General features: G+C 37.1%; 50 protein-coding genes, 1 tRNA gene, 1 other RNA gene, 1 CRISPR repeat array and 2 other annotated features (1 of these 55 running past the window's edge). Of the genes, 12 read left to right on the plus strand and 40 right to left on the minus strand.

Features of this window, described 5'->3' with window-relative positions; all coding sequences use genetic code 11:
* Window positions 1-58: 58 nt before the first annotated feature.
* From ssrS to IGM09_RS08075, 3 genes are all read left to right on the plus strand, one after another.
* Window positions 59-252, plus strand: a non-coding RNA gene (gene ssrS / locus IGM09_RS08065) — 6S RNA.
* A gap of 7 nt (window positions 253-259) precedes the next feature.
* Window positions 260-592, plus strand: a complete 333-nt coding sequence (locus IGM09_RS08070; RefSeq protein WP_002357068.1) for a hypothetical protein — start codon at window positions 260-262, stop codon at window positions 590-592.
* A 177-nt stretch (window positions 593-769) separates the two neighbouring features.
* Window positions 770-1,243 carry a universal stress protein gene (locus tag IGM09_RS08075; protein ID WP_002357065.1) on the plus strand — a complete coding sequence of 158 codons (474 nt, stop codon included), beginning with the start codon at window positions 770-772 and terminating at the stop codon, window positions 1,241-1,243.
* Between the two features lie 111 nt (window positions 1,244-1,354).
* On the opposite strand, the gene IGM09_RS08080 is transcribed toward IGM09_RS08075, so the two are convergent.
* The 17 genes from IGM09_RS08080 to IGM09_RS08160 form a co-directional block, all read right to left on the minus strand.
* On the minus strand, window positions 1,355-2,542 hold the full coding sequence (locus IGM09_RS08080) for an acetate/propionate family kinase (RefSeq protein WP_002357064.1): 1,188 nt from the start codon (window positions 2,540-2,542) through the stop codon (window positions 1,355-1,357).
* 24 nt (window positions 2,543-2,566) lie between these two features.
* On the minus strand, window positions 2,567-3,574 hold the full coding sequence (locus tag IGM09_RS08085) for a class I SAM-dependent methyltransferase (RefSeq protein ID WP_002357063.1): 1,008 nt from the start codon (window positions 3,572-3,574) through the stop codon (window positions 2,567-2,569).
* 128 nt (window positions 3,575-3,702) lie between these two features.
* A complete protein-coding gene (gene comGG, locus IGM09_RS08090; protein WP_033625037.1) occupies window positions 3,703-4,056 on the minus strand; it encodes a competence type IV pilus minor pilin ComGG in 354 nt (117 codons plus the stop codon).
* Window positions 4,056-4,490 (minus strand): competence type IV pilus minor pilin ComGF, encoded by a 435-nt coding sequence (gene comGF / locus IGM09_RS08095; protein ID WP_010707381.1) that lies wholly within the window; start codon window positions 4,488-4,490, stop codon window positions 4,056-4,058. The genes comGG and comGF overlap by 1 nt, the downstream gene beginning before the upstream one ends.
* Complete coding sequence (locus tag IGM09_RS08100) at window positions 4,480-4,806, minus strand: type II secretion system protein (RefSeq protein WP_010775953.1); 327 nt, start codon at window positions 4,804-4,806, stop codon at window positions 4,480-4,482. Before IGM09_RS08100 ends, comGF begins: the two co-directional genes overlap by 11 nt.
* Window positions 4,772-5,218, minus strand: a complete 447-nt coding sequence (gene comGD / locus IGM09_RS08105; protein ID WP_033625038.1) for a competence type IV pilus minor pilin ComGD — start codon at window positions 5,216-5,218, stop codon at window positions 4,772-4,774. The genes IGM09_RS08100 and comGD overlap by 35 nt, the downstream gene beginning before the upstream one ends.
* Window positions 5,215-5,490, minus strand: coding sequence for a competence type IV pilus major pilin ComGC (gene comGC / locus IGM09_RS08110; protein WP_002356991.1), 276 nt, complete (start codon window positions 5,488-5,490; stop codon window positions 5,215-5,217). Before comGC ends, comGD begins: the two co-directional genes overlap by 4 nt.
* Complete coding sequence (gene comGB / locus IGM09_RS08115; protein ID WP_002356990.1) at window positions 5,490-6,536, minus strand: competence type IV pilus assembly protein ComGB; 1,047 nt, start codon at window positions 6,534-6,536, stop codon at window positions 5,490-5,492. Before comGB ends, comGC begins: the two co-directional genes overlap by 1 nt.
* The gene (gene comGA / locus IGM09_RS08120) at window positions 6,493-7,461 is read right to left on the minus strand and encodes a competence type IV pilus ATPase ComGA (protein WP_033625039.1); all 969 of its coding nucleotides are present in this window, start codon (window positions 7,459-7,461) and stop codon (window positions 6,493-6,495) included. The genes comGB and comGA overlap by 44 nt, the downstream gene beginning before the upstream one ends.
* Window positions 7,462-7,701: 240 nt before the next feature.
* Window positions 7,702-9,030, minus strand: coding sequence for an APC family permease (locus tag IGM09_RS08125; RefSeq protein ID WP_002396609.1), 1,329 nt, complete (start codon window positions 9,028-9,030; stop codon window positions 7,702-7,704).
* Between the two features lie 289 nt (window positions 9,031-9,319).
* Complete coding sequence (rlmN, locus tag IGM09_RS08130) at window positions 9,320-10,393, minus strand: 23S rRNA (adenine(2503)-C(2))-methyltransferase RlmN (protein WP_033625040.1); 1,074 nt, start codon at window positions 10,391-10,393, stop codon at window positions 9,320-9,322.
* A 125-nt stretch (window positions 10,394-10,518) separates the two neighbouring features.
* Window positions 10,519-12,348: an ABC transporter permease gene (locus IGM09_RS08135; RefSeq protein ID WP_010713274.1), complete on the minus strand. Its 1,830-nt coding sequence runs from the start codon at window positions 12,346-12,348 to the stop codon at window positions 10,519-10,521.
* On the minus strand, window positions 12,338-13,087 hold the full coding sequence (locus tag IGM09_RS08140) for an ABC transporter ATP-binding protein (RefSeq protein ID WP_002381711.1): 750 nt from the start codon (window positions 13,085-13,087) through the stop codon (window positions 12,338-12,340). Before IGM09_RS08140 ends, IGM09_RS08135 begins: the two co-directional genes overlap by 11 nt.
* Window positions 13,088-13,204: 117 nt before the next feature.
* Window positions 13,205-13,906: a GntR family transcriptional regulator gene (locus IGM09_RS08145; RefSeq protein ID WP_002356983.1), complete on the minus strand. Its 702-nt coding sequence runs from the start codon at window positions 13,904-13,906 to the stop codon at window positions 13,205-13,207.
* Window positions 13,907-14,036: 130 nt separating this feature from the next.
* On the minus strand, window positions 14,037-16,460 hold the full coding sequence (locus IGM09_RS08150) for a DNA translocase FtsK (RefSeq protein ID WP_010823794.1): 2,424 nt from the start codon (window positions 16,458-16,460) through the stop codon (window positions 14,037-14,039).
* A 313-nt stretch (window positions 16,461-16,773) separates the two neighbouring features.
* Window positions 16,774-17,985: an NAD(P)/FAD-dependent oxidoreductase gene (locus IGM09_RS08155; protein WP_033625041.1), complete on the minus strand. Its 1,212-nt coding sequence runs from the start codon at window positions 17,983-17,985 to the stop codon at window positions 16,774-16,776.
* A 28-nt stretch (window positions 17,986-18,013) separates the two neighbouring features.
* The gene (locus tag IGM09_RS08160; protein WP_002360016.1) at window positions 18,014-18,919 is read right to left on the minus strand and encodes a prenyltransferase; all 906 of its coding nucleotides are present in this window, start codon (window positions 18,917-18,919) and stop codon (window positions 18,014-18,016) included.
* A gap of 121 nt (window positions 18,920-19,040) precedes the next feature.
* Between IGM09_RS08160 and IGM09_RS08165 the strand changes: the two genes are divergently transcribed.
* A complete protein-coding gene (locus IGM09_RS08165; protein ID WP_002360015.1) occupies window positions 19,041-20,021 on the plus strand; it encodes a polyprenyl synthetase family protein in 981 nt (326 codons plus the stop codon).
* A 79-nt stretch (window positions 20,022-20,100) separates the two neighbouring features.
* Here the strand turns inward: IGM09_RS08165 and cydC are convergent, their stop codons facing one another.
* From cydC to IGM09_RS08205, 8 genes are all read right to left on the minus strand, one after another.
* Window positions 20,101-21,867, minus strand: a complete 1,767-nt coding sequence (gene cydC, locus IGM09_RS08170) for a thiol reductant ABC exporter subunit CydC (protein ID WP_002364246.1) — start codon at window positions 21,865-21,867, stop codon at window positions 20,101-20,103.
* Entirely contained in the window at window positions 21,864-23,597 is a 1,734-nt protein-coding gene (gene cydD, locus IGM09_RS08175; RefSeq protein WP_010775957.1) for a thiol reductant ABC exporter subunit CydD, read from the minus strand. Before cydD ends, cydC begins: the two co-directional genes overlap by 4 nt.
* Before the next feature lie 4 nt (window positions 23,598-23,601).
* On the minus strand, window positions 23,602-24,615 hold the full coding sequence (gene cydB / locus IGM09_RS08180; RefSeq protein WP_002356976.1) for a cytochrome d ubiquinol oxidase subunit II: 1,014 nt from the start codon (window positions 24,613-24,615) through the stop codon (window positions 23,602-23,604).
* Window positions 24,612-26,030 carry a cytochrome ubiquinol oxidase subunit I gene (locus tag IGM09_RS08185; protein WP_002356974.1) on the minus strand — a complete coding sequence of 473 codons (1,419 nt, stop codon included), beginning with the start codon at window positions 26,028-26,030 and terminating at the stop codon, window positions 24,612-24,614. Before IGM09_RS08185 ends, cydB begins: the two co-directional genes overlap by 4 nt.
* A gap of 472 nt (window positions 26,031-26,502) precedes the next feature.
* Window positions 26,503-27,529: a CRISPR direct-repeat array (repeat unit 36 nt; unit sequence GTTTTGGTACCATTCTAAACAACATGACTCTAAAAC).
* A 157-nt stretch (window positions 27,530-27,686) separates the two neighbouring features.
* On the minus strand, window positions 27,687-28,550 hold the full coding sequence (locus IGM09_RS08190; RefSeq protein ID WP_010775958.1) for an AraC family transcriptional regulator: 864 nt from the start codon (window positions 28,548-28,550) through the stop codon (window positions 27,687-27,689).
* An 84-nt stretch (window positions 28,551-28,634) separates the two neighbouring features.
* A complete protein-coding gene (locus IGM09_RS08195) occupies window positions 28,635-30,716 on the minus strand; it encodes a DNA topoisomerase III (protein ID WP_002388224.1) in 2,082 nt (693 codons plus the stop codon).
* Between the two features lie 130 nt (window positions 30,717-30,846).
* A complete protein-coding gene (locus IGM09_RS08200) occupies window positions 30,847-31,212 on the minus strand; it encodes a DUF1033 family protein (protein ID WP_002356966.1) in 366 nt (121 codons plus the stop codon).
* Between the two features lie 97 nt (window positions 31,213-31,309).
* The gene (locus IGM09_RS08205; RefSeq protein WP_002379584.1) at window positions 31,310-31,879 is read right to left on the minus strand and encodes a TetR/AcrR family transcriptional regulator; all 570 of its coding nucleotides are present in this window, start codon (window positions 31,877-31,879) and stop codon (window positions 31,310-31,312) included.
* A 132-nt stretch (window positions 31,880-32,011) separates the two neighbouring features.
* On the opposite strand from IGM09_RS08205, the gene IGM09_RS08210 reads away from it, so the two are divergent.
* Window positions 32,012-32,527: a YbhB/YbcL family Raf kinase inhibitor-like protein gene (locus IGM09_RS08210; protein WP_010775959.1), complete on the plus strand. Its 516-nt coding sequence runs from the start codon at window positions 32,012-32,014 to the stop codon at window positions 32,525-32,527.
* A 16-nt stretch (window positions 32,528-32,543) separates the two neighbouring features.
* Window positions 32,544-33,782, plus strand: coding sequence for a multidrug efflux MFS transporter (locus IGM09_RS08215; RefSeq protein WP_002356962.1), 1,239 nt, complete (start codon window positions 32,544-32,546; stop codon window positions 33,780-33,782).
* A 179-nt stretch (window positions 33,783-33,961) separates the two neighbouring features.
* Here IGM09_RS08215 and mnmA read toward each other — a convergent pair whose 3' ends face one another.
* From mnmA to IGM09_RS08235, 4 genes are all read right to left on the minus strand, one after another.
* Window positions 33,962-35,086: a tRNA 2-thiouridine(34) synthase MnmA gene (gene mnmA, locus IGM09_RS08220; protein WP_002362075.1), complete on the minus strand. Its 1,125-nt coding sequence runs from the start codon at window positions 35,084-35,086 to the stop codon at window positions 33,962-33,964.
* Between the two features lie 225 nt (window positions 35,087-35,311).
* Window positions 35,312-35,656: a DUF1831 domain-containing protein gene (locus tag IGM09_RS08225; RefSeq protein WP_002356959.1), complete on the minus strand. Its 345-nt coding sequence runs from the start codon at window positions 35,654-35,656 to the stop codon at window positions 35,312-35,314.
* A 67-nt stretch (window positions 35,657-35,723) separates the two neighbouring features.
* Complete coding sequence (locus IGM09_RS08230; protein WP_033625042.1) at window positions 35,724-36,869, minus strand: cysteine desulfurase family protein; 1,146 nt, start codon at window positions 36,867-36,869, stop codon at window positions 35,724-35,726.
* Between the two features lie 156 nt (window positions 36,870-37,025).
* Window positions 37,026-38,000, minus strand: a complete 975-nt coding sequence (locus tag IGM09_RS08235) for a ribose-phosphate diphosphokinase (protein WP_033625290.1) — start codon at window positions 37,998-38,000, stop codon at window positions 37,026-37,028.
* 212 nt (window positions 38,001-38,212) lie between these two features.
* Between IGM09_RS08235 and IGM09_RS08240 the strand changes: the two genes are divergently transcribed.
* The 3 genes from IGM09_RS08240 to IGM09_RS08250 are packed head-to-tail and all read left to right on the plus strand — an operon-like array spanning window position 38,213 to window position 40,741.
* A complete protein-coding gene (locus IGM09_RS08240; protein ID WP_033625043.1) occupies window positions 38,213-38,962 on the plus strand; it encodes a metal ABC transporter ATP-binding protein in 750 nt (249 codons plus the stop codon).
* The gene (locus IGM09_RS08245; protein WP_113826057.1) at window positions 38,959-39,828 is read left to right on the plus strand and encodes a metal ABC transporter permease; all 870 of its coding nucleotides are present in this window, start codon (window positions 38,959-38,961) and stop codon (window positions 39,826-39,828) included. The genes IGM09_RS08240 and IGM09_RS08245 overlap by 4 nt, the downstream gene beginning before the upstream one ends.
* Window positions 39,815-40,741 (plus strand): metal ABC transporter substrate-binding protein, encoded by a 927-nt coding sequence (locus tag IGM09_RS08250; protein ID WP_002356954.1) that lies wholly within the window; start codon window positions 39,815-39,817, stop codon window positions 40,739-40,741. Before IGM09_RS08245 ends, IGM09_RS08250 begins: the two co-directional genes overlap by 14 nt.
* A 54-nt stretch (window positions 40,742-40,795) precedes the next feature.
* On the opposite strand, the gene IGM09_RS08255 is transcribed toward IGM09_RS08250, so the two are convergent.
* The 5 genes from IGM09_RS08255 to IGM09_RS08275 form a co-directional block, all read right to left on the minus strand.
* Complete coding sequence (locus tag IGM09_RS08255; RefSeq protein ID WP_002362078.1) at window positions 40,796-42,334, minus strand: ABC-F family ATP-binding cassette domain-containing protein; 1,539 nt, start codon at window positions 42,332-42,334, stop codon at window positions 40,796-40,798.
* Window positions 42,335-42,703: 369 nt separating this feature from the next.
* Window positions 42,704-43,897, minus strand: a complete 1,194-nt coding sequence (locus tag IGM09_RS08260) for an amidohydrolase (RefSeq protein ID WP_002410522.1) — start codon at window positions 43,895-43,897, stop codon at window positions 42,704-42,706.
* Window positions 43,898-43,911: 14 nt separating this feature from the next.
* A complete protein-coding gene (locus tag IGM09_RS08265; protein WP_033625044.1) occupies window positions 43,912-44,745 on the minus strand; it encodes a MetQ/NlpA family ABC transporter substrate-binding protein in 834 nt (277 codons plus the stop codon).
* Window positions 44,746-44,764: 19 nt separating this feature from the next.
* Complete coding sequence (locus IGM09_RS08270) at window positions 44,765-45,445, minus strand: methionine ABC transporter permease (RefSeq protein ID WP_002366918.1); 681 nt, start codon at window positions 45,443-45,445, stop codon at window positions 44,765-44,767.
* An 18-nt stretch (window positions 45,446-45,463) separates the two neighbouring features.
* Complete coding sequence (locus tag IGM09_RS08275; protein WP_033625045.1) at window positions 45,464-46,534, minus strand: methionine ABC transporter ATP-binding protein; 1,071 nt, start codon at window positions 46,532-46,534, stop codon at window positions 45,464-45,466.
* Window positions 46,535-46,619: 85 nt separating this feature from the next.
* Window positions 46,620-46,870: a binding site (T-box leader), on the minus strand.
* 377 nt (window positions 46,871-47,247) lie between these two features.
* Window positions 47,248-47,493, minus strand: a binding site (T-box leader).
* 263 nt (window positions 47,494-47,756) lie between these two features.
* Here IGM09_RS08275 and IGM09_RS08280 point away from each other — a divergent pair.
* The 3 genes from IGM09_RS08280 to IGM09_RS08290 all read left to right on the plus strand — a co-directional run bounded on the left by IGM09_RS08280 (window position 47,757) and on the right by IGM09_RS08290 (window position 49,870).
* Window positions 47,757-47,829, plus strand: a tRNA-Thr gene (locus IGM09_RS08280).
* Window positions 47,830-47,986: 157 nt separating this feature from the next.
* On the plus strand, window positions 47,987-49,477 hold the full coding sequence (locus tag IGM09_RS08285; protein ID WP_010775961.1) for a glucosyltransferase domain-containing protein: 1,491 nt from the start codon (window positions 47,987-47,989) through the stop codon (window positions 49,475-49,477).
* Window positions 49,478-49,690: 213 nt separating this feature from the next.
* Window positions 49,691-49,870 (plus strand): hypothetical protein, encoded by a 180-nt coding sequence (locus tag IGM09_RS08290; protein WP_002383739.1) that lies wholly within the window; start codon window positions 49,691-49,693, stop codon window positions 49,868-49,870.
* 87 nt (window positions 49,871-49,957) lie between these two features.
* Here the strand turns inward: IGM09_RS08290 and IGM09_RS08295 are convergent, their stop codons facing one another.
* The 6 genes from IGM09_RS08295 to IGM09_RS08320 all read right to left on the minus strand — a co-directional run.
* Window positions 49,958-50,923 carry a hypothetical protein gene (locus tag IGM09_RS08295; RefSeq protein ID WP_010775962.1) on the minus strand — a complete coding sequence of 322 codons (966 nt, stop codon included), beginning with the start codon at window positions 50,921-50,923 and terminating at the stop codon, window positions 49,958-49,960.
* A gap of 175 nt (window positions 50,924-51,098) precedes the next feature.
* Window positions 51,099-51,389, minus strand: coding sequence for a hypothetical protein (locus IGM09_RS08300; RefSeq protein WP_002359936.1), 291 nt, complete (start codon window positions 51,387-51,389; stop codon window positions 51,099-51,101).
* 47 nt (window positions 51,390-51,436) lie between these two features.
* Entirely contained in the window at window positions 51,437-52,675 is a 1,239-nt protein-coding gene (locus IGM09_RS08305; protein ID WP_033625292.1) for an aminoacyltransferase, read from the minus strand.
* A gap of 395 nt (window positions 52,676-53,070) precedes the next feature.
* The gene (gene glmS, locus IGM09_RS08310; RefSeq protein WP_002356940.1) at window positions 53,071-54,879 is read right to left on the minus strand and encodes a glutamine--fructose-6-phosphate transaminase (isomerizing); all 1,809 of its coding nucleotides are present in this window, start codon (window positions 54,877-54,879) and stop codon (window positions 53,071-53,073) included.
* A 442-nt stretch (window positions 54,880-55,321) separates the two neighbouring features.
* Window positions 55,322-56,155 (minus strand): energy-coupling factor transporter transmembrane component T family protein, encoded by an 834-nt coding sequence (locus IGM09_RS08315; protein ID WP_002356939.1) that lies wholly within the window; start codon window positions 56,153-56,155, stop codon window positions 55,322-55,324.
* A protein-coding gene (locus tag IGM09_RS08320) for an ABC transporter ATP-binding protein (protein ID WP_033625046.1) crosses the window boundary here: on the minus strand, window positions 56,152-57,671 show its 3' portion. 187 nt of this gene lie beyond the right edge of the window; 1,520 of the gene's 1,707 nt are visible here — the last part of the coding sequence; the start codon falls outside the window, past its right edge — the gene reads right to left on this strand; the stop codon is at window positions 56,152-56,154. Before IGM09_RS08320 ends, IGM09_RS08315 begins: the two co-directional genes overlap by 4 nt.

Here is a 57,671-nt window from a genome sequence, read left to right on the forward strand (position 1 = left end):
TTCAAAAAAAGAAACAATCTCGTTGCCGATTTTGAGAGAGTATGCTATTATAAAGATGGTAAATCTGTGATGTACGCGTTGTCCTTTCACTGTGTTGACCGAACATTTTTATTGATATCTAGGGATCCTGCTTGTATCAAAGTTGGTAACATGCCTTTTCTTTTGGTAGTTCAATACTGCGATCGAGGAACCCACCTGCTTATCTTGCGGGTTCAATACTCTAGGACGATTACCGGCATCGACGGATTTTACCATTTTCATGAAGATTTCTAAACAATTTGCTCTGGCAAGTTGTTTTTTTTTGGAGGACAAGATGATTCGTATACTCGTACTATTACTCGCCGTTGTCACAGGCGTAGCCAGTTATTATTTGATGAAGAAAAGTGCAGCTTTTTTACCACTCTTAAAAAAAGAAACTGCAACAGAAAGTCAACAGTTTATCGAACGTTTTGGGCGTTATTACTTGATTATCGCCATTCTAGGTGTTCTAGCGGCTATTTTTAATCGCCCGTTATTGTCAATTGGTTTTATCTTTTTTGTTTTATTACTTTCAACGTTGTTTAGTTTAACTTTTGCAAAAAAAATGTCATAAAAGACGATGAATTTAAAACTTCGTTCAAAAAGATTTTTTTGAACGAAGTTTTTTTTACAAAAAAATGCCAATATTCAGAAAAAAAGAAGCGGTTTCAGTTTCTTTTTTTCTTTGTTTGTTTTACAATTATTATAGAAACAATTAATGATTTTTTTTACGCTGAAAGGAGCGGTTATTATGTTACAACAATATCAAAAAATTATGATAGCAATCGATGGTTCTGACGAAGCAGACTTAGCCTTTAAAAAAGCGGTCAACGTCGCTAAACGAAACGATGCTGAATTACTATTAGCACATGTTGTTGATACGCGCTCTTTCCAATCAGTGTCCTCTTTTGATGGTGCGCTAGCAGAAGAAGCAATGTCAATGGCAAAAGAAACCTTAGACACCTACCAACAACAAGCGGTGGATATGGGACAAACAAAAGTCTCTAGCGTTCTAGCCTATGGTTCTCCTAAGAACATTATTGCCAAAGAATTACCAAAAGAATACAACATTGATTTAATTATGTTAGGAGCAACTGGATTAAATGCCGTTGAGCGTTTATTTATTGGCTCTGTCTCTGAATCAGTTATCCGTAACGCTAGCTGCGATGTTCTCGTTGTACGGACGGATTTAGACAACAAATTACCAAAAAATGAAGAAAAATAAAGAATAAAAAGAAACTGAGCCAACTATCACTTTTGATAGTTGGCTCAGTTTCTCTTTATTGACCTATTAAGCACACCTTGTGAGAGCGTCTCACAAGGTGTGTTCGTTTAATTATTTTAGACGTTCTACGTCACGGGCAATCATTAACTCTTCGTCAGTTGGTACTAATAGAAGCTTGATTTTTGAATCATCAGTTGAGATAACTGCTTCTTCACCGTGTACATTATTTTTGTCATCATCGATTTCACAACCAAACCAAGTCATGCCATCAATAATATCTTTACGAACGCCCACTGCATTTTCACCGATTCCAGCAGTAAAGACAATCGCATCAACGCCATTCATAACAGTGACATAGCTACCAATGTATTTACGAATACGATCGATAAAAATGTTGTATGCTGTTTGAACTTCAGGTTTATCTAAGTTTGATTGAATATCGCGCATGTCGCTTGATAAACCATTTGTTAAACCTAATAAACCAGATTTTTTGTTTAAAATATCAACCATGTCTTGTACATCAGTCAAGCCAAGTTTTGTCATTAAATAAGGCAATAGTGACGCATCAACATCCCCTGAACGAGTCCCCATTGTAACGCCAGCAAGAGGAGTGAAGCCCATCGATGTATCAACTGATTTACCACCATCAACTGCAGTGATTGAAGCACCATTTCCTAAGTGACAAGTGATAATTTTCAAGTCTTCAATTGGACGACCTAACATTTCTGCAGCACGTTGAGAGACATAACGATGACTTGTTCCATGTGCCCCATATTTACGTGCAGCAAATTTTTCATAGTATTCACGCGGTACACTATATAAATAGTTGTGTTCTGGCATTGTTGTGTGGAACGACGTATCAAAGACTGCCACGCTAATGATTTCTGGTAAGATATGTTTAAATGCTTTAATTCCCATTGCATTCGCTGGGTTGTGTAAAGGTGCTAATTCAGATAAAGCTTCAATTTTTTCTAATACTTCGTCTGTAATAACAACAGAATCTTTAAATTCTTCTCCACCAGCAACTACACGGTGACCAACACCAGTAATTTCATCATAAGAACCTAAAATGTTTAAGTCGATTAATTGGTCTAGTAACATTTTTACTGCCACTTCATGGTTATCAATATCAACAATTACTTCATATTTTTGTCCTTCACCATATTTAATTGTGAAGATAGAATCTTTTAAGCCAATACGTTCAACGATTCCTTTAGCGATCACTTCTTCATTTGGCATTTGGTATAATTGCCATTTTAAACTTGAACTACCTGCATTAATTGCAATTGTTTTAGACATAATTTTCTCCTCTTCGTTACTATTTTATTTTAAATTTGAAGCTTTCCAAGCTTCAAATTGTTTAAAGAACTCCGTTACTTTATTGATATCTTTCAAAGAGGCAAGTTTTGCTAACAAAACTTCCTTCACTTGCTCAGCATCTGCACCCTTGTTTTGAACAAGCAAGATACTTTTACGTGATTGTTCTGACTTAAACAATTCATCAGGTAACTGTATCATTCCTTGTAAATAGACATTTTTTGTCAACCAATTTTTAAAGAATTCACTTTGCTCAGTCTCTAAAATATTGGTCGGGATTAAGAATAAGCCAAACCCTGCTGGCTTCACGTATTTCATAGCTTGCTCCATTAATAAATGATGCGCATAACTATGGCCTTCCTCCGCAGCAGCAGCAAATCCCTTTGCTCGCTCATCATTTGGATAATAGCCAATCGGCAAGTCACTTAATGCTAAATCAACTGGATCCAATAACAAATCTTGCAATCCGTCTTGATGGAACAACTGAATATTGGCTTGTGACCAAGCATTGTTCACAGAAGATACTGCCAAAAGTGTTTCATCGATATCCACACCATAACCAGAAACTTTGTAACCAGCTGTTTCAAGGTTCAGCAGAACCGTTAACAGTAAATTTCCCATTCCTGAAGCAGGATCTAAAATTTTTAATGGCTCTGATTTATTTGTTAATTGTTCTACTAAATAAACAAACAAAAAGCCAATACCGTCTGGTGTCAATTGATGATTTGCTTGAAGCTGCTCTTTTCTCGTTCCTTTTAACAAAAGTAATTGGGACAAGCGTCGCACATCTTCAGGAGCTAAATCAATTTTTTTAATCGTATGATACAGCGTTTCTAATTGTTTCACTGTCTCTGGATTAGGTACTCCGTCAAGTACTCGTACTTGAAAATCATCTAAAATATTTTCACCATTTTCAATATACGCATCTAAAAAAGAAGTATCCAATGACTGTTGCAATAACTGGATTGCTTGTTCCATTGGCTCGAAAGCCTCTTCAATTTTTTCTGGGAACAAATTAGCACCTCTATTCTATTCAAAATGTAACAACTTCCATACCTGTTTTATTTTAACGAAAAAAGAAAGAATAATCAATGCCTTTACTGTCTTTCTTCTAAAATCTAATAATTTGTAGAAAAACAACGCTATTCCAGTATTGTTTCCGCTTTTTTTTGATGAGAAACTCTCTCTTGATATTGGTATTTTCGACCAGATTTGTTTAATAAAACAGTTATTCTTAATTGTTCATTTTTGTACGTATAATCGAGGGTCACTTGCGCGTATACGAGCCTTTCTTCTGTTTTAAACTTTCGTCTATTTTGTTTAACATCTGCAAGAAATAAATGAAGGATACTTTGCCCTGCATAGTATTCCTGGGTAGCTTGCGTAAATTTTTGTGTTAACTGACGTTCTTCTAGTAACAGAAGGGCGAGAAAACTCATCAAATAAACAAAGGCCATGGCCGTGAACAATAAGTTTCCTGAATATTTTTGCCTCATTAAAATTCTCCCTTTATTGGAAAAAAACTATCAAATGTTTTTCCAGAAGTAAAAGTAATTTCCAAAGTAAACGATTGTCCTTCATTTTTAAACTGTCCATTTTTGATACCAATTAACAGCGGTTGGTAACCTTTACCATTGACTCGCTTAATAATTTTATCTTCTTTGATTTGAATTGAAATAGTCTTGTTTGTTTCTGAGTCGAGGAAAGAAATCTCTTGAGCAGAGCCTGTTTGGAAAACGAGCTTTTGACATTCTTTTTCTAATTGAATTAAAAAAATATGCCAGGATTTCGAATCATTGTTTTTCAAATATTGATTTCCGATAAAACTTTGTTGAATCATCAACTGAAACAATTGACACATACAACTTAAAACGACTAGTGCCACTAAACACTCTAACATCGTAAAACCCGCATATTTTTTATTGACCAATCAAAATCGCTCCTCTTGAATCTGTAACTTTTAGTATCCTTCTTCCCTCGTTCTCCATCAAAGAAAATCGGTAAGTTTCTCCTTGATATATCCGCTCTTTGAAACGTAAATCACCCGTCTGCTCTAAAAATAAAATTGCTTCGTATCCTAGACGAGTGCGCGTTAATTCTTGCTCCCGTTGATAATTTTGCTGAATTAATTGTGTAATAGTCAGGGAGAATATCCCTGCTACCACACATACAATACTAAAACTAACGAGACTCTCTAATAAAATAAAACCGCTATAAATAGTTAATTTTCTTCGTATATTTGCCACTCCCCATCTGAAATTGTAAAATAAGTTGCTGTTTCTTTTCAGTCCAAGTAAAAATATATTTCACTAAACGGCCATTGTTCCCTGACGAATGAAGAAAACTGAGTTTGCTTGGGCCACTCACTGTCATTTTTTCAGGTACAGCTAGCGAAGTCCTTCGAGCTGATTGGTTAAATTTATCAGGAAATGAAAAGCTTTGTTGTTCTTCAAAAAACCAAACTTCTTGTGTTTCCTCTAAAACAATTGCTTGCTGTTGCGCAAAACGAAGTTGTTTTTCTACCGTAGCAAGAAACTGTTCAATTTTTAATGTTTCTTGCCAGCGGTGAATAGCGAGTGTTGGGAGCATAGTCATAAAGCAAACAATCGTTAAACTAGCAAGTGTTTCCATTAATGTGAATCCTGCTGACTTGTTCATTGCTTTTCTGCTGTATATTTATCTAACTGCTCTTTAGTAATGTAGCCTTCGTTGACTAATTCATTTAAGGAAGGCGTCTTATTTTTTTCTAGTGTGTAGAGCTCGATTTGTGATTCTACAATTTTTACGATTGCTTCATTGCCTTTTTTGTCAACTGTTTCTTTATGTTTCGCTAAGTTAGGGACAAAAAGTAAAATCAATACGGAAATAATCAATAAGACAATCAACATTTCTAATAATGTAAACCCCGCGTATTTTTGTTTCTTTTTCATTATAAAACTCCTTCCATATTGCCATAAATAGGCAGCAACATTGCCCCATAAACACCGATAATTAAACAAGCAATTATGATAAAAATAAGTGGTTGAACGAGAGTAATGACTCGTTCAATTTTTTTGAAAAAACCTTGGAAACAGACATTACTATAAACCATCAACTCCTTGCCTAATTTTCCTTTTACTTCTCCTTGTTGAATCATTAAACCCAATGCTTTTGTAAAAAAAGGATAAGCAGCTAATTGTCTATGTAAGGTTTCACCAACTAGCAGTCCTTCACTAATCGCTCCAGCTAATTCTTTCATTAAGGGGTAATTGGTTGTATGGCGCATCAAATCGATGACCTCTTTCATTTCTAATCCTTGCGCAAGCAACTTCCCCCATTCTAGTGCAAAAAAAGCACTGACGTATTCCCGATAAAGGCCACGGATAATGGGCAGTTTCAGATATACGAAGGCCCGCTGAATAGCAGACTGATGCTTCAAATAACGGTTTAAAATGAAGAAACTAAATGAGAGGACAAAAACTAAGGTAACCAGAATGTATGGACTGTAAACAATCAGAAGAATCCCAATATTTTTAGAATAACTATTGGCATCATTTTCCATTAATTGGGGCAATAAAAATTGCCGAATACCAACAATGACGAGAATCAAAAAAACAATCAGGAGCAGCGGATAACTAATTATTTTATAGAACTGTTGCCGATATTTTTCCGTTTGAAAAAAATGTTCGGAAATCGCTTGTAGTGTCCCTACCAAATCCCCGTGTGCGGTAGCAAACGACAATTGTGCCGAGACCATTGTTGAAAATCCTAATTCTTCGACTAAAGCTTGTAAGGCAATGCCTGAGGAAAAGCCTTCAACTAAAAAAGTTATACTGTGCTGAGGTAATGCGTTTGATTTTTTCATGAAGGAAAAACTTTCTTGTATATTAAAACCATTTGCAAGTAAATCCGCTAATAGTTTCAGAAAAAGCTGCTGTTGTTTTTTCGTTAATTTATTCGATGGCTTGAAAATACGTTTTTTCTGTAATAAACCCATACGCCCACGCCTTTCTTAGATTCTTTTGCCAACTACTCTTTATAACGGCTTCCTTAAAGAAGAAATAATCATAAAGAATTCCCGTTGCTTGTTCCTTATTAATCGTGGTTGTCAAAATCTGTTGATAAATGATACCTTGCAAGCATTCAGCCAATTCATGCTCTGGGCCACCTAATTCTATCAAACGCCGTTGCACCCCCAATAAGTTACGGGCGTGAATTGTCGCAAAAATAGTATGACCCGTTAAGGCGGCTCGAATAACTGCTTGAGCCGTCTCGCCATCACGAATTTCACCAATAATCAAAATATCAGGATGATGGCGCAAGCAAACTTTGATCAAGGCTTCGTACGTTAACTGAATTTTTTCATTTGTTTGCAACTGTAAAAACTGCTTTTCCTCAATTTCAACAGGATCCTCAATCGCTATCACTTGTTGTTCGCCACTTCTTTGTTTAGCCACACGATACATGGTTGTTGTTTTCCCAGAACCAACTGGCCCACTGAATAAATAAAGTCCTCGTTTCTGACAAGATGCTTCAATTTCATTCAGCTGGTGGGGAAAGAAAAAATGTTCAGCTTGTTCACCAAATCGGTGCAAAAAACGAATTACCAAGCTCTCTCGATTCTGAAAATCTCCCACAGATGATAAACGCAAGCGTTGCTTCGTCTCGCCAATTAGATAAGTTGTCGCGCCTAATTGTGCTTTTCGTCTTTCTCCGACATCCATGCCGCCGATAAATTTAAAGTGGAAAATTAACTTTTCGCCTATTTCTGCGGAAACTTGTGTGTAAGGTGTCCGTTGCATCCCTGTCCGAAAAGAGATGGCTATTTCAGTATCATTGGGTAAAAAATAAACGTCTTGCGCCCCATGAAGGACGCCCCATTCAATTAATTGATGAGCTAATTTTTTTACATTTTCAGTCATTCATTTCCTCCTCTCACTAATAAACTACGCATTTATTTTATGATTTCAGCAAAAAAAAGAACCTTCACCAGTAAGATGAAGGTTCTTTTTTTGAAGTTTGCGCTGTCCATCTATCTTCCCCAAAATAGTGGAACTCCTAGACACTTAGTATTATACTAAAAAAATCTTGCGTTTAGTTTTCAAAAATTTCTCTGAATCACAAAATTTTTGAGAAAAACTATGATAATCCGATTGGATCGTTTACGTTTTTGGCTTCGTTTTTTGTTTATTAACTAAATAAACTGGAATTCCTAGAAGCGTAATTCCTATACCAATCAATGCTAGAATAGGCTGTGTAATACTCGTTGTAACCAAGATGAAGATACCACCTAGACTTGCGATAATTGGAATAATTGGATAGCCAGGAACCTTATACGGTCGTTTTAATTCAGGTTCTCGTTTTCTTAAAATAAAAACGGCTAAGAAAATTAATAGATTAAACAGCCACATAACAAAAACTAACATATCCGTCAATAAATCGAAGGTCCCGAAAAACATCATGATAATGGCTACAGCTAACTGGAAAATTCCAGCAACGTAAGGAACAACAAAGCGTTTAGACAACTTTTGAAACTGACGACTAAAAGGCATCAGATTATCTAAGGCTAAGGCATAAGGAATCCGAATCCCTGTCATTGTGTAGCCGTTTAACGCACCATATACAGAGATTAAAATCCCAATAGTTACGATTTTGCCGCCAATTGGTCCAAAAATAGCCACAGAAGCATCCGAAGCTGCATTCAAATTCCCAGCGATTTGCTCAATTGGTAATGTTTTTAGAAATACAAAATTAATTAAAGCATAAATTAAAGTAATCAATAACAAACCAAAAATAATGGCTTTAGGCAAGTCTCTTTCTGGTCGCTTCATTTCACCAGCCACGTTACCCACACCTAGCCAGCCATCATAAGCAAACATGGTGGCAACTAAGGCGCCACTAAAAGCAACTAAAAAGCCAGTATTCGCTGTTGTTTCAATGGGAAAAAGCGAAACAGCTACTTGTCCTGGAGTAAATAACCCCACTAAAGAAATCAAGGCAATTGGAATCAGTTTTACTACCAATGTCGTTGATTGGACCAAAGAAGCAATTTTTGTTCCTAATAAATTAATTACGGTGATACTGGTTCCCGCAAGAATGGCAATTGGAATCAATAAATTTGCCGATAAATGAAACAAATTGATTAGTTGTGTACTAAAAATAATGGATAACGCCGAAATGTTGGCAGGATAATAAATGATACTTTGTGCCCACCCTAAAAGAAAACCAGCTAATTTACCATATGTATATTCAATATACTTCACTGCGCCACCTGTTTCAGGGATTGCTGTAGCAAGTTCGGCGCTGGTTAATCCTGCACAAATGGTTAAGGCACCACCTAACACCCAAGCAAAGATAGCTAAACTAGCTGACTGTGCGTGTCCAACGACACTCGCAGCTTTAAAGAAAACACCAGCGCCAATCACCGTACCCATTACCGTGGATAACGCACCAAACGTTGTTATCTCTCTTTTTAATTGCTTTTTCTCCATAGACTCCCTCATTTCATTTAAACTAAAAAAGCGTAACAAAATTTCACTTTCTTGAAAAGATAACGAAAATAATAGCTGTTTTCATGAAAAATTCTGTGACGATCTCTTTTCAGTATAGCTATTTCTTTTAGAATTTCAAGTTTGAAAACCACAAAAAGAAAATTTGTCATAAAAGTTTTAGAGCATTCATCTTTTGTTTATAAACAAGAATTGAAAAACCGACGATTTTTTATTAAATAAACGAAAAATCGAATCAAAAAGAAACCTTTCTGATCCGATTTTAACTATGTTATTGGTTTTTGACTTTTTCTTTTTTCATTTGTTTACTGCGTAATTGTCCGCAAGCCGCATCAATATCTGTTCCGTGTTCTTTACGAATAACACAATTGATGCCATTCTTTTTGAGTACATCATAAAATTTTAAAACCGCTTCTTTAGAGCTTCTGCTATATTGATCGTGTTCACTCACTGGGTTATACGGAATCAGATTAACATAAGAAAGTTTTTTCTTATTCCGTAGTAAATCTGCTAATTGTTGAGCATGTTCTGGTCGGTCGTTCACTTGACTCAACATAATATATTCAAATGTAACACGTCGGTTTGTTTTTTCAATGTATTCATCAATTGCTGCCATTAATTTTTCAATTGGAAAACTACGATTAATCCGCATAATTGATGTACGGACTTCATTGTTAGGAGCATGTAATGAGATTGCTAAGTTTACTTGTAGTCCACTGTCTGCAAATTCACGAATTTTTGGCACTAAACCACTTGTTGAAACTGTAATATGGCGGGCACCAATAGCCAAGCCTTTATCATCATTAATCGTTCGTAAAAAGTTCATGACATTGGCATAATTATCAAATGGTTCACCAATTCCCATCACAACGACATGGCTAACACGTTCATTCAACCCACGTTCATCGAAATAATGTTGCACCCACATAATTTGGGCAACAATCTCGCCAGCAGTTAAATCTCTTTGTTTTTTTAATAGCCCACTAGCACAAAATGTACACCCAATATTGCAGCCAACTTGAGTGGTCACACAAACAGATAATCCATATTCTTGACGCATCAAGACTGTTTCAATCATATTTTTATCTGGTAATTCAAATAAATATTTTACGGTACCATCTTGTGCTTCTTGCACAATGACTTGTTTTAATGGATTTAATGAAAAATTTTCTTCTAATAAAGTCATCAACGATTTAGAAATGTTCGACATTTCACTAAATGAAGTAACACGTTTTGTATACAACCATTCCCACACTTGTGTTGCGCGAAATTTCTTCTCGCCATGGGCTAAAAACCAGTCCACAAGCTGTTCTCTCGTCAGTCCATAAATGGATTCTTTCTGCATTTCTTTTCCTCATTTCTGCTATTACATTCGCTTCATAACTATAACGTATTCTCACTTTGAATGCAATATCACGAAGAGCCTCAAAAAAAAATCGTTAAGCGTGCATGCTTAACGATTTTTTATAATTAATCTTTCACTAAGTGATAAACTTTTTTGAAGTAGAACGTTCTGGCAATTAAATAGTAAACGACCTGAATCAATAAGAAAACGCCTAAAACTTCCCAGCCAGCTAATTGCATTGGCTGATCTAAGACAGCATACATTGCTTTCAAAGCAACAGCTCCATGAATAAATGAAACAACAATTGGGGTAAAGAATAAAATACCTACTTGTTGGTAAATCATTTTCTTCAATTCTTTTTTCGTCAAACCAAGTTTGTAAATCATCTTGAATTTCTCAACATCCGTATTCATATCACTGTATAAACGGAAATATAAGAAACTACCCGCCGAAACAAAGAACACGATACCGATAAATAGTCCGACAAAAAGAACTGGCGTATAAAATTGCGTAATGGCTGCCGACATTGCAGCTGTTCCTAGTAACATTGGATACTTGTCACCAATGATATTTTCTGCTTTTATCAATTCTTCACGATCAGTTCCTGCTTTGGGCTGCCAAATGGTATTTATTTCACTTTTAACTCCGTCTAACGGTGTTGTATCAGGAACAACTAAAATCCCTCCAGCTGTTGGCAAAACATTGGTTTTAGAGATTTTATCGACTTTTAAAGTTTGATTGTTAGCTAAACTAACTGTTTTTACGTCCACAAACATATCTGAAGGAACATTTTCTTGTTTTAAATTAACTACGCTATTCCCATCAATCGTTGGTTCGTCAATCATTTTTGCTAACTTATTATATTCTGATGCTTGAATTAAGCGGATACCTTCATTTGTTGTAAATTGTGGATACTCCACTTCATCAAACTGAATATTTTTTTCTTGGAATGTTTTTGTCGCAAATTGTTTCATTTCTTGATTTTCTGGGTTGGTCGAATCAGACAATGTCAGTTCGTACGGTACAGAACTTATTCCTTTAAAAATCATCTCGTTCACGCCGTATAACGTTCCAATGGCAGCAAAAGCGACCGTTGAAATCACCGAAACCAAGAAGAACGAACGTGCATTATCTTTCATGCGGAAAGCTAAATCTGATAAAACGACCATATTGGTTTTTTTCCAAAAGATTTTTGGTTTCCGTTTTAAACGTTCAATGACAGAAACACTCAATTGGTCAAATAAGAATTTTGTCCCTAAAATAACTAAGAAAATTACTGGGAACATCACCATTAAAACTAACTGTCCCTTAGCAACTAAAGCAATTCCGTAACCGACAACTAAAAGCAACACGGCTAAGAAAGATTTAACTTTAGAGCTTTTGATTTCACCTTTACCCATTTCCCCTGCTTTTAATAGCTCTTGAAGTGTCGCTTTTGGCAAGCGGAATTGAATAAAGAAAGAAATTACTAAGAACAAGACCGCAAATGAAATGACAGTAATGATAAACGGCATCACTGGCAAATAAAAACCTAAACCTAGATGCATCAATAAATTGCTAATCCATAAAATAAACTGTGAAAATCCAACACCTAAAATGCTACCAAAAATTGTAGCAAAGAAACCAATCACTAAGTTTTCAATAAAAATCATTTTCTTTAACTGTTTTGGACTCATCCCTTGAATCATCAAGGTTCCAAACTCTTTTTTCCGAGATTGGATAAAGACATCCATCGAGTATAAAACGAATAAGAAAGAAAAACCATAGATTATAATTGCCGCAGCCGTCATTCCCATTTGTGCTTTAGGATTTAAACCATTAGCTAAGGCTGGGTGAAAGACAAAACCAGTGAACGTAAAAAAGATCATCACAGAAAACATTGTACTTAGGAAATAAGCCAAGTATAAATGCTTATTTCGAATCGTGTTTCTTATAACAAACTGATTAAAATTCATTATCGACACCTTCAATCTCAGCCAGTTTCACCATGATTAAATCGTAGAACTCTTTTTGATTGCCATTTTGGACAATTTCATCAATTAATTCACCATCTTTAATAAAGACGATGCGCTTGCAATAACTTGCGGCTAGCGGATCATGGGTTACCATTAAAATAGTCGCCGCTTCTTCTTCGTTTAATTGTTGTAACAAGCCCATCACATCCTTAGATGATTTCGTATCTAAGTTTCCTGTTGGTTCATCAGCCAATAATAATTGTGGATGATGAATCATTGCCCGAGCAACGGCGACCCGTTGTGCTTGTCCACCAGAAATTTCTGCAATTCGTTTTTTCAACAGATGATTGATACCTAAACGCTCACTTAATTCTGCTAATTGTCGTTTCATTACAGAGACTTTTTCTCCATCAAGCGTCAATGGCAAAATAATATTTTCTTCAACAGTTAATGTTGGCATTAAATTAAAGCTTTGAAAAACAAATCCTAATTCTGTACGACGGAATTTAGCAATTTGTTCTTGATTCAAATTGTTTGGATTTTTTCCATTTAAAAGTATTTCACCGTCTGTTGGACTATCGATTGTTGCCAATAAATTTAAAAGTGTACTTTTCCCACTTCCAGAAGGTCCCATAATACCAATAAATTCACCATCTTGGACAGTTAAATTAATCCCTTTTAAAGCTTCATATTTAATTTCGTTTCCGTAAACTTTTTTCAAATTTTGTACTTCTAACATATTTTCCACTCCTATTCTTCTCACTCATTTAGTGTATCGAAAACGAAAAAAAACGACAATAGAAAAGAATAACAATGAACTTACATTACTGTAAGTGCACTGTTATTCTTTTAAAAGTTATGCTTCATATTCAATCACATAAGGATGAATCTTCGTATTATAAATAGCTTCTGAATATTCTACGCAACGACCTGTTGGGCTTAACGAACGCCGAATTCTTTTTAAGCCCGTTGTTTCAGTTGTTTGCAACATCTTTTGCTCTGCTTCTGTCAAAGTTGCAACTTCAAAACGGTCTTCAAATTTATAAATTTCAATGGCATGGCGATCCATCAAACGATACAAGGATTCTTCTTTGTATTCAGTCAATGATACGTCTTTCATGGCAGCTGGCAAATAGTAATTAAAATAAATATAGGGTTGTTCATCGATTAGATATAACCGTGAAAGGTGAACCACTTCTTCTCCTAAAAATTGATAAGCCGGCATCTCTTTTGACAACGTCAAGTTTTCAACTTGTAAAACTTTTTTAGTGACTTTCTGACCTGATTCATTCAAAAATTCAGTGAATGTCCCTGCTTTTGATAGTTTATTATAGGGACGATTGCTTAACACAGTTGTGCCTCGGCCACTTTTTTTCTCAACAAATTCTTCTGTTGCTAACATTTCGATTGCCCGCCGAATCGTAATTTTACTAACGTTAAACATCTCTTCCAATTCTGTTTCTGTTGGTAAAAACGTTCCTACTGGATACTTGCCACTCAAAATATCTTCTTTAATCTGATCTGCTACTTCTAAATAAAGCACGCTCTTTCTTCTCATGATACGCTCCCTCCCAACCGCACTATTCCTTTCTATTTTACCAGAAAATAATGATTATAACATGATGCTTTGCTGAAATTATAAAAAAAGAACAAAAATAGATAAATTTATCTATTTTTGTTCTTTTTGTTTATTGTTCTGGCGTCTCAGGTGCTGCCTCTTCTGATTCCGCTTGTAGAAAGACTTTTCTTGGTTTACTACCTTCTGATGGTCCAATAACTCCGTGTGCTTCCAATTCATCCACTAAGCGAGCCGCACGATTATAGCCAATTCTAAAACGTCTTTGTAGCAATGAAATACTAGCTGTTTGCATTTCAACCACCAAGTTTTTCGCTTCTTCAAACAACTCATCTTGAGGAGCTTCGCCACCGCCTGAAGTGGTCGGTTCATCCGTTGGCATCATGCTTTCTTGATATTCAGCTTCTTGTTGGTCCGTTACAAACGCAACCACTCGTTCGACTTCTTGATCAGAGATAAAGGCCCCTTGGATACGAATTGGTTTATTTTCTCCCATTGGTAAGAAGAGCATATCGCCTCGACCTAATAGTTTCTCCGCCCCGTTGGTATCAATAATGGTACGCGAGTCTGTCCCACTTGAGACCGCAAAAGCCATTCGAGAAGGGACATTTGCTTTGATGATTCCTGTAATGACATCCACACTTGGCCGTTGTGTCGCTAAAATCATATGAATACCCGCTGCCCGTGCCATTTGGGCTAAGCGGATAATCGCATCTTCTACTTCGTTACTTGCCACCATCATTAAATCAGCTAACTCATCAACAATGACAACAATAAATGGCAGAATCGGACGATTTTCGCCATCTTCCGCATTTTTCTGTTGAATTAGTTGATTGTAACCAGTAATATTTCGGACGCCTGTTGCTGCAAATTTTTCATAACGAAATTCCATTTCTTGAACTACTTTTTGTAGGGCTTGGGCCGCTTTTCTCGGATTAGTAACCACTGGCGTTAATAAATGAGGAATCCCGTTATACACATTCAATTCCACCATTTTCGGGTCAATCATCATTAATTTTACTTCATGGGGTTTTGCTTGCATCAAAATACCTGTGATGATGCCATTGATAGCAACCGATTTCCCACTCCCTGTCGATCCCGCAATTAATAAATGCGGCATTTTTGATAGATCCGCAGTTTGAACCATCCCTGAAATATCTCGACCTAAAGGTACTTCTAATAGTTTATCTGGATGACTTGGTTGTGCCTCAACAATATCTCTAAAGGATACTGTACTAATTGCACTATTAGGAACTTCAATCCCGATTAGTGATTTCCCAGGAATCGGGGCCTCCATACGAACATCTTTGGCCGCAAGCGCTAAAGCAATGTCATCCGTCAAGTTAACAATTTTGCTAACTTTTACCCCCACAGCGGGTTGAACTTCAAATTTTGTGACAGATGGTCCTAAACTAGCTTTGACCACTTTAGCATCAACGCCAAAGCTCTTGAAGGTTTGTTCTAAGACGCCAATATTTTTTTCGATTTTTTCATATTCACCACTTTGATCCGTTGCTTGAATTGTATCTAACAAATCAGTTGGTGGTAGTTGATAATCACGATCTTCCGCTTCTTCAGAAATCTCAAATTCGAGAACACCAGCTTCATCTGCCGCCTCTTCTTCTTGCTCTCGTTGCGGTTTTGTTGCTGCAATTGGTGGTACAGGCATCGCCTGATTTTGCTGTTGAAACGAATCAATTTGAACAGGCGTTGGTGCAGTCGGTTCTTCCACCATTGGTTGGTGGGTTTCAACTGGTGTTTTTGTTAAGCGCTCGGCTGCCGCTTGTTCCATGCGTTCCCGCTCTTGTAATTTTTGTTGGGCAGCGGCTTCAATTTTTGCTTGGCGTTCTGCAGCTTTGGCTTCTTTCTTCGCTGCTCGCTTCGCCTCTTTTTCTTCTTGTCGCGCCTGTGATTTTGCCGAAACATGACTTAGGCGATCTTGAATACTTTGGAAATGATCAACAATTTGCTGAAAATCCCACATACTCATCAAGAAAATACCCGCTAACAGTAGCAATGTGGCAATTAAATAGCTGCCAAATTGTGCCACCAAAAAGTACGTTCCTTGATAAAGCAGCGCGCCAATCATACCGCCCCCTACGTTTTGCGTCACTTGGTTGGCTTTTAAATCGCTTTGCAAAAATTCCCAAGTGTTACCTAAAATATCAGGTTGACTGCCACTAACATTTCGAAACATAAAGGCATGGAAAAATAACAAAACACTAATATAAATCAGAACAGCCCCAAAAATAGGGCGCCCTCTTTTTAACGGAAAATCTTTCCCATAAATCATGACTAATAAGCCATACAGGATTAGTAAAATCGCTGCAAATGGAAAGGTATTACCTACAACTAAGCGTAAACAATTCGCTAATAACGTGCCTAAAAACCCTAAGCGAAAGAGTCCAAAGACACCGAATAAAATAAAAATCAGGCCAAGAAACATATAATTTAAACGTTCTTGTTGTTGCTGTTGTTTTTTGGTCTTTTTCTTTGTCGTACTTTTTTTCTTATTTGTTGCTCTTTTTTGTGCCATTTAACTTCCCTCTTTCCATCACTTCTCATTATACATAAAAATGGAATCGAACAAAAGTGCCCACCTCATTTTACTTGAAAAATCATGGAAATTTTTTTAAAACTTTCATTTAAGAAAAATGAGCGTGGGACAAAAATCACTTTGGATTTTTGCTCCACGCTCAAAAACTGATAAACGGCGGGAACAGAACCAACTCCTTCGGAAATAAGCCGAAATTCTCCAAAAATTAAAGAGCAATTTTCGGAAATTTCTTCTTATTTCTCGGAGCTAAACGGTTCTGTCCCGACCTCATTATTTCTTATTTTGCTGATTCTTAATGGTATAAGTCGAAACGACCTTTAGCCATCATTTCTTTGGTACCACCTGTTTCAAAGAGCGCTTTGTTCATGATAATTTTTTTCATGAATGAAGCTGGGTATCCTTTAATGTCTGTTTTACCAACAATTCCTAAAGCACGTGTATTTCCGACAGAACAAACAGAACCTTGTGATTTAAAGCTGAAAGGTTTAGTTGCTTCCCCTTTCAATTGTGCTTGAATATTTTTAGCAGCATGAGCGCCCATCTTCAAGGCGATTTGTGCTGTCGTTGGGTAAGGTCGATTAGTTTCTGTATCCATAACTGCTGAGCAGTCACCAATAATATAGACGTTGCTATGGTTCGCATCTGTTAAATCTGGTTGAACCATGACACGACCACGACGAGCTTCAAATCCAGAATCGCCTACAACGTGGCTTCCACTAACACCCGTTGTCCAAATAATTGTTTTAGCAGAAAGTTCTGCCAAGTCGCCTGCTTCGTTATCTTGATAAACAACTGCGCCTGGTTTGATTTCTTTAATCGGTTTACCTAATAATAAATGAATAGCTGAATCTTTTAATAATTGCACACCATAGTTCGCAAGTTTTTCGTTAAACATCGGCAATAGGCGAGTAACTGCTTCGACACAATAAATTTGGATTTGATCTGCTGAGACACCTGCGATTTCAGCAAATTTTGGTTTATTTTCAACAAGAGAACCTAATAATTCAATCCCTGTAAAGCCTGCTCCGCAGACAACAATTTTTAAGAATTCTTCGTTTTGAGTTGCTTTGTATTGACGCATTTGTTCTTGGATATGTTCATACACGTTTAAAGCCGTTTTCACATCTACCATTTGTAGAGCATGTTCTTGCACACCAGGGATACCAAATGATTCTGATTCAAACCCAAGAGAAACAACTAAGTAATCATAATTGATTGTTTGGCCATCTTCTAAAGCAACTGATTGTGTTGCAGCATCAATTGTTTTAACTGTTCCTTGGATAAAGGTTGTCATTTTTTCATCGACAACATCCATAATATTGTATGTGATTTTTTCAGCTGGTTGTGTTCCAGCAGCAACTTCATGCAAGTCCGTTGCTTCGTAGTGATAGTTATTACGATCCACTAAAGTAATTTCGACGTCTTTGGCGCCTTTTTGTAATTCGCGTAATGTTTTTAAGCCTGCGTAACCAGCACCTAAAATAACAACATGTTTCTTATTCATTTTGATTCCCTTCCACTCTATAAAAAATTTACAGCCACCACAAACCTATGGCAAAAAATAGCACTTGTGCAGTTGCTCCCACAGCTAAGATCTTCACAGCACAAACAAATGTTTTACTCTTCACTTGTTCCTTCAGTAAGGCTTGGGTTTGTTTCCGTACAAAAGGTAAAGTTAAAAGCATGAGTAACATTGTTGGCGGGGTTAATCCTAAACCGACAGCTAACAAAATGGCTAACATTGCTATTGTATTTAATCCGACGAATAATTTCAAAGAACTTGCTTTGCCAAGGTAATGAACTAATGTATATCTCTTGTTATTTTCATCTTCCTCTAAGTCACAGATATTATTTGCTAACATTAAGTTAGCAATGTAACAAGTATTAGGTAAAGCGACTAAGAAAATCCCCCATAAATTAGCTGCTGACCAATTGAAAACTTCAAACGTATTAATGTAGACACAAATAAGGGTAATCATGAACCCCATTGTAAATCCTGAGAAAACTTCCCCTAATGGTAGACTGGACAAAGGTTTCGGTCCTGATGAATAAAAAATACCAATTAAGTAACAATACAGACCCATAATTAATAACGGCCAGCCGACAATAAATGACAACCCAATCCCCATTAAAGCAGAAACGAGAATCATCCAAAAAATCATTTTGCGTATTAATGGCAAAGATAAATTTTCTCGACCGATAATATTCGTTTTTTCCTTATAATCATGAACTTCTGTGGCATGATGGTAATCATTATAATTATCTAAAATATCGACCGCCATATTAAAAATAAACATCGCAATGAAAAAAATTAAAACATAACCGACATGGAGCCGCCCATATTGGTACCAACTAAAACAAATTCCTAACAAAAATGGCAAAACACTCGCTGTTTTTGCTTTTAATTCTACTAATTCAAAAAATATTTCTCGATTCAAACTATCCCTCCGCTACTTTTTTACAAACTTTGTTACTTTTAAAACTTAATTACTGTATTTCTGTCGCCAATTCGTATACAATCAAATAGTATTGAACCACTGAAAGGATCGTAGTATATTTATGAACACATTTTGGAAGTCGTTTCCTGACGTTGAACGTTCTTTAACGGAAACATGTGAATTAATTGAACAAACGTTGCATACACGCAACGAAGACATTGAAGAAGCCTTAGTAACTTTGGCTCGTTCTGGCGGCAAATTATTACGCCCCGCTTTTTTCTTTCTTTTTGCTCAACTGGGTGATGAAGAAAAACAAGAGAAACAACAATTATTAAAAATAGCTGCATCTTTGGAAATCCTACATATGGCTACGTTGATTCACGATGACATTATTGACGATTCTCCATTGCGCCGAGGCGCTGTGACTATTCAATCACAATATGGTAAAGACGTGGCTGTTTACACAGGTGATTTACTATTCACTGAATTCTTTACTTTGATTGCAGATGCCATGAATGGCTCTGAATTTATGAAAATCAATGCACAAGGAATGAAACGGTTATTACTTGGTGAACTCGATCAAATGAGTCATCGATTTGACCGCCGCATGTCGATTCCTGCTTATTTAAGAAGTGTCAACGGCAAAACAGCCGAACTTTTTTCACTAAGCTGTCTTGAAGGGGCCTATTTCGGTCATAGTTCAAAAGAAGTCCAACGTTTAGCTAAACGAATTGGCCGTCATATTGGCATTGCTTTTCAAGTCTATGACGATATTTTAGATTATACTGCTGACACGGAAACCTTGAAAAAGCCCGCTTTAGAAGACTTGTCACAAGGTGTTTATACGTTACCCCTTCTCTTCGCTTACCAAGCAGCACCTGACGTATTCAGCCCTTATTTGGATAAAGGACGCGCCATTACCTTAGAAGAAGCAGCTGAAGTTGCGGCGCTAGTCAACGACTATCATGGCGTTACAGAAGCACAAGCTTTTGCTAAAAAAGTAACCAACAAAGCAATCACTGATATTCAACAATTGCCTGATGGCACAGCAAAAGAAACCTTACTTTCCTTAACTGAGCTCTTATTACATCGTTCATTTTAAACGTTTTATGGAAGAATTGCCATTAATTGAAATAGAAAAACGACTGATTGTTTGCTTTAATCAACAACCAGTCGTTTTTTTATTCCTCGAAAGAACTAATGCCACGATCAATTCGGTAAAGTTTTTGATAATGCGCATTGGTTGCAAGTAATTCTTCTGGTGTACCACTCATCTCTAATTGGCCATCTTCAATAAAGATCACTTGATCCATCAAAGTTACGCCTTGCAAATGGTGGGTAATCCAGATGACGGTTTTATCTTTTAATGCCTCAAAAAAGGTTTCCAGCAATTGCTGTTCTGTAATTGGATCTAAACCAGTAGTTGGTTCGTCTAATAACACAATTGGTGTATCTTGCAAAAGAATCCGTGCTAGCGCCAAGCGATGTCGTTCGCCACCAGAGAAACGCAAACCTGCTTCATCCACCATTGTTTGTAAACCTTCTGGTAATTGGGCAACCATTTCTTTTAAGCCAACTTTTTCTAAAACCGCCCAAACTTCTGCTTCGCTCGCTTCTTCTCTACCAATCCGAATATTATTTAAAATGGTTGTTCGAAATAGGTACGGCGCTTGGTGCATAACCCCAATATATTCAGTCATCGTCTCACCAAATGCCTCAGTTGGGATGTTTCCTAAAAGGATTTCTCCCGAAGTAGGTCGTAAATCACCACGAATGAGCGAAGCCAACGTACTCTTTCCGGAACCACTGCGCCCTAAAATCGCTAATTTTTGTTTTTCAGGAATTGTTAACGATAAGTCATTTAATACCTTTTTCTCTTGATTTTCATATGCAAAAGACAAATGTTCTATCGATAAACTGGTGCCATTTGGCTGAACAGGCGCTTCTGTTGAGTCATCTTCCCCTTCAGGAAGCTCATTAAAACGACGAATGGAATCCTTATAAATCGTTGTTTCCTGTGCTGCAGCAGGAAGCGGAGCAAAAGCATCAATTAACGGAAACACGGTTAAAACAAAGGCACCAATCCAATTGGCTGCGCCCCCATGATTACCTGGAAACCGCACACTAGTCCAAGCTAAGACAGCAATCGCAATCACACCGAACAGAAGTTGTAAAACAAAGTCTCGGCCACGGTTAAATTGCTTCATTTTTTCATCTAATGCACGAACGTTTGCTTCATCTGTTTCATAACGAGCAACGAATTCAGAGCCTCGTTGACTAAATACCCAATCAGACACACCTAGAATATTGTCGGTTAGTGTTTGATATAACTCATTTTTGGCATATTTATGTTTTTCTTGACGCGCACCATTCACTAGAACTGAAACAAGTGGTAATAGAAAAACAACCACTCCTAACATCAGTAACATGCATAAAGCAAACCACCAAGAAAAGAAACCTAATGCAATCACTAAAAAGATATACAAAATCCAAGCAATAACGGTTGGGAAAATCGTTCGTAAATACAAGTTTTGGATATGATTAATATCCTCCGAAAGCAAACCTAAGATATCCCCAGTGCGATATTTTGTCTTAAAGAAAATCGCATCTTTTTCTAGCACATTATAAAGTTTCAAGCGCAAATCAGAGGTCATTTTTAACACCCAGTTATGACTCGTTAGACGCTCCACATAACGAAAAACAGGACGGCCAATCCCGAATGCTCTTGTTAAAACAATGGGAATATAAATTAATAAAATATTCTCTGGTAAGGAAGCCGCACGACTGATTAAGTAACCAGACGTAAACATTAATGCCCCTGCGCTAAAGAACGTCAAGAAGCCTAAAAGTAAGGCAAAATACAAGGTTTTTTTATAGCGTTTTAAGAAAGGACGAACCCATTGATCGTTTTTCCAAACGTCTTTCGTTGTCGGCTGTTTTTCCATCATTGGCGTCCTCCTCTCATTTGCTTCATTAATTGAACATAGTAGCCATCTTTTTCAATCAACTCTGCTAGCGTTCCTTGTTCCACTAATTGACCTTTTTCCATCACTAAAATGTAATCCATTTCTTCCATCCAATGCAGACGATGTGTCGCAAAAAAGACAAGATGATTGTTCATTAATGGCAACATGCGCTCTTTCATTTCAACTTCTGTTTCAATATCCAAATGCGCTGTCGGCTCATCAAACAGCAAGACGTGGCGTTTTTGATCGACAAAGGCGCGGGCCAACGCTACTCGTTGCGCTTGTCCCCCACTTAACATTCGACCACTTTCCCCAATCAAGGTATGAATTCCTTCGGGAAGGTCTTTAACCAGCTCTTCTAAGCCAACTAACTGAATCGCTTGCTGAATCGCCTCATCTGTTGCTTCAGGTGTATAAAAGCGAATATTGTTTGCCAAAGTATCTTGAAAAATATATGGTGCTTGCGGAATATAAAGGATTTGTTTTTGCCAGTCTTTTTGTAAAAAATGTGGAATCGTCTGACCATTTATTGCCAATTGACTCGTTTCTTCTGTTGGTAATAAAAAGCCACTTAATAAATTAATTAACGTTGACTTACCAGAACCACTCGCCCCGATAATTCCAATCTTTTTGCGACCATCAACAGAGAATTGCAACGATTGAATTGCTTCTTGCGTTGCATCTTCATAGGAAAAATTTAACGCGGTGACTGACAACTGACTTTCTTGATGCCAATCATCTAACGTGAGCACATCGGTCTGTTCTGCTTCTGGCAATGCTAATACCGCTTGGATCGCTTGAAAAGAGTTTTTTCCATCTAAGGTTGCGTGATAATCACTTGAAAAATCACGAATCGGTAAAAAGAACTCAGGTGCTAAAATTAAAGTAACCAAGGCAGGAAATAATAAAATCGTGCCGTTTAATAAACTTAATCCAAGGAAAACTGCCACAACAGCTACCGATAATGTCGTAAAAAAGTCTAACGCAAAGGTTGATAAAATAGCAATTTTCAATGTACTCATGGTCGCTTTTCTGAATCGTTCACTTGTATGGTAAATACTCCCAGCATATTTTTTACTCAACCCAAACAGTTTCAGTGTGTCAATTCCTCGCAAGGAATCAATAAAATGATTGGAAAGCATTTGAAACGCCGCATATTGCTTGTCCGCTTTACTTTGTGCTGCATAACCTAACACAATCATAAAAATAATAATAATCGGAAAAACAATCAGCAATGTTACGCCTGAACGAATATCTTGTGTAAAAACAAAGGCCAAAATAATCCAAGGAATAATCATCATATTCATCATTTTTGTCAAAATCAATTGTAAATAATTTTCGGTTTGACTGATGCCTTCTAAAGCCATGGTAACCATATTTCCAGTTCCATTTTTTTGAACAACATTTGGCCCCAAACGGAAAATTTTGGTTAATAATTGTTCGCGTAATTCTTTCGAGCGTTCATAACTAAATGTATCGAGCATTCTCTCACGAAAATACGTAATAACATGTCGACCAAGATAAAAAATAAAAAAGAGTAAAATACTCTGTAGTTGTTGGTTAAGATGCCCGCCACTCCAAAGGCCGACAATGGCTTTTGAAAGAAAAAAAGCTTGCCCAATTATAAAGACTGCTTGCAGGAAAGAAAAACCTGCAAGCAAGACAAGAATTTTTTTGATTTTAGGCATCTGTAAGATGTCTTTATCAATCATAGATTTAATACCCCTCTGGTACGGCTGTCTGTGAAATACGTTTTCTGAAAATATAATAGGACCAAGCAGTATAAGCTAACACGAATGGTAAAATGCTTAAAGAAATCCACGTCATAATTTTTAGTGTATATGGTGTGCTTGTTGCATCTTTAATCAACAAATCAAAACCTTCACTACCAATCATAACACGTGGGAACAAGCCACTGAACAAGAGAGCAACTAGTACAACTAATGTTAAACCACTCGCTAGAAAAGCTAACATCTCTTTGCGTTTAAACACCCCAACATTGGCAATGACCGTTAAGACCACAATTGCTAACGTTAAAATTAAAGTGACCGCAAAGTTCTTTTCATAAAAGTCCGTTTTGAAGTACATCAACACTGCAAAAACAACTAAACCGACATATAAAACGCCGTATAAGATTTCTGCATAATTTCGAGCACGTTCGCGAATTGGGCCTTCTGTTTTTAAAGCAATATAGTTCATACCGTGTAAGTAGCAAAGTAATGTTAAGGCTACTCCACCAACAATTGAAAACAGATTAAAATAATCCGTAAATTGCGCATGCATATTGCCGTTTGCATCTAAAGGCATCCCTTGGACTAAGCTGATAAACAAAATACCAAAGAAGAACGGTACAAGGAAACTACCAATTGATAGCGTCCAGTTCCACATCCGACGACGTTTACCTTCCGGCATGTTGTGGCGGAATTCAAAGGAAACTCCGCGAATAATTAAGCCAAATAAAATCGTAAATAGAATTAAATAGTAGCCACTAAATAATGAAGCATACCAATATGGGAAAGAGGCAAACATTGCGCCGCCCGCTGTTAATAGCCAAACTTCATTTCCATCCCAAACAGGTCCAATTGTTGCAACGACTTGATCTTTTTCGTCGTCATTGTGTGCCAACGTTTGAACGGCCATTCCAACACCAAAGTCAAATCCTTCTAAGAAGAAGAAACCTGAGAACAAGACGCCGATAAGGACAAACCATAATAATTGTAGTGTACTCATTCGCCAAATACCCCCTTATCAAATGGATCCAACGCTGGTTCATTTTCTTTCGCTAATTTTTTCGCTTCATAGTCTGGTCCTTTACGTAATTCTAAAATGACCAAGTAAACCATGACACTACCTAAACCAGCAAATAATAAGAAATAAATGACATTTGACGTAATTAATGAAGCAACCGATACATTTGGTGAAACACTTTGTTCAATCGTAAATAATCCATAGACAGTCCACGGATAACGACCTAATTCAGTGACTAACCAACCTGTTGTATTGGCAAGGAATGGTGCGAACGTACATAAAGCAACAATCCACAGCATCCATTTCTTCTCGTACAGCGATGGTTTTTTCTTCCTTGTAAAGAATAGTCCTAAGGCAGCAACCAATAACATTAAGGCACCAAAACCAGCCATGATACGGAAGCTCCAGAATAAAGTGTTAACTGGTGGATAATAATTTTTATCATCCCCATATTTTTCTACCAAACGCTTGTTGACTGTATCCATTCCATCAACCGAACCTGATAATTTGTTATACGATAAAATACTTAACATATATGGAATATCGATACCAAAAACTTGTTTATGTTCTCGTTCATCTGCCCAAGCAATCAATGTCCAAGCAGCAGGATCATCAGAGTCTTCATAGGCCCCTTCCATCGCCGCAAATTTCATTGGTTGTCCTTCAATTAGAGCTTTCATTTGCAAGTCGCCAGCTAATAAAACGCCGATTGAACCGAACAAAGTAACCCATAAGCCAATGCGCATAGATGCTTTGTGGAATGAAATATCCCGTTTTTTCAACAATTGGAAAGCAGCCATACCAGCTACTGCCATGCCGCCCAATGTAAAGGCACCCATGATAACGTGTGAAAATTCATACCAAACTTTTGGATTGCTGATGACAGCTACAAAGTCCACCATTTCAGCACGGCCATTATTGATGACATAACCTACTGGATGTTGCATAAAACTATTGGCAACTAAAATCCAGAAAGCAGACATCATTGAACCGAATACGACTAACCAGATAAACGTTACGTGAACTTTTGGATTCATTTTATCCCAAGTAAAGATCCACAAACCTAAGAATGTTGACTCTAAGAAGAAAGCTAAGAGCGCTTCTACCGCCAACGGTGCCCCAAAAATATCTCCGACGAATCGAGAATAATCAGACCAGTTCATCCCAAACTGAAATTCTTGAATAATCCCGGTTACAACCCCAACAGCGAAGCTTAATAGGAATATATTTCCCCAAAACTTGGCCATTTTACGATAACGTTCCTCTTTTTTCACAACGTACATTGTTTCCATAATTGCTACAACAAGTGCTAATCCTATTGAAAACGGTACGAAGAAAAAGTGGAAAACTGTTGTCATCGCAAATTGGATTCTCGCCAATGTTACAATATCAAACATATTATTTCCTCCCTGATTTGCCTCCACACAAAGAAACAAGCTTACCTGAATTGTTCATTTCCATTAGCGATGACTCCTTTTATCTACGAAACTAAAAGAAAATTCAAGTGAACTTTTCCAAAAAGTGTGAAAATGCATGTAATATAGAATAATTCCAATCTAAGTATACAACTTTCTGAGGCAGAAACCAAACAATACAGAAGCATTTCTCACAATTTTTTTAGGTGCTACCAAGATTTCTTCCCTTTCTTCTATCAATAAAAAAAGCCCTTCCTAAAAAAAGGAAGAACTAATCTCAATCTATCAACATTTTGACTTATCACTTGATTAGTTTTCGAAAATTGAAGCAGCTCGTCTTTGATGATAAAAATTCTAATCTTGTGATGAAAATTACGGATTGCTTGAGGTGATAGTTTGTTTTTTAACAACATGGCTATAAAACAGGCAGCTCATCCGCTCTGAAATCTGGCAGGTTTTGGTACCATTCTAAACAACATGACTCTAAAACCAAAGGAATTTCTCGACTGTCGAAAAATTAAGTTTTGGTACAATTCCAAACAACATGACTCTAAAACGGTAGTAATCCTTCCAAAGATGTAAAAGCAGTTTTGGTACCATTCCAAACAACATGACTCTAAAACGTTACCTCTTTGATCTCTTGCTCTAAACTTGTTTTGGTACCATTCCAAACAACATGACTCTAAAACATCCTAAAACCAATTCAGGAAACGTTTGTTGTTTTGGTACCATTCCAAACAACATGACTCTAAAACTTTTAGTTACTCTAGCTTCAGTCGCTTGATGTTTTGGTACCATTCTAAACAACATGACTCTAAAACTTGCTAATAATGATTATAGCATGCTTTCCAGTTTTGGTACCATTCTAAACAACATGACTCTAAAACAAGTTTTTCATTATAAAGAAGCATCCTCATGTTTTGGTACCATTCTAAACAACATGACTCTAAAACTCAGCGAAGACGATGCAAAACAAAGCAAAGGTTTTGGTACCATTCTAAACAACATGACTCTAAAACGATAATACAGATGGTGAACTAGATTCAGTAGTTTTGGTACCATTCTAAACAACATGACTCTAAAACTCCATTCGCTTTGCGTGCTAAAATTTCTTCGTTTTGGTACCATTCTAAACAACATGACTCTAAAACGGGCTTAATTTTATAAAATTTAACACACTAGTTTTGGTACCATTCTAAACAACATGACTCTAAAACAAGCGGCCAAATATTTTATTTTTTGATATTGTTTTGGTACCATTCTAAACAACATGACTCTAAAACATCGGTATGCGCCGTTCTTTAGTTAATGCTGTTTTGGTACCATTCTAAACAACATGACTCTAAAACTATCCCAATACTCTGTGCCAGATGCTGAACGTTTTGGTACCATTCTAAACAACATGACTCTAAAACAAAGCTATCGTCACAAAACCAAAATTGGAAGTTTTGGTACCATTCTAAACAACATGACTCTAAAACCTCGGAGAAGTATTTTTTCTCCATGATTCCGTATTCGCATCACTTATCCATAGCTAGATTTCAGTTTAGAAGGTCTGATTTTTTTCTTCACGTTTATTATACCAAACTTTCTCCTTCTTGGCGGAAAAACCCACCATTTTTCAATGGTGGTTTTTCTTTATTTAGTAGCTGTAACAGCGAGCCAGATTTCACTATACTTAGCTTCTGCTGGTCCTTGATATTGCGTAAACGAAATTTCTGGTGCTGCAACGACTTGGTAACCAGATGAAGGCAACCATTCAGAGAATATCCTTGCCCAGGTTTCTTGTAAAGTTTGTGGGAAAGGACCTTCATTTGGAAAAACCGCCCATGTATGAGCAGGTACGCTTAGTTGCTCCAAATCTTCATAGGTATTTTCTTGCAAAGTGGCAAAGCCAATCATGTGTGTCATTTCTCCACCTTCTGTTGTTCGTCCCTCTTGAAAGTCAAAAGAAGCATTTACTACTTGATGAGGATATATGTCATCAAATGTATGCATTTCCGCTCGTTGTTGTGGTGTAATGCGCTGTGCTAATTCCATGATTGCTTGATTTTCCCCTTGATACTGCAAGGGAACCTTCTGACTAACTCCGACTATTTGAAACGCTGGTTTTTCAATCAATTTAACATCCATTGATTGTCCTCCTTTAATATCAATATAGAAAGAGAATTTAGGGAACGTTTTTTGGATTTGTGTTTTCATTACTTCAGAAGGGGCTTGTCCTGACCAATCGCGAAAGGCTCTTGAGAATCCTTCAATACTTTGATAACCATATTTAAAAGCTACATCTGTCACTTTTTCACCAGCAAGTAATGCTAAATTTGCTTCCGCCAAACGTCTCTTTTTAATATATTCAGCCAGACTCATCCCCGCAATAAACGAAAAAGTTCGTTTAAAATGGTAAACAGAAATCCCTGTCTTTTTTGCCAATTCATCGAAGGATACTTCTTCCGTTAAATGTTCTTCAATATAATCCATTGCTTGATTTAAATTTGCGAGCATCCGTGTCCCTCTCTTTCTATTTGAAAGTTTACTAAAGACCAACAAGGATGACTTGATTATTTAGAGCCAACATTCGTCAAGTCGCTACTCTTGATTCATAGCGGCTTTTAAGGCCTGCGCTAAAGCACTTTCTTCTGGTTCGTCTGGTTGTGAATATTTTTTCATCAAACGACGTTCTTCATGTTTAGTCATTTTTTGTTTTCGTTCTTTTTTATCGGGAATTTTTTCAGTAATCGAACAGAATTTACATTTGAAAGAACGACCATTTTTTCCTTCTATGATAACCATTTTTTTATGGCATTGTGGGCAACGGTGATTGGATACTTTAGGATCTTTTCGCCGACGATAAGAACATTCTTGGTTTGTACAAACGTAAATCTTCCCATCTTTCGTATTTTTTTCCCGTAAGTTTGAGCCACAATCTGGACATTTTTTTTGCGTAATGGAAAAATCTTGATATTTTTTCTCGCTTTGTTTAATTTCACGGACTAATTTTTTCGTATCCTCTTCAATATCCTTTAAGAAAAGTTGACTCTTTTGTTGACCCGAAGCGATTGCTTCGAGCGACTTTTCCCATTTTTCCGTTAGTTCAGGTGTCACAAGTGATGGATTCACCAAGTCTAATAGTTGCTTTCCTTTGGCAGAGACACTTAAACCGCTATTGGTTCGTTCCATCAATTCTGATTTAATCAGTTTTTCAATGATTTCAGCTCGCGTTGCCGGTGTGCCTAAACTGTGTTTCTCCATTTTTCCTAACAACGTTCCTTCGGTTAATGGTTTTGGCGGCGACGTTAATTCTTTGTTAATGGTAAAGTTTGGCGCAACGGTCATGCCTTTTTGCCATTGGACAGTGGATAGCGGCTGTTCGGCTGTTGTTTTCCAACCAGCAACAACTACTTTATTTTGATGAAAGACAAATGTTTCTTTTCCAAAAGCGACTGTAACTTTTGTTTGTTTGGTTTGATTTGGCTCAGCAAACAAACCTAAGAATCGTTGAACAATCATTTGATAGATTTTTTGTTCATCATTGCTTAGTTTTTCATAACGAGGACGTTGTTCAGTTGGAATCAACCCATGGTGATCCGTGACTTTTGCATTTTGGAAAACTTTTTGTTGTTTAACAACGGCCCCATTTTTAAGGTAGCCTTTCACTTCTGGTGAAAAATCAGCAATAGCTTGAAGGCGCTCTTTCATCGTTCCTTTCATATCCGTCGTTAGATATTTGCTGTCAGTTCGAGGATAGGAAACAATTTTATGGGTTTCGTATAAACTTTGTACAAGAGACAACGTTTTCTTTGCAGAAAATTGGAATCGCTGGTTGGCTTCACGCTGGATTTCGGTTAAATCATACGGTAACGGCGCATTTTCTGTTTTAACTTTTTCTTGGATATCGGTAACTAAGCCCTTTTGTTTTGAGAGTTCTTTGACTAATTGTTCTGCTTCCTGCCGTTCTTTTAAAGCGTATGGATTTTTTTGGGTCATCTTTGCTTTTTCTGATTCAACAGTTAACGAGATAGTAAAATAAGTTTGAGGCTTAAATTGTTCAATCGTTTTTTCTTGTTGGCGTACCATTGCTAAAGTTGGTGTTTGAACACGACCTGCGGATAAGTTATCTTGATATTTCACTGTCAAGGCCCGTGTGACGTTTAGCCCAACTAACCAGTCAGCTTTTGCGCGCGCCAAGGCAGAGTAATACAAATTATCGTAGTCTTTCGCTGGGCGAATTTTCTTAAACCCGTCTTTAATGGCTTTGTCTGTTTGAGATGAAATCCATAAGCGTTTGACTGGTTTGTTAAAACGGACATATTCTAAAATCCAGCGGGCCACTAATTCACCTTCACGACCAGCATCAGTGGCAATCACGGCTTCAGAAACATCTTTACGATTAGCTAATTGTTTAATCGCTTTTAATTGATGTCCCGTTTTCGGTAACGGTTTAATCCCTAAATTCTTAGGAATCATCGGTAAAGTTTCCATTTGCCACGTTTGCCATTCTTTGTTTAAATCTTCTGGCATTTTTAGTCCTAAGAGATGGCCTAAAGCCCAGGTGACAATCACGTTGGGTCCTTCATAATAATTCTTATTTTTTTGATTTGCTCCTAAAACGCGGCTTAAATCTTTTGCTACGCTAGGTTTTTCAGCAATAATTAATTGTTTTGCAACCACTAGTTTCGCTCCTTTTTGAGTGCTATCTTTTCGTATTATACCAAATATTGGTTCGATTTTCTCTAAATTCCGAGAATAGAAAAAGAGTTTAAAGAAAATTCCCTGAGGTTTTTCTTTAAACTCATGCGTTTCAAATAACTTTCCGTTTGCAGAATTTTGTTTTGCCAAAATGATTGGATATTGTGGTAAACTCAGCTTTATTTTCAAAAGTAACTGCATGATGATTTTCTAGTAATGCTAAACCGAAGTATTGTTGTAAATCTTCATCGCATTCTTCACACCAGCGTTCTTCCCCATCATTCCAGAAAGCCGTTAAATAATTAGGCTTTGTGTTGACGTATGTATAATTCTGAGAAAGTTTTTGCCAAACTTCCACATAATATGTCTCTGCATCGGTCAAGTTATCGAAGGTTTTTTCTTGAACAATGTCCTCTTGCCAATCATCAAAAAACCACCAAGGTTCATTGTCGCCATACATTGTAATTACTTGATACATTGAACCGCTCCTTTTTTTGCTACTGTAGGTATCATAGTCACTTTCTGAAAAAGTTGCAAGGATTTGGTTTCGGACTGAGAAATTTTTGAAATTTATTTTATCCTGCCACTTCTAAAGAAACAATAAAATCTTCAATCATGCGACGATAACTTTCTTCTGGCGTGGCTTCTTCGCGTTGAAAATAACCTAAAAAACGTAAGGTAATATAACCATGGATTAAGCTACGTAATTCTCGACTTTTATGCAGTCGTTCTTCATTATTAAATGGATAAAAAGCTAAAAGTTGTAAGATAATTTGATTGGTTTCATGGATGCCTTCAATTAATTGTTGGTTTTGCGTTTTCGGCACACTGATAAGTAATTCATAGACTGCAGAATTTTCAAAAGCAAATTGTTGGTACGTTTCAGCATATATCCGAATTGCTTCTGCGCCACTCTTACCCACTAAGGCTCTTCGCAATGCATCATTTAATTCTTGAATTAACAAGTCCACTAGAGCATTTTTTACTTCAGCAATATTTTTAAAGTGATTATAGAGTGAAGGATACTTGATGCCTAAATCAACGGCTAAATTTTGAAAGGTTAATTGTTGAACGCCCAATTCTTCCGCTAGGTTGCGGGCACTTTCAAGGATTTTGGCTTTCGTTAAATTCCGTTTTTTTGCCATCTTTCTGACGCCTCCAATTCTTAAATTTTGGACAAGTATTAGTTTATCATATCTATTGACTCTTTTTAAACTATAAATTATAGTTTATAATAATAATTTGTAAACATCATTTTTGAAAGAAGGCTGTTTGGCATGCATATTACCAACCGTTCTCATTTGGCCGATCGTTATGGCAAACGAACCAGTGCAGAATTTTTATTACACGAACGTCCTATTTTATCTTTTCCTATTTCTTTAGCGGCCATTCCTAAAGAAGCCCGCTATTTATCCTGGGAATTAATTGATTATGACACGATTCCTCTAATCGGTTTCCCTTTTATTCATTGGTTAGCTGCCAATGTTCCTGTAACCAATGAGATTCCTGAAGACTTTAGTCGAACAGCACTCAAGCCTACCATTCAAGGAAAAAATAGTCTTGCTTCTCCTTTGGGGAAACAGATGATTCCAGCGCTTGCCACTGAAACGTTACCTGAGTTAACCGAACGTTATCTGGGGTTAAGTCCTCGCTCTGGTGTGCACACCTATACGTTATATGTATACGCTACAAAAAATCCACTAAATTTAAAAGAAGGCTTTTTTTCGAATGAATTGCATCAAGCATTGAATGATCAACGACTCGCCAAAGCCAAATTTGAATTTCTTTACTAGAAAGTGAGGAAATAGAATGTATGAATTAATTAAAAGTAAAATTTTCCGTCCAAGACAACCTTGGGAAAAAAATCTGCTTGTTTTATGGTTTGGCACATTTATGGCTGGTATTGGCTTTAGCTTAGTGATGCCATTTATGCCTCTTTATATCAACACATTAGGTACTTTTACCCACCAACAATTGAATTTTTGGAGCGGAATCACGTTCTCCTCCACTTTTTTAGTCACGACCATTGTTTCACCTTGGTGGGGCCGTTTAGCCGACCGAAAAGGACGCAAGTTAATGTTATTACGCGCTTCATTAGGGATGGCTATCGTCATTAGTTTAATGGGCGCAGTCACAAGTGTTTATCAATTGATTGGCTTACGCTTATTACAAGGTGTTTTTTCTGGTTATATCAGTAATGCGACTGCGTTAGTTGCTACAGGCACACCTAAGGAAAAAAGCGGTCAAGTGCTTGGTACTTTAGCCACTGGTTCTGTTACCGGCACGTTGCTTGGTCCTCTTTTGGGCGGTGTCACTGCTTCTATTTTCGGTTATCGGCCAACCTTTTTCATTACTGGTACGATTTTATTACTCGTTTTTGTTTTGAGTCTCGTCTTTGTCCATGAAGAGTTTGTGCCAATTGAAAAAAATCAAGCCGCATCTGGGAAACAAATTTTAAAAAAACTAGAACATCCCCACGTGATTCTTGGAATGTTTATTACGACATTAATCATTCAAGCTTCCAATAATTCAATTAGTCCCATCATCAGTTTATATATTCAACAATTGTTGGGTGGTCACGGAAATGTCACCTTAATTAGCGGAGTCATTGCTTCTATTCCAGGGATTGCAACGTTAATAGCCGCCCCTCGTTTCGGCCGGTTAGGCGATCGTATTGGCAGTGAACGCATCTTGACAATTGGCTTAATTTTAGCCATTTTCGTTTACCTACCAATGGCCTTTGTTCAAAATGTCTGGCAGCTTGCCATGCTTCGTTTCTTAGTTGGGATTTCCGATGCCTGTTTACTACCAGCTGTTCAAACGTTGATCACTCGTTATTCCCCAAGTGACGCTGCAGGTCGTATTTTCAGTTACAATCAATCTTTCCAAGCGACAGGAAATGTGATTGGTCCTATGATTGGTTCAAGCGTATCTGCCGCTTTCGGTTATCGTGGGGTCTTTATTTCCACTTCTTGTCTGGTTCTCATTAACCTTCTATGGGTTCGTCGAAGCACCGCCGAATTAAAAAAAGAGAAAAATGATGACTAAGTTATACACAGAAAAGTTATCCACAATTTGAATTTTTAATTTTTCTCTTTTTCTTATTTTAAAAAAAATAGGCATATAAAACAAAAAAGAAAAGCGGATATTTACTGGTTTTATGACCAGCATATCCGCTTTTCTTTTGGTTAACTCTGCGCTTTTTGTTTCACAACTCGTGAAACTTTTTAGACGTATTGTAGTTCTTTTTCATCTTGGTAGGCGCGATCAATTAAGCCGCCCCCTAAGCATTCCATTCCATCATAAAAAACAACAGCTTGACCTGGAGTGACTGCGCGGGCTGGTTCCTTAAACGTAACGGTTGCTTTTGTGCCATCTTCAGATAAGGAAACATGCACTGGAATATCTGCTTGACGATAACGGAATTTAGCCGTACAGTCAAACTCTTTTGGCATTGGTGTATCAACAGTAAAATGAACCTCACTGGCTTCTAAATGTGTTGCATATAGTTTTTCATGGTGAAATCCTTGTCCCACATATAATGTATTGGTGGTTAAATCTTTCCCAATTACAAACCAGGGTTCTTGTGTTTTACCGCCGCCACCAATTCCTAAGCCTTGGCGTTGACCGATAGTATAATACATCAGACCATCATGTTGTCCTTTGATTTCGCCATCTTCTGTCACCATGTTGCCTTTTTTAGCTGGTAAATAATTACTCAAAAATTCTTTGAAATTCTTTTCACCAATAAAACAAACGCCCGTTGAGTCTTTTTTCTTGGCTGTGGCTAATCCAGCACGTTCAGCAATTGCACGAACTTCTGATTTTTCCATACCACCCAATGGAAACATTGTTTTTGCCAATTGGGCTTGTGATAATTGGCTTAAAAAATAGGTTTGGTCTTTATTATTGTCAATTCCACGTAACATATGCACTACGCCATTTTCATCCGTTTCTACTTGCGCATAGTGGCCAGTTGCAACATAGTCAGCGCCTAGTTGCATAGCATAATCTAGGAATGCTTTAAATTTAATTTCTTTATTACACATGACATCTGGATTTGGTGTCCGTCCTAACCGATATTCTGCTAAAAAATATTCAAACACACGGTCCCAATATTCTTTTTCAAAATTGACCGAATAATACGGAATCCCAATTTGATCCGCTACTTTTGCGACATCTTTATAATCCTCAGTTGCGGTACAGACACCATTTTCGTCTGTATCGTCCCAATTTTTCATAAAGATTCCAATTACATCATAGCCTTGCTCTTTTAAAAGCAACGCTGTGACAGATGAATCGACACCGCCACTCATGCCTACCACGACACGCGTTTTGCTGTTATCTGCCATTTTATCACCATCATTTCAATTAGATTCTGAAATCATCCACGATTTGAAGGTCGTAACTTTTCAGTGCTTTTCATTATACTATTTTTTTGAAATAAGTAAAGCAAGCCGGGCGTATAATGAGAAAATACTGGGAACAAAGACACAGCCAACAAGCTGTTGCTTTCAAAGAAACAGAAAACCTGAAGGAACAAGCTACTTTCACTTGTTTCTTCAGGTTTCTCTAAGTTATTCTACTTTCTCTAATACACCACGGCTAATTAAGCCATCCATTAAGAAAAAGTATTTTTCTTTACTCATTTCATGTTGTTCATTCTTGAAAATATTCATTGGTTTTAAACCATTTGCCGTTGTAATGGACATTTTCAACTCTTTTAGATCAGCAGTGATCGTAATTTTCAATTTGAAGCCTTCATTTCTCTGAGGCGTTGGATCTAAGGAACGAATCAATTGAAAGTTCCCTGATTTTGTTTCAGTAAAGCCGTTATCTTTTAATGTATAGCGTTTTGCACTAGGATGTACTTTGTAAAAAACTGTTGAGCCTTCAACAGCAGCCGTTGTTGTAAATGCCATGGGTTCCACCTCATTATTTTCATTGTTATCTTCATTATAGCGAAAACCTGTAGCTGCCGCAATCAGATTATTTTTTCAATTGTTGAATCACTGCAACTAGTACTTCAGAAAAAGTCGCAATTTCTTCTGGTGTGTTCCCGTAGCCAAAACTAATCCTGATTGATTCTTTAATAGCTGAGGAATTTTCTCCATACATCGCTGTCAACACGTGCGAAGGATCCACAGTTCCCGCTGTACAAGCCGAGCCTGTTGAAATCGCAATACCTCTTAAGTCCAAATGCATTAAGAGTAAATCACTGGGAATTCCTTTTAAATGAAGATTTAAGACATGCGCTAAACGATTGGTTGGTTCACCATTAATTGAAAAATCAATATTGGCTTCTTCTAACGCTTTTAAAATAATCGTTTGAAAACTTTGATAGGCTGTTTTTCTTGCTTGCTTTTCTGCAGAAGTTAGTAATGAAACGGCAGTACCCATGCCAATAATTCCAGCTAAGTTTTCCGTGCCCGCACGTCGTTTTTCTTCTTGTTCCCCACCATGTAAAAGAGGTGGTAATTGGATTGCATCGCTTTTAAATAAAAAACCTACGCCTTTTGGACCATTGATTTTATGAGCGGAAATACTTAATAAGTCGATCCCTAATTCATGAGGTAAAATGACTTCACTTCCATAAGCTTGGACGGCATCTGTATGAAAAATCGCCGAATGATTTTTAAGAATTGCACCAACTTCAGCAATTGGTAATCGATTTCCAATTTCATTATTGCCATACATCATTGAAACCAAGATCGTTTCTTCGCGTAAAGACTTTTTGAATTGCTCCATTGAAATCTGACCATTTTCATTCACAGGTAAGTAAGTCACTTCAAAGCCTAACGTTTCTAAGTATTCCATCGTTCGTAACACAGCGGGATGTTCAATTGCCGTAGTAATAATATGTTTTCCTTCCTTTTGACGAGAAAAAGCAACTGCCAAGATGGCTGTGTTATCCCCTTCTGTGCCACCACTATTAAAAATAATTTCGTGGGGTTTGGCTTGTAAGCTCTCGGCAATCGTTTGACGCACTTCTTCCAGAAGACCGTGTGCCTTTCGTCCAAACTGATGAATACTTGATGGATTGCCAAAAGTCGTTTGCATATTTTCAGTCATCGCTTGAATGACCGTTGGATGAAGCGGTGTTGTTGCCGCATGATCTAAATAAATGGGTTCCAAATGACTCGTCCCTTTCCTTATGTTCTGGCGTTATTCTAGCATAAAAAGCTTAAAACACAAAATCAGAATACTTTCTCTTCTATTTATAAAAGAGATAAGAAAAATAGGCCCAACACTATTAAAGTTGTTAGACCTATTTCTAGTTTAAGGAATCACTTATTCTCCTTTTGGTTCTAAACGGAATAATGGACTCATTGGTTTATTTTCATGAATACGAAGTAACGCTTCCCCCATTAACTCAGCGCAAGAAATAATATTCAAGGTTGATGGTTGGCGGTCTGCTGTCGTATAAACAGAGTCTGTAATACTAATTTCCTTAATTGGCGCATTTTCTAAGGTTGCTTTTGCGCCTTCTGATAACAAACCATGCGAGGCGCAAGCATACACTTCTTGCGCACCATTTTTCATTAAAACTTCCGCCGCTGTGGCTAACGTTTGACCAGTATTCAAAATGTCATCAACAAGAATACATTTTTTTCCAGCGACATTCCCAATAACGTAACCTTCTTGGCGCACCCCATCAATCTCTTCATGGTCGACAATTGCTAAGGTCGCATCTAAGTACTCCGATAAACTACGTGCGCGTTGAACGCCACTGTTTTTAGGCGAAACAATCACAATTTCTTCCCCTACTAATGCTTGTTGACGATAATAATGAGCAAACAAAGGCATTGTAAATAAATTATCTACTGGGATATCAAAAAATCCTTGGACTTGAACAGTATGCAAGTCTAATGTCAACAAACGTGTTGCGCCTGCCTCTACCAACATATTAGCAACTAATTTCGCAGTAATGGGTTCTCTTGGTTTCGCTGTGCGGTCTTGGCGAGCATAACCATAGTAAGGCAAAATAACATTAATTGTTTTTGCGCTAGCACGTTTTAATGCATCAATTAAAATAAGCAATTCCATCAAATGATCATTTACAGGAGCATTCGTTGCTTGGATGATGTAGACATGATCGCCACGAATACTTTCTTCAATATTAATTTGAATTTCGCCATCACTAAATTGGCGCACGGTGCTTTTTCCTAATTCTGTTCCTACTGATGCTGCGATTTTTTCAGCAAGTGGTCGATTTGCATTTAAACTGAAGATGCGTAAGGTGTCATCTTGATAGTTTTCGGTCATGATATCCTCCGTCAATATAAAATAATAGTCGTTTTCATTCATATTCTACCATTTTTTGTCATAAAAATCATGGGATCCTCCTTAATTTATTGAAAGAAACGGTTTTCTTTGTGAAAAAAGCGCTTGTATTTAGGTGCACCTAAAAATTATTTGCATTTTCTTAAACTATCCCTTATACTGATTTTAAGGCAAACCTAAAAAGGAGGAATTTCATGAGAAAAAGCTTTAACTTAGCTGTTCAAGCGTTAACCGTTCAATATCAAGGACGGACCGCTTTAAATAATATCCACGTTACTATTCCCTCCGGTAAAATTACTGGAATTATCGGACCAAATGGTGCTGGAAAGTCAACATTTATTAAAGGGTTATTAGGCTTGATTAAAACAAAGGAACGTGATGTTTTGTTAAATAATCAAGCGATTGACCAACAAAAAACAACCATTTCCTATGTAGAACAACGTAGCGCCTTGGATCTTAGTTTCCCCATTAGCGTTTTTGAAACGGTCTTGCTAGGAACCTATCCAAACTTGGGACTATTAAAACGCCCAGGAAAGAAAGAAAAGCAAGCAGCCATGGCTGCATTAAAAATGGTGCAATTAGAAGACTATGCGCAACGCCAGATTGGCGAACTTTCTGGTGGCCAATTACAACGTGTGTTTATTGCCCGTGTTTTGGCCCAAGGTGCTGAGGTGATTTTTTTAGATGAACCTTTCGTCGGCATTGATATGTCTAGTGAAAAAGTGATTATGGATATTCTCAAATCATTAAAAAATCAAGGTAAAATGATTATCATTGTTCACCATGATTTGCACAAAGTGTCCCACTATTTTGATGAATTAATCGTTTTGAAAAACCGGCTAATTGCTGCGGGTCCTGTTGAACAAACATTTACTGCAGAAACGCTCCAAGAAGCATACGGTGATTTGTTAGGTGATTTATTAATACAGGGGGTTGCAAAATGATTGCTGCATTTATTGATGGTTTATTCCGTTATCAATTTTTACAAAATGCCCTTTTGACGTCTATAATTGTCGGACTCATTTCAGGGGTAATTGGTTCATTCATTATTTTACGTGGGATGTCTTTGATGGGTGATGCGATTTCACATGCTGTTTTACCAGGGGTCGCTGTTTCTTATATGTTTGGTTTCAATTATATTTTTGGCGCTTCTATTTTTGGCTTACTAGCTGCATTATCGATCGGCTTTATTACCCAAAAAAGTCCACTAAAAAATGATACTGCCATTGGTGTTGTCTTTAGTTCTTTTTTTGCTTTAGGGATTATTTTTATCTCTTTTGCAAAAAGTTCCACCGATTTATATCATATTCTGTTTGGAAATGTATTAGCGGTCGCAGATACCGATATTTTAATTACTTGTGTCGTCGGCGTGATTGTTTTGATTTTTGTGGCATTGTTTTATAAAGAGTTGCAACTCACTTCTTTTGATCCCACAATGGCTCAGGCCTATGGTTTAAATATTCAATTTTTCCACTATGCATTGATGTTTTTACTAACATTAGTCGCTGTTTCTTCTTTGCAAACCGTCGGAACTATTTTAGTCATTGCCATGCTGATTACGCCAGCAGCAACAGCTTATCTATTAACAAATAACTTACCGACAATGATTGGCTTAGCCTCTACTTTTGGGATTTTAAGTTCAGTGATTGGCCTATTCTTCAGTTATTCTTATAACTTAGCTTCTGGTGCGACGATTGTTTTAACCGCCGCCTTATTCTTTTTATTGGCTTTCTTTTTCTCACCAAAGAAAGGCCTAGTATTTGTAAACCGTGAGAAAGAAATGGAGGAATCAACGAATGAAAAAATTTAGTTTATTTTTTTTAACACTTTTAGCAGGGTTAACGTTAGCTGCTTGCGGGAATCAAGCCGCTGAAAAGAAAGAAAAATTAGCAATTGTGACAACGAACTCGATCTTATCCGATTTAGTGAAAAATGTTGGGCAAGACAAAATTGAGCTGCATAGTATTGTGCCAATTGGGACAGACCCTCACGAATATGAACCGTTACCAGAAGACATTGCGAAAGCTTCTGAAGCGGACATTTTATTCTTTAACGGCTTGAACTTAGAAACAGGCGGAAATGGCTGGTTTAACAAATTAATGAAAACGGCCAAAAAAGTTGAGAATAAAGATTACTTTTCTACAAGCAAAAATGTTACGCCACAATATTTAACAAGTGCCGGTCAAGAACAAACAGAAGATCCGCATGCTTGGTTAGACATTGAAAATGGCATTAAATATGTAGAAAACATTCGTGACGTGTTAGTAGAAAAAGATCCAAAAAATAAAGATTTCTATACAGAAAACGCGAAAAATTATACCGAAAAACTTAGCAAACTACATGAGGAAGCCAAAGCTAAATTTGCTGATATTCCTGATGATAAAAAATTATTAGTTACAAGTGAAGGTGCCTTTAAATATTTCTCCAAAGCTTATGATTTAAATGCCGCTTATATTTGGGAAATTAACACAGAAAGTCAAGGAACACCTGAACAAATGACCACGATTATTGATACCATTAAGAAATCAAAAGCACCTGTGTTATTTGTTGAAACCAGTGTCGATAAACGTAGTATGGAACGGGTCTCAAAAGAAGTGAAACGACCAATTTACGATACACTTTTCACAGACTCTCTTGCCAAAGAAGGAACAGAAGGCGATACGTACTACAGCATGATGAACTGGAATTTAACAAAAATCCATGATGGCTTAATGAGTAAATAAATAATAAAGAAGAAAGAACCAAGTTGACTCCCCCTCAACTTGGTTCTTTCTTCTTTATTTAACTAATTCCTCAATATCTATTACTCGATCCACAATTTCTTCATAAAAATCTGCTTCATGGGAAACCAGAAAAACCGTTCCTGGGTAAACGTGAATTGCTTCTTGTAAACTTTTTTTGGCCGCTTCATCAATATGATTGGTTGGCTCATCTAAAAATAACAAATTACTTGTTTGCATCATTAGTTCCGCTAGTTTTACTTTTGTTTGCTCACCACCACTTAACAGGGCTAACGACTGCATTGCTAACTTATCTGGTAAACCTGCCCTAGCCAAATGACTTCTTCGCTCTTTAATCGTTGTATCTGGAAAACGATCTGATAAATAATCTAGCGGCGTTAACTGCTCATTAGGCCACGCTAAGTCTTGGGTAAAATAAGCAATTTTTGTATTCAGCGGATAATGAAATTCTCCATCTAATGAAGGAATCACTTTCGTCAACGTTTTAATTAATGTTGATTTGCCAATCCCATTAAAGCCTTTCAATGCGACTTTTTCACCGACATGAACCATTAAATCTAACGGTTCTAACAAAGGTTCCCGATAGCCGACAACTAACTTCTGGGTCGTTAGTGCTTGCGTTGCAACTAACCCTTGGTAAGGAAATTCAATCGCTGGCTTAGTCAAGGAACCTGGCGGAGTCAATCGTTCTAAGCGGTCCAATTGTTTTTGTCGACTTTTAGCCATCGTTGCTCGATTTCCAGCTTTGTATTTACGAATATAGGCTTCCATTTTTTCAATTTTTTCTTGTTGGGCCTGATACTGTTTCAAATAGGTTTGTTTATTCTGCTCTTTTTGTGCAAAAGATTTTTCTACATTTCCAGTATATTTGGTTAACTTGCCAAACTCAATGTCTGCGATGCAATTCGTCACTTCATTTAAAAATTGATAATCATGGGAGACTAATAGAAAGCTTCCTTCAAAATTATTCAGATAGCGAACAAGCCATTGAATATGTGTATCATCTAAATAGTTGGTGGGTTCATCTAAAAGTAACACATCAGGGGCCTCTAACAATAATTTTGCTAAAATCACTTTTGAACGTTGACCACCGCTTAGCTCCCCTAACTTTTTATCCAAACCAATTGCTTGTAGTCCTAACCCATTGGCTAAATCCTGAATAATCGTGTCGATTTGGTAAAAATTACTTTCATCTAAATCTGTTTGCAACTTGCCTGCTTGTTCTAAAAGTTTTTCCGAAGCCGTTTGACTGTATTCTTCATAAAGTTTTGTCAGTTTCGCTTCTTTATCAAAAAGTTCTTGAAAGGCTTGTTTCAAAAAATCAACCATCGTTAGTGATTGTTCTACAGAAACGTGCTGATCCAAGTACCCAATCTTACAATTTTTTTGCCACTGAATCGTTCCTTCGTCTGGCAATACTTCCCCCGTTAAAATTTTAATTAAGGTGGATTTGCCGACACCATTTTGGCCAGTTAAGCCTAAATGATCCCCTTTATTCACTTGCAATGAAGCCTCTTCATACAAGACCTTTTCGCCAAATCGATGCGTTAAATGTTCAATAGTTAAAATACTCATTTTCATCACTTCTTTCTTGTTAACTGATTATTTTGGGACAACAAAAAAAGAACCACGTCTGCACGTCGTCCATCCTGACAGAAATCCCGACAACCGCTTGTACGTACACTCAAATAAGACTAGCTTTTCTAGTCAAAAAATGTCCTATCAAGCGATGAAGAAATTAATTGCTCGGCTCCACAACAGTGCTTCATCTGTTCTTAAACTATCGGGAGCTACTTTTCTTGTTAATTTATCAGTTAAAACAAAAAACATGTGAATCACCTTTCTTATGCTTGTATTCTACCATAGTATGACAAGAAAGCAAGCCACGTTGGTTTATAACGAAAGGAGCCCACAAACCATCATTTTGTCGGCTCCCTATCCCTGTTATTCTGATAAATAATTTAATGCATAGCGTACGTGGTACTCTGCTGCTAAAAGTAAGGCACGTTCATCAATATCAAATTGTTCATGATGGTGTCCAAAATGAGTAGCAGGATTTTCAGGGTTTCGTGAACCGACCCGTCCATAGATACCAGGAATTACCGCTAAGTAATCAGCAAAATCATCCGCCCCTAAACTTTTAGGATGATCGGTCACAACATTTTCAAAACCAACAATTTCACTGGCTACCTGCTGCGCACGGTTGGTTGCTTGTTCTTCATTAATTAATGGATTCGCTGCCGCATAAACAGAAAAATCAGCAATTTCTGTGCGATGAGACTGGGCAATTTCATGGGCAATTTCTTCGACTCGTTGTAAAACAAATTGGCGCGTTTCCTGACTAAATGTTCGAACAGTACCTTCAATGGTTGCCTGGTTTGCTACAATATTATAGCGTGTTCCTGCTTGTAAAACGCCAATTCCTACTACGACAGAATCTAAAGGATCAATCTCGCGCGCTACAATTTTTTGTAATTCCACAACGATACTGGCCGCTGCTAAAACAGCATCTCGGCCATTCTGTGGTTGGGCGACGTGACTACTTTGACCACTGACTTCAATTTTAAAAATATCACAAGAGGCGTTGGTGGCGCCTTTGGTAGCGACTAATTTCCCGACCGGCACACTAGAATCTAAATGAATCCCAAACACTTGGTCGATTGCTTCTAAATAATTTCCTTCCACAAATTGTCGCGCGCCTGCACCAATTTCTTCCGCTGGCTGGAAGGCCAGTTTAATCGTTCCTGAAAAGGTATCCTGATGTTTTTTGAGCACTTTAGCTGCACCTAGCAATGCTGCCGCATGACCATCGTGTCCACAAGCATGATTGAGTCCTGGATTTTTAGAAGCATAGGCAGTACCTGTTGCATCTGGCAATTCCAACGCATCAATATCTGCACGTAACAAAATCGTTTTGCCAGCGCCAAGACCTCCTTCAATGGTTGCTAAAACACCCGTTTCCCCTACTTCTACAAAAGGAATAGCTAAGGCTAGTAGTTCTTCTTTAATTCGCTTAATCGTTTCATATTCTTTTAAACTTGCTTCAGGGTATTGATGAAAATGACGTCTTAAATGGATTATCCATTCCTTTTCTGTAGCAATAGCTTCTTGGATTGTTTGAATCGTTGTTGTACTCATTATAAATGCCTCCTTTATTTTTTACCAAATGTTTCCCAGGCTGGAACATTGGCGCCTTTTGATGTTTCTGCAATGACCTTTTTCGTTTCTTCTTGTTGATATTCTTCTACAACTTTTTGATAAAGTTTATTCTCTTGATCTTCTTCTCGGGCCACGACAATGTTCACATAAGGTTTCGCTTTTTCGTTTACAGGTTCTAAGAAAATAGCATCTTTATCTGGTGTATACCCAGCATCGACAGCCATGCCGCTATTAATCACTGAAGCATCGACATCTTGTAAAGCGCGCGCTGTTTGCGTAGCATCTAATTCAGTTATTTTCAATTGGCGTTTATTTTCAGTAATATCACTGACAGTCGGTAGTTGCTGTTTCGCAGGATCTACTTTTATCAGTCCTGCAGTTTGTAATAAAATTAACGCCCGCCCACCATTCGTTGGGTCATTAGGAATAGCAATTTCTCCGCCGTCTTTAATTTTCGTGATATCTTTCAATTTATTAGCGTAAATTCCCAATGGTGCATTGACTGTATTGCCAATTGATACTAATTTCGCTCCATGCTCTTTATTGTAATTGTCTAAAAAGATTTGATGCTGAAAGGCATTTAAATCAATTTCTTTTTCTGCTAATGCTGCATTTGGTTGCGTATAGTCTGTAAATTCTACCAATTGTAGATCAATATTTTTCTTTTTCAAACGGTCTTTGACCGATTCCCATTCATCATTTTTTGTTCCTACAACCCCTAGTTTAACGGTTTCTGTCTTAGTATCCTTCGCAGACCCCGATGCACAACCTGCAATCGTAAAAGCTAATACCCCAATAAGTCCAATTAATTTACTAAATTTTTTCATTTGTCATTTCTCCTTTTTTCTAATGTGATGTTTTTTTGATTAATTGATTACTAATGGCTTGACTGATAAATACCATAATTAAAATAATTAACGTGGCCATAAATGTCACATCGGTTTGAAACCGATTGTATCCTCGAGTAATCGCTAAGTTGCCCAGACCACCGGCTCCAATCGCTCCTGCCATGGCTGTTAATCCAATCAAATTAATAATTGTCACCGCTGAAACACGAATAATACTTGGTAACCCTTCAATTAGATAAACCCGAAAAATAATCCCTAAGGGACTCGTCCCCATGGCTTCTGCCGCTTCAATAACGCCAGGATCCACTTCTAATAACGCATTTTCAATTTGGCGCGCGAAGAACGGAATTACGCCAATAACTAATGGGACTAACGCTGCGGTTGTACCAATTGTCGTTCCTGCCAAAATTCGTGTTAATGGTTGAATCAGTGCAAGCATAATAATGAAAGGAATAGAGCGGCAAACATTAATAATTTTTTCTAAGACACTATACAGGGGTGGATTTTTCAAAACACCACTGGGGCCAGTACTGACAAGCACGACACCCAACAAGACTCCTAACACACCAGCAATCAAGGCTGTCCAAAAAACCATGTATACTGTTTCCCATGTACTTTGAAGAAACTCTTGTTTTAATTGGACAACATTCGGAAAATATTTCTCAAATAATTGATACATTCTCAGTTCACTCCTTTTTTAAATCACCTGTAAATTCTGCTTTTGCTTCGTTTGCTGATAGGTTTTCAAAACATTGGTTCGCACGCCTTGTTTCGCTAAATAAGCAAGGGCTTGTTGACGCTGGGCCTCATCACCAGAAAGCACCACAATTAAATGGCCAATAGGAACATTTTGAACAATTTCGACATTGCCATAAAGGATATTCGTATACACCTGATATTGGCTATACAATTGTGCAATTAATGGCTCGTTCGTTTGATCTCCCACATAAGAAAACTCAATTAATTCTTGATTTTTATCTAAGTCAGCTAATTTAGGATGTTCAAGAATCGTGGTTAATGCTTGATCAATATGAGTTGCTGTCCGAATAAAATCTTTGGTTAAAGGTTGTTGGGGTTGACTAAAAATCGAAACAATATCGTTTGATTCGACAACGCAGCCATTTTCCATCACCGCGACTTTATTACAAATTTCTTTAACCACTTGCATTTCATGGGTGATTAAGACAATCGTCAAGTTCAGTTCTTGATTTAACTTTTTTAACAAGGCTAAAATCTGTCCCGTTGTTTTTGGATCTAACGCACTCGTCGCTTCATCACAAAGTAAAATTTCAGGATCATTTGCTAAAGCGCGGGCAATCGCAACTCGCTGTTTTTGCCCTCCTGATAGTTGACTGGGATAAGCATCCCTTTTTTCACTTAGTCCAACTAGCTCTAATAAATGGCTGATTTTTTGACGCCGCTCAGTTTTACTTAGCCCAGAATATTTTAATGAAAAATCGATATTACTAAATATGGTCCGCTCTTTCATCAAATTAAAATGTTGAAAAATCATTCCAATCTTTTTTCGTTGTTGTCGTAATTCCTTTTTAGAAAAAGTTAAAATATTTTCTTTGTTAATAATAACGGTGCCCGCTGTTGGTCGTTGCAATAAATTAATTACCCGTACTAACGTACTTTTTCCAGCACCGGAATACCCAACGATTCCGTAGATATCCCCTTTATCAATCGTCAAAGAAACATCTTGGACAGCCTGAATTTCTTGTTTTTTTTGTTGAAATGTCACACTGATATTTTTTAGTTCAATCATTCTTTATCCCCCTTCATTCTTACCAACCTGCATTTTTTCACAAAAAAGAAAAAAGCATCCTCAACGACACAACTCGAGTTGTATCGTTGAGGACGCTTTTTTGCGTGTTACCACCTCATGTTCAGAATTTGCTCACACAAATTCCCTTTTCAAGTACGGAACAATATGTTCGATACCCTAGCTCGATAACGGGAGCACCCGTCGCCGCCTTGTGTTTAACACTCGGAGCGCTTGCTCAATAGCCATTTTCCAAAACGTCTTTGTCACCTATTCTCAGCTACCTAGGCTCTCTGTTAGACAAATCAAGTCTTGTACTTACTATATCACTGCTTTTTTATTTCTATTCATTTTAAACTGATTTTCGTTTATTTTCAAAATCAAACAGACTAGAGTTCCTACCCCTTCAAGCATCTTGTACTGTTCATCACTTACAAAGGCCATACTGTGTCGAGTAACCGCAGACAGCATCTACTTTGTCGCTTCGCGCCAGTCGTAGTGCTCAACAGGATTTGACTGTGACGAGAATCACAGCCTTGGCGAGAATCGTAGGAACACTTTCGTGCAAATGACACAACCTGCCCTCCGGTCATCTTGTACTGTTCATCACTTACAAAGGCCATACTGCGTCGAGTAATCGCAGACAGCATCTACTCTGTCGCTTCGCGCCAGTCGTAGTGATTCACAGCAAAAAGCCCTTCACTAGCGTTTTGCTAGTAAAGGGCGAATGATTCGCGGTACCACCTTTTTTCGAAATATAACTGATTCTTTATATCTCATCTCTTATCCAAGTCTTTATTAACTTGGTGCACATGGTAACGGGTGCTTAGCCGAAATTGCTTACTTATCAGCAATTTATTCTCAGAGGCCATCTTCAACTTTTCTGAACCTTGTCCCTTTTCACCAATCAGGACTCTCTTTTGAAGGTCATCAAAATTTACTCTTCTCTTCAACGAATGAATAGTTATCTGTGATGTTGATTTACACTTTACTAGAGAAAAAAGAGATTGTCAACAGTTTTTCTTAGAAAAAAATCATTTTTCTTTTTTTACGAAAGAGCAATTGACAAACTTTCGTCTATACGTTATTCTATTTCTTGTGCACGAGATTTGTACGATTTTTCAAAAGGAACTTTGACGATTACTCGTCGCAGTGTAGCCTTTGAAAATGAACTCTATGGGTTTCACTTCGTTGCAATCCTCGAGTTAGTTTAGCCTTTGAAAGTGCCGCCTTAGCTCAGTTGGTAGAGCACCACCATGGTAAGGTGGGGGTCGCCGGTTCAAGCCCGGCAGGTGGCTTTTTGGTAAAATCCCAACTCTTTAATAAAGAGTTGGGATTTTTTTGTTTTGCCTACCCTTAGTGTTCTGTCAAGATGAGAAAATAACAAAAGCAATTTCTTCATTCCACTCGTTATGGTATATTTTAATTGTTAAATAATTATTGGAGTGGAGTACAATGATGAAACAATTACCTACAGAATCAAAAAAATTTGATTTAAAGAATTGGTGTATTGAAAATAAAGCCTATCTTCTATTGATCATTTTAATTTATCAAGTGGCAGTTTTATCCATCGGCATTATCAATTTCCCTTACTTAGATGATAATGCTCGCCAAGTCGCTGGAATGACAGATTTTGGTACGACTTACGCACGTTGGGGCAGTGAATTTCTCTCATGGTTTGTTCAAGGAAGTCGTCATTTGACAGATCTGGGCTTGACCACACCGATTCTAACAGGTCTTATCTTATCTCTCACAAGCATACTGGCAATTTATATCATCAATGACCAAAAAATTAGCTGGGGTTCCTCTTTAGTAGCTACTTTAATTGGCCTCAATCCTTGGTTCCTCCAATGTCTTAGTTTCAGGTTTGATAGTCCCTATATGGCATTGAGTATTTTTTGTTCGTTTCTTCCTTTTTATTGGTGGCAGCGTAATTCTTTTACGTTTTTCTTGGTTTCTGTCTTTTCACTGTTTGTTATGTTTAATACTTACCAAGCCTCGTCAGGAATTTATATAGTTATCGTCTTATTCCTTACTTTCAAGCAGTTACTTGCTGGAGAAAATTTCATTGCTCTTTGTAAAAAAGTCGCACTTGCTGCTATCGCTTATCTACTTTCTATAGTCAGCTACCTTATCGAGTTAAAATTTGTACCTTCCGCAACAAACAACATTGGGGGCAGTCAGGCCTTACCAAGTTTCCACGATATTCCCAGTGTGGCTTATCAAAATAGTTACCATTATTTTTCAGAGCTATTGAACCAGAGTAATCGTTTATGGCTTTTATTACTGCTCCTACTGCTTGTTTTATTTTTTATTAGTCATCTATCAAATAGCAAAATCAACTTAGGCTTAAGTTTCCTTTATTGTATCTTGTATTTAGGACTTGCTTCTCTCTTAAGTTTTGGTATTTTTATTGTCTATTCAAGAAATATCGCAGGTGATGCGCCTCGCTATATTTACGGATTTGCTGTTTTCGTTACAATCAGCATGTTAAGTTTATTTAACAATCGACAAGTGAAAGCAATTTATCTAACTTCGTTACTTGTGGCCAGCTTGTTATCTTATTATATTTTATCGTTTGTTTTGGTTTATTCTTCCACATTAAACTATCAAAAAGAAGCATTCAATCGCCAAGCAGCTGTTTTAACAGATGATTTAAAAAATGTTGTAACAAACGAACGAAAAAAAGTTTATTTAAATACGTTTTTCAAAAATTCAACTGTTTATGCTAATACAAGTCGAAACTACCCAATTCTTTCAAAAATCGTGCCACCAAATGACGGTCTATACTTCCCTAATTACGTTTGGTTCAATACTTCATCGAATTTAGGAGTAGAGATGGCACCACTGAAAGATACGGATATGTCTAAAAATCAAAAAGTAGTAAGTAATCACTTTTATGACATTTATACAAACAACAAAGAAATATTTGTGTTTATGAAATAATTTGTTCCATCCAAAAACACTTCTTTTGCAATAAACGTGACTGTATGGTTTGATTAAGATGGATTAAGTATTCTTTTCGGGTACATTTATTACTTCCTGAAACTTGTTTCTTTCCCATTTTTCTTATGAAGTAACAAAATTTTTGAGAAAAAACAGCTCGTTTTCTATGTTATGATAGAGAAGTGAAAATCACCAGAAAGGTTGTTGCGGACTATGAGAACTCGTCAGAAAAAATTATTTTTATTTTCAATGATTTTATGGTTAGTTGAATTTTTAATTACACGGATTTCTGATTCTTTTCCAGGAGCAACGCCATTGTTCGTTGTGATTTGCTTGATTCAAGGAATTCTTTTTACTTATTTCTGTCTTGCTTTTTTCTATTATCCGCAATAATCAGTCAAGAAAAGCAATTAGAGCAGATTCAGCAAATTTCTGAAACCGAAAAAATGGCACGTCCTCGCTTTTAGGACGTGCCATTTTTTAAAGCATTATTTGTGTAAATGCCGTTCGTATCGCCTGTTGAACATTTTGAACAGCATCGATTTGATGGCCTTTTGCTTCAGTCAATTCTTTTTCAATATATTCAGGATAATAGGTTGCCAAATAACCCCAGATCCAGATAGTTGAATCTGAAATAACCGTCTCTGCTAATGGATACAAATAGGCAAGATGCAACCGAATTTCTTCTTCCAAATGCTGCAGCATAATTGGATCATCATTTTCTAAGTGATTCCTAAGTTCAGTACAAATTTCGGAATAGATCGGCGTATTTAACGGTCCAGTTTTTCCTTCTAGTAAGACTGTCTGAGGCTGATTGTCATACCAAAGAAAAGTCAGTGGTTCTGAAAATTGCAACAGTGCTAATTCTTCAATGAACCATTCCCGAGCAAAATAACTAAGTGCTTGGTTCATAACTAAATCTTTTGCGACTTCCACAAATACTGGTTTAGGCAAATATAAACTGGTTTTAATGTTCGCTAATTGTTGATAAACGGGCAATTGATCGCTTACTAACAAGTTCCTTTTAATTGCTTGAATTTGCTGCGTTTCTAATTGTTGATACGCCTCTTCCACTTGCATTAATTGCTGTTCTAACGTTTTTTGTTGTGCTAGCGTTATTTTTTTAGTTTGAAGTAATTGCTTCAATAAAATATACCCTTCAATAAAGCGACGACTTTGACTATAAATTTGCATATAAATTGCCGCTGTTTCAAGGTTCTCAAAATAAGACTCTTGGAACGCTTCTGCCAATGCTAGTGCTTCGTCAGCTTCACCCATTTCCAACAATAATTGGACAATTTTTTGGTTTACTGGCGGCGTTTGTTGTAGCTGATAGGCTTGTTGAAAATTTTCTAAAGCGGCGATCTGATTATGTTCTACAAGTGCTTCTTCTCCTTGTGCAATAAAACGTTCATAGTTTTTTGGAAATTCATGAATGGTACTCATATCTAACCTCCTTTATTTCTTATTTAAAGCAGATGAGCCTGGGACAAAAATCACTTTGGATTTTTGCTCCAGGCTCAAAACCTGATAACCGGCGGGAACAGAACCAACACTACGCGTTGCTCGGAGCTAAACGGTTCTGTCCCGACCTCGATTTTAACTATTCAAACGGACTTTTTTAGTAAAGATTACGAATAATAATTGCCGTTTCTAGGTCGCCCTCAGCGTTCATCTTCTCCGCCTTTTCTTCTAAACTATACCCAGCAAAACTTTCGTTTGTTAAAACATCTGCTACTGTAAATTTAGCAACTTTTTCAATACTGACCGCATCTGGGGCTACTTCTTGCACGCTATCCCAGCCTGTATCAATAAAGACCTTTGTATCTTCTGTAATCGCTTCGTTTGCTTCTAACGCCTGCATAATTTCTTTTAACTGTGCATACGTCATAACCTCGACTTGATTTTCCATTTAAACGCCTCACTTCGTCCATTCCTTTTAAGGATTAGGTTTTAATTTTAGACTTTTTCTTTAATTGTTTTTAATGCGTGATATAAGGCATATTTCATTGGTTTGGCTTTCCATTGGAAATTGCCCATTAATTCTTCGACATGACCGCCAAAGGATTGTTTGAATTTAAGAACCCCATCACTTCCATCAAAGACACCGTCAACGCCATAAAAATTATATTTGGGAATGTTATTTTCTACTGTGTAAGTTAACATTTTATGTTGAATTAAATACGGTGCATAGTATTGTTTATATTTTTCATACGTACCACTAAACAAGTAAACCACTTCTTGTGGATGAACAATGAATAAGGCGCCTGCTAAAATTTCAGGTTCATCTGATGTTTTCATTTCTTTAGCTTCGTCAATCCGTTTGCGCACGGTACGAACTTCATCTTCGAATTCACGTTTCTGGTTATTTTTTTTACGGCTTTTAGGATTGGCAATTAACGCTTCATTGACTTCGTTGAGCGTCTCTTGTAATTTGCGTAATTTCTCATGAAGATTTTCTAAATAAGTAGCAAAGTTTAGTTCCGCCACCATAAATTTCGCTCGTTCACCAAACTCTTCATAAACAGCTTGGTAATAAGCTAAATCCTTATCTTCAAAATTACGCCGTGCACTTGTTTCTTCCGTTAATTTCTTAAAGAGAGGTAACTCTTCGTAACGAAGTTCTCGGGTTGTTACTCCATATTCCCATGTTTTCTTGATGTCATATTTAGCATCTTTTCCATAAGATTTCCAAAGCTCTTCTTCTGTTAATCCAGCCATATCTTTGACAAACAGCCAACGTGGCGCGCCATCAAAATTGTGCACATCAAATCCTTGGTGTTCAAAACCAATTGATGTGAAATAGTCAAATGTTTCTTGATTGACCTTTTCAACTTCACCGCCATTAAAATCACGTAAACAAATTTGTTTATTTGGAGTAAAGGTTAAATAAAGGCCATCATTTTTTTTCACATATTTTTTTAAGCCTGTGAAAAAGGCTTCTACACATTTTTTATCTGTATAATCCATCAAAATTCCGCCGTCAATGTCGAAAGCATAACCAATTTTGACTTTTTTCTTGCTTAGGATACACGCAGCAATTAGTTGGCCTTCTCGATTGACGCCAACGTATTCACAATGCCAGCCACGTCGTTCCAATAAATGTTTCATTTCGGGTGTTTCTAAAAAGTTACCTGCAGGGTGTGTCATTGCAAAGGTAGTAAATTCTTGTTCAGTTAATGTACTAAACTGATCCATATCAAACAACTCACAATCTTTTTTTGTTAAATAAATTAGCACTTTTCAGCTTAACCTACTTTTTGCTTTCTTTCAAACAAAGTTACCTCACTGGCTAATTCTTATTTTTCGGTTCTTATTAATTATATCTAATTTTGCTAAAATGCAAACAGTTTTCAACGGAAAAAAAGAATTTCTTTGGAATCTTTCATTTTTGACTGAATATCTTTCTTTTATAAAAAATATCTGAGCGTGGGACAAAAATCACTTTGGATTTTTGCTCCACGCTCAAAAACTTATAAACGGCGGGAACAGAAGCAACACTACGCGTTTCTCGGAGTTAAACGCTTCTGTCCCGACCTCAGATATTAAAACTTATGAAAACCCGTTGAACATCTTTCTATCGGGTTCTTGATTTACTCAACAGTTACACTTTTGGCTAAGTTCCTTGGTTTATCAACATCGTAGCCTCTTTGTAAGGTTGCATAGTACGCTAATAATTGGCCTGGAACAATGCTAACTAAGGCAGAAAGTAACGGATGCACATCTGGAATAATCAGTTGGTCCTGTGGTTTTGCCAAGGATTCCAAGGCAATCACAATATTTCTTGCTCCACGACTTTCGACTTCCTTTAAATTGCCTCTTGTATGGGCTGCGACTTTGGCATCTGTCACAATCCCAATCACAGGTGTTCCTTCTTCAATTAAGGCAATCGTTCCATGCTTCAATTCACCTGCCGCAAAGCCTTCTGCTTGAATGTAGGAAATTTCTTTCAACTTCAAGGCCGCTTCCATCGACACATAATAGTCGACTCCTCGCCCAATATAGAAGGCATTTCGAGTATACGTCAGATAATCTTCCACTAAGGCTTTCATTTGTTGTTTTTCATCAATCAAGGTTTCCATGACAGCTGCTACCACGCTCAATTCGTGAGCCACATCAAATGAGACGGCCGCTAATGTTTGGCGTTCTTCACCAATTGCTTTTGCTAAAATAGCTAAGACAGCGATTTGAGCAGTATAAGCTTTGGTGGAAGCAACAGCAATTTCTGGTCCTGCGTGTAATAACAAGGTATCGTCCGCTTCACGTGATAACGTTGAGCCAGCAACATTTGTTAATGTAAGTGATGGATGCCCTAATTCATTAACCTGTACCAGTACTTGGCGACTATCCGCCGTTTCACCACTTTGACTTAAGAAAATGAAGAACGGTTTTTCAGATAAAATAGGCATGTTGTAGCCAAATTCGCTTGATAAATGAACTTCCACAGGAATACTGGCAATCGTTTCAATTAAAGATTTTCCGACCCAACCTGCATTATAACTTGTTCCACAAGCAATAATGTAAATTCGGTCACATTGATTAATTTTTTCAAGTAACGCCTCATCTAAGGTCACTTTTTCACCTTGAGTATACGCTTGAACAATTTTGCGCATCACTGCAGGTTGTTCATCAATTTCTTTGAGCATATAAAACGGATATGTTCCCTTTTCAATGTCATTTAAATCTAATTGCGCTTCAAAAGGTTCTCGGTTGATTACTTGTCCTTCTGGCGTTTCGATTACTACTTTGTCCGCTGTAACAGTTACAATTTCACCATCCACAATCTCAACAAATTGATTGGTTTCTTTAATCATCGCCATCGCGTCACTACAAATAACATTAAAGCCTTCACCTAGACCGATAAGTAACGGGCTTTTATTTTTCGCTACGTAGATAGTATTGGGGTCCATTTTATCCATTAATGCAAAAGCGTATGAACCTTTAATTTCGGCTAAAGCCGCTTTAAAAGCATCTTTTGTTGAAAAACCATTTTCAGCAAAATGAGCAATTAATTGAACGACGATTTCAGTATCTGTATCACCAATTAAGTGAGCACCACTTAAAAATTGTTCTTTTAATTCTTCAAAGTTTTCAATGACACCATTATGCACTAATGCAAAGCGTTGATCGCTTGAAACATGGGGATGTGCATTGGCGACAGTTGGTTCGCCATGAGTGGCCCAACGAGTATGACCAATACCAACTGTTCCATCGATTTCTGGCGTTAATTTTGCTGCTAAATCGGCAATGCCCCCAACTGCCTTAACTACATGGGGCTGTTGGCTTTGATCATTCACACAAATCCCAGCAGAATCATAACCTCTATATTCCAATTTTGTTAATCCTTGAATCAAACTTTCCGTGACATTTTCTTTTCCAATCATTCCGACAATTCCACACATAATGCTAATTCCTACTTTCCAATTGAAATTCTGTATTTACTAGGTCCTGTTTAACTAGCAAATCCCATTATATGTTTCTACCTGCGTGATAACCGCTTTGTTCTAACTTCACAATTAGTTTTTCTTTGTTATCTGTAGAGTGCAGTCCCTAGAGCCACCCGCCGAATCTTCGATAAGCTCTCTCCTCGTCACCTGAACGTTCAGGTCTGGCGCTATCCGATATTGGTCTATATACCTCCTTTGTAAATATATTCCGTAGAAACATAAACAATCATACAATTAAAAGTAGGTACTTGTCAACAAAAATCTAAAAACCGAAAATTGGTCTAGTTCTTTAAAGTTGTAAAAAAAGAATCTAGTACACTCATAGTAAGAGAAAGTACTAGATTCTTAATAATAAAAAAATATCCGTTCTATTTATAGAACCTTATCAATTTGTTATTTATTGGAATGGATTATAAAACCGGCCACCATTCACATGGAACAACCAGAAACTGATTCCTAATAAGCATAAGGCAAGTATCATTACCGAAAAATCACGCAGATGAAAAGGTTGTTGCGCATACCACGTTCGATTTTTCTTTTGACCAAAACGCCTTAATTCCATAGCGGTACTCACAGTTTCAATTCGATCTAAACTAGATAGGATTAAGGGTAAAACGATTTGTGCTACGCCTTTGATTCGTTGGCCTAACCGTCCCTTTTTAGACATCTCATAGCCTCGCGCTTGTTGTGCTAAAGAAATATTAAAAAAATCTTCTTGGATATCGGGAATATAACGAATAGCCAGCGCTACTGCATAACTAATCCGATAACTCACACCAATTCGATTCAAGCTGGAGGCAAATTCACTAGGATTTGTTGTTAATAAAAAGATTAATGCCAACGGAATCGTACAGAAATATTTTAAAACTAAATTAAATTCATAAAATAATTCTTCTTGTGTCAAAGTAAACCGTCCGATTCCTTCCCAAATCACGGTACGTGATTGATATAAATCAACCCCATATTCAGGTGCAAAAAGGTAAACCGTTAAGATATTTAACAAAGAAAAAATAGCAATAAATTTAATAACAAAAGATATTTGATGCCATTTAATATTTGATAATTTTAACAAAACAAGCGAAACCACAGACATTCCTAACAGATAACGAGTATCATACGTGGTCATACAAGCCACAGAGACAACGATTAAAAAGACTAATTTGCTTGTGCCGTTTAAGCGATGAATCCAGGTTGAATCAGGATGATAGCCTAACATTTGTCGTTCACTCATCCAAAACGCACCTCACGATCGTAAGCAACAAATTTTTCCGTAAATAGCAAGGGATTTTCCAAGCCTAACGCTTTAGCAAAGGTAAACAAGCTCGTTTCTTTTAAAGAAGCTGCTTGAATTAATTTTTCATCTGTTAAAACAGCAACTGGAGTCGCATCTGCTAGTAAACGTCCATCACAAACTACTAACGCACGTGTTGTATATTCCAACATTAAGTGCATATCGTGAGTGATCATTAAAATAGTCACACCTAAGCGGTTCAATTCTTCTAAAAATGTCATCATTTCTGTATAATGTTTAAAATCTTGCCCAGCTGTTGGTTCATCTAAAATTAATAATTCAGGTTCTAAAACTAAGATCGATGCAATAGTTACCCGTTTTTTCTGCCCAAAACTCAACGCAGAAATCGGCCAGTTCCGGAAGGGATACAGCCCACAAATATGTAAAATATTCGTCACACGTTCCTCAATTTCTGCTTGTGGCACATCTCGTAAAACTAATCCTAAAGCTACTTCTTCAAAAATCATTTTTTTAGAAATCATTTGATTGGGGTTTTGCATCACATAACCAATTTTATCTGCACGTTCTTTGATTGAATAATTGGAAAAATCCTGTCCCTCCCATAAAATCTTGCCCGATTGAGGCGTGATGAACCCGCAAATTATTTTAGAAAGTGTAGACTTCCCGGCACCATTTTTTCCTACAATGCTGATCATTTCTCCATGATGAATAGTTACTGAGAAGTCATCTAACACTTTTTCACCATGACGATCATATTGATAGGACACTTGTTCCAAACGTAATAGTTCAGCTCCTTTGACCGTACTAACTGAACTAGGTTGGACAGACCACTGTGTCATTTTGGGCAAAACTGTTTCGCCTGATACTTCGGCTAATTTGTCTAAATGACTAACTTGTGTTAAATCAATCCCAGCATATTTCATGGCTGTAACGTACAAAGGTTCACGAATCCCTTGTTGGGTCAACGTATCTTGACGTAACAATTCATCTGGCGTTGTATCAGAAATAATTGCGCCCTCATTCATGACAATAATTCGATCAACTGATTCGCAAAGAACGTCCTCTAAGCGATGTTCTATTATTAAAACAGTCGCTTTTGTTTCTTGTTGAATGGTGTCAATCAAAGTCATTGTTTCTTGTCCCGCTCGTGGGTCAAGATTAGCCAAAGGTTCATCAAAAAGTAAAATTTTTGATTGGTTAATTAGAACGCCCGCCATAGATACACGTTGTTTTTGACCACCTGACAAATCTTGTGGACGGTGTTGCAATAACTGATTCAGCTCAACAATCTCAGACCATTTGTGGACCGCTTTTTTCATTTCTGCTTGTTCAACTGCATCGTTTTCTAAAGCAAAAGCAATATCCTCAGCAACCGTTAAGCCAATAAACTGCCCATCGGTATCTTGTAAAACAGTTCCTACATCAAAAGACAAATCAAATAGACTTGTTTCTTGGATATTTTTACCAGCAACCGTAGCTGTTCCTTGAATCTCAC

Source organism: Enterococcus sp. DIV0167, from assembly GCF_050541555.1.
Classification (GTDB): Bacteria; Bacillota; Bacilli; order Lactobacillales; family Enterococcaceae; genus Enterococcus; species Enterococcus faecalis.

Bases quoted from the DNA above. Each gene is read 5' to 3' on its own strand.
- comGD (WP_033625038.1), bottom strand. From the start codon at position 5,218: ATGAACAAGTCAGCAGGATTCACATTAATGGAAACACTTGCTAGTTTA.
- IGM09_RS08190 (WP_010775958.1), bottom strand. From the start codon at position 28,550: ATGCTCGCAAATTTAAATCAAGCAATGGATTATATTGAAGAACATTTA.
- IGM09_RS08150 (WP_010823794.1), bottom strand. From the start codon at position 16,460: ATGGCACAAAAAAGAGCAACAAATAAGAAAAAAAGTACGACAAAGAAA.
- IGM09_RS08075 (WP_002357065.1), top strand. From the start codon at position 770: ATGTTACAACAATATCAAAAAATTATGATAGCAATCGATGGTTCTGAC.
- IGM09_RS08225 (WP_002356959.1), bottom strand. From the start codon at position 35,656: ATGGCATTTACAACAACGGCTGCTGTTGAAGGCTCAACAGTTTTTTAC.
- comGG (WP_033625037.1), bottom strand. From the start codon at position 4,056: ATGAGGCAAAAATATTCAGGAAACTTATTGTTCACGGCCATGGCCTTT.
- IGM09_RS08240 (WP_033625043.1), top strand. From the start codon at position 38,213: ATGAGAAAAAGCTTTAACTTAGCTGTTCAAGCGTTAACCGTTCAATAT.
- IGM09_RS08145 (WP_002356983.1), bottom strand. From the start codon at position 13,906: ATGAGAAGAAAGAGCGTGCTTTATTTAGAAGTAGCAGATCAGATTAAA.
- rlmN (WP_033625040.1), bottom strand. From the start codon at position 10,393: ATGCAGAAAGAATCCATTTATGGACTGACGAGAGAACAGCTTGTGGAC.
- IGM09_RS08235 (WP_033625290.1), bottom strand. From the start codon at position 38,000: ATGACCGAAAACTATCAAGATGACACCTTACGCATCTTCAGTTTAAAT.
- IGM09_RS08215 (WP_002356962.1), top strand. From the start codon at position 32,544: ATGTATGAATTAATTAAAAGTAAAATTTTCCGTCCAAGACAACCTTGG.
- mnmA (WP_002362075.1), bottom strand. From the start codon at position 35,086: ATGGCAGATAACAGCAAAACGCGTGTCGTGGTAGGCATGAGTGGCGGT.
- IGM09_RS08070 (WP_002357068.1), top strand. From the start codon at position 260: ATGAAGATTTCTAAACAATTTGCTCTGGCAAGTTGTTTTTTTTTGGAG.
- comGB (WP_002356990.1), bottom strand. From the start codon at position 6,536: ATGGGTTTATTACAGAAAAAACGTATTTTCAAGCCATCGAATAAATTA.
- IGM09_RS08080 (WP_002357064.1), bottom strand. From the start codon at position 2,542: ATGTCTAAAACAATTGCAATTAATGCAGGTAGTTCAAGTTTAAAATGG.
- IGM09_RS08210 (WP_010775959.1), top strand. From the start codon at position 32,012: ATGCATATTACCAACCGTTCTCATTTGGCCGATCGTTATGGCAAACGA.
- IGM09_RS08205 (WP_002379584.1), bottom strand. From the start codon at position 31,879: ATGGCAAAAAAACGGAATTTAACGAAAGCCAAAATCCTTGAAAGTGCC.
- IGM09_RS08245 (WP_113826057.1), top strand. From the start codon at position 38,959: ATGATTGCTGCATTTATTGATGGTTTATTCCGTTATCAATTTTTACAA.
- IGM09_RS08300 (WP_002359936.1), bottom strand. From the start codon at position 51,389: ATGGAAAATCAAGTCGAGGTTATGACGTATGCACAGTTAAAAGAAATT.
- IGM09_RS08185 (WP_002356974.1), bottom strand. From the start codon at position 26,030: ATGTTTGATATTGTAACATTGGCGAGAATCCAATTTGCGATGACAACA.
- IGM09_RS08255 (WP_002362078.1), bottom strand. From the start codon at position 42,334: ATGAGTATTTTAACTATTGAACATTTAACGCATCGATTTGGCGAAAAG.
- comGA (WP_033625039.1), bottom strand. From the start codon at position 7,461: ATGACTGAAAATGTAAAAAAATTAGCTCATCAATTAATTGAATGGGGC.
- glmS (WP_002356940.1), bottom strand. From the start codon at position 54,879: ATGTGTGGAATTGTCGGAATGATTGGAAAAGAAAATGTCACGGAAAGT.
- IGM09_RS08165 (WP_002360015.1), top strand. From the start codon at position 19,041: ATGAACACATTTTGGAAGTCGTTTCCTGACGTTGAACGTTCTTTAACG.
- IGM09_RS08305 (WP_033625292.1), bottom strand. From the start codon at position 52,675: ATGGATCAGTTTAGTACATTAACTGAACAAGAATTTACTACCTTTGCA.
- IGM09_RS08140 (WP_002381711.1), bottom strand. From the start codon at position 13,087: ATGTTAGAAGTACAAAATTTGAAAAAAGTTTACGGAAACGAAATTAAA.
- IGM09_RS08265 (WP_033625044.1), bottom strand. From the start codon at position 44,745: ATGAAAAAATTTAGTAAATTAATTGGACTTATTGGGGTATTAGCTTTT.
- IGM09_RS08135 (WP_010713274.1), bottom strand. From the start codon at position 12,348: ATGAATTTTAATCAGTTTGTTATAAGAAACACGATTCGAAATAAGCAT.
- IGM09_RS08315 (WP_002356939.1), bottom strand. From the start codon at position 56,155: ATGAGTGAACGACAAATGTTAGGCTATCATCCTGATTCAACCTGGATT.
- IGM09_RS08290 (WP_002383739.1), top strand. From the start codon at position 49,691: ATGAGAACTCGTCAGAAAAAATTATTTTTATTTTCAATGATTTTATGG.
- IGM09_RS08260 (WP_002410522.1), bottom strand. From the start codon at position 43,897: ATGAGTACAACAACGATTCAAACAATCCAAGAAGCTATTGCTACAGAA.
- IGM09_RS08250 (WP_002356954.1), top strand. From the start codon at position 39,815: ATGAAAAAATTTAGTTTATTTTTTTTAACACTTTTAGCAGGGTTAACG.
- IGM09_RS08285 (WP_010775961.1), top strand. From the start codon at position 47,987: ATGATGAAACAATTACCTACAGAATCAAAAAAATTTGATTTAAAGAAT.
- IGM09_RS08155 (WP_033625041.1), bottom strand. From the start codon at position 17,985: ATGAATAAGAAACATGTTGTTATTTTAGGTGCTGGTTACGCAGGCTTA.
- cydD (WP_010775957.1), bottom strand. From the start codon at position 23,597: ATGATTGATAAAGACATCTTACAGATGCCTAAAATCAAAAAAATTCTT.
- IGM09_RS08270 (WP_002366918.1), bottom strand. From the start codon at position 45,445: ATGTATCAATTATTTGAGAAATATTTTCCGAATGTTGTCCAATTAAAA.
- cydC (WP_002364246.1), bottom strand. From the start codon at position 21,867: ATGATGGAAAAACAGCCGACAACGAAAGACGTTTGGAAAAACGATCAA.
- IGM09_RS08200 (WP_002356966.1), bottom strand. From the start codon at position 31,212: ATGTATCAAGTAATTACAATGTATGGCGACAATGAACCTTGGTGGTTT.
- IGM09_RS08125 (WP_002396609.1), bottom strand. From the start codon at position 9,030: ATGGAGAAAAAGCAATTAAAAAGAGAGATAACAACGTTTGGTGCGTTA.
- IGM09_RS08275 (WP_033625045.1), bottom strand. From the start codon at position 46,534: ATGATTGAACTAAAAAATATCAGTGTGACATTTCAACAAAAAAAACAA.
- comGC (WP_002356991.1), bottom strand. From the start codon at position 5,490: ATGAAAAAGAAACAAAAATACGCGGGGTTTACATTATTAGAAATGTTG.
- IGM09_RS08295 (WP_010775962.1), bottom strand. From the start codon at position 50,923: ATGAGTACCATTCATGAATTTCCAAAAAACTATGAACGTTTTATTGCA.
- cydB (WP_002356976.1), bottom strand. From the start codon at position 24,615: ATGAGTACACTACAATTATTATGGTTTGTCCTTATCGGCGTCTTGTTC.